At 59.3% G+C, this 57,671-nt stretch carries 52 protein-coding genes and 1 tRNA gene (1 of these 53 only partly in view); 29 read left to right on the forward strand and 24 right to left on the reverse strand.

Annotated elements, in window-relative coordinates:
• Positions 1–624: 624 nt before the first annotated feature.
• The 8 genes from D1224_RS15505 to D1224_RS15535 all read right to left on the reverse strand — a co-directional run bounded on the left by D1224_RS15505 (position 625) and on the right by D1224_RS15535 (position 5,148).
• Positions 625–1,113 (reverse strand): PaaI family thioesterase, encoded by a 489-nt coding sequence (locus D1224_RS15505; protein WP_119380837.1) that lies wholly within the window; start codon positions 1,111–1,113, stop codon positions 625–627.
• The gene (locus tag D1224_RS15510; protein WP_119380838.1) at positions 1,110–1,481 is read right to left on the reverse strand and encodes a tRNA-binding protein; all 372 of its coding nucleotides are present in this window, start codon (positions 1,479–1,481) and stop codon (positions 1,110–1,112) included. The genes D1224_RS15505 and D1224_RS15510 overlap by 4 nt, the downstream gene beginning before the upstream one ends.
• 13 nt (positions 1,482–1,494) lie before the next feature.
• Positions 1,495–2,265 (reverse strand): SDR family NAD(P)-dependent oxidoreductase, encoded by a 771-nt coding sequence (locus tag D1224_RS15515; RefSeq protein WP_119380996.1) that lies wholly within the window; start codon positions 2,263–2,265, stop codon positions 1,495–1,497.
• Positions 2,266–2,373: 108 nt separating this feature from the next.
• Positions 2,374–2,580: a hypothetical protein gene (locus D1224_RS15520; protein WP_147372416.1), complete on the reverse strand. Its 207-nt coding sequence runs from the start codon at positions 2,578–2,580 to the stop codon at positions 2,374–2,376.
• Between the two features lie 134 nt (positions 2,581–2,714).
• Positions 2,715–2,861, reverse strand: a complete 147-nt coding sequence (locus D1224_RS16770) for a DUF423 domain-containing protein (RefSeq protein ID WP_267897102.1) — start codon at positions 2,859–2,861, stop codon at positions 2,715–2,717.
• Positions 2,858–3,070: a DUF423 domain-containing protein gene (locus D1224_RS16775; protein WP_267897103.1), complete on the reverse strand. Its 213-nt coding sequence runs from the start codon at positions 3,068–3,070 to the stop codon at positions 2,858–2,860. Before D1224_RS16775 ends, D1224_RS16770 begins: the two co-directional genes overlap by 4 nt.
• 63 nt (positions 3,071–3,133) lie before the next feature.
• Positions 3,134–4,636: a flavin-containing monooxygenase gene (locus D1224_RS15530; RefSeq protein ID WP_119380840.1), complete on the reverse strand. Its 1,503-nt coding sequence runs from the start codon at positions 4,634–4,636 to the stop codon at positions 3,134–3,136.
• A 92-nt stretch (positions 4,637–4,728) separates the two neighbouring features.
• Entirely contained in the window at positions 4,729–5,148 is a 420-nt protein-coding gene (locus D1224_RS15535; RefSeq protein WP_119380841.1) for a PaaI family thioesterase, read from the reverse strand.
• 98 nt (positions 5,149–5,246) lie between these two features.
• Between D1224_RS15535 and D1224_RS15540 the strand changes: the two genes are divergently transcribed.
• Complete coding sequence (locus D1224_RS15540; protein WP_119380842.1) at positions 5,247–5,651, forward strand: VOC family protein; 405 nt, start codon at positions 5,247–5,249, stop codon at positions 5,649–5,651.
• A gap of 5 nt (positions 5,652–5,656) precedes the next feature.
• Positions 5,657–6,754 (forward strand): hypothetical protein, encoded by a 1,098-nt coding sequence (locus D1224_RS15545; RefSeq protein WP_119380843.1) that lies wholly within the window; start codon positions 5,657–5,659, stop codon positions 6,752–6,754.
• On the opposite strand, the gene dgcA is transcribed toward D1224_RS15545, so the two are convergent.
• Complete coding sequence (gene dgcA, locus D1224_RS15550; protein ID WP_119380844.1) at positions 6,751–7,728, reverse strand: N-acetyl-D-Glu racemase DgcA; 978 nt, start codon at positions 7,726–7,728, stop codon at positions 6,751–6,753. The genes D1224_RS15545 and dgcA overlap by 4 nt on opposite strands.
• 101 nt (positions 7,729–7,829) lie before the next feature.
• Here dgcA and D1224_RS15555 point away from each other — a divergent pair, with 101 nt between their 5' ends.
• The 4 genes from D1224_RS15555 to D1224_RS15570 are packed head-to-tail and all read left to right on the forward strand — an operon-like array spanning position 7,830 to position 11,306.
• Positions 7,830–8,957: an ABC transporter permease gene (locus tag D1224_RS15555; protein WP_119380845.1), complete on the forward strand. Its 1,128-nt coding sequence runs from the start codon at positions 7,830–7,832 to the stop codon at positions 8,955–8,957.
• On the forward strand, positions 8,954–9,724 hold the full coding sequence (locus tag D1224_RS15560; protein WP_119380846.1) for an ABC transporter ATP-binding protein: 771 nt from the start codon (positions 8,954–8,956) through the stop codon (positions 9,722–9,724). Before D1224_RS15555 ends, D1224_RS15560 begins: the two co-directional genes overlap by 4 nt.
• Entirely contained in the window at positions 9,724–10,686 is a 963-nt protein-coding gene (locus D1224_RS15565) for an MlaD family protein (protein ID WP_119380847.1), read from the forward strand. The genes D1224_RS15560 and D1224_RS15565 overlap by 1 nt, the downstream gene beginning before the upstream one ends.
• Positions 10,683–11,306 (forward strand): ABC-type transport auxiliary lipoprotein family protein, encoded by a 624-nt coding sequence (locus tag D1224_RS15570; RefSeq protein ID WP_119380848.1) that lies wholly within the window; start codon positions 10,683–10,685, stop codon positions 11,304–11,306. Before D1224_RS15565 ends, D1224_RS15570 begins: the two co-directional genes overlap by 4 nt.
• On the opposite strand, the gene D1224_RS15575 is transcribed toward D1224_RS15570, so the two are convergent.
• From D1224_RS15575 to D1224_RS15585, 3 genes are all read right to left on the reverse strand, one after another.
• A complete protein-coding gene (locus D1224_RS15575; RefSeq protein WP_119380849.1) occupies positions 11,307–13,676 on the reverse strand; it encodes a PAS domain-containing sensor histidine kinase in 2,370 nt (789 codons plus the stop codon). It abuts the gene before it with no gap.
• 81 nt (positions 13,677–13,757) lie between these two features.
• Positions 13,758–16,352, reverse strand: a complete 2,595-nt coding sequence (pepN, locus tag D1224_RS15580) for an aminopeptidase N (protein WP_407647476.1) — start codon at positions 16,350–16,352, stop codon at positions 13,758–13,760.
• Between the two features lie 86 nt (positions 16,353–16,438).
• The gene (locus D1224_RS15585) at positions 16,439–17,011 is read right to left on the reverse strand and encodes a hypothetical protein (protein WP_119380851.1); all 573 of its coding nucleotides are present in this window, start codon (positions 17,009–17,011) and stop codon (positions 16,439–16,441) included.
• A 175-nt stretch (positions 17,012–17,186) separates the two neighbouring features.
• Between D1224_RS15585 and D1224_RS15590 the strand changes: the two genes are divergently transcribed.
• From D1224_RS15590 to D1224_RS15605, 4 genes are all read left to right on the forward strand, one after another.
• Positions 17,187–18,302, forward strand: a complete 1,116-nt coding sequence (locus tag D1224_RS15590) for an acyl-CoA dehydrogenase family protein (protein WP_119380852.1) — start codon at positions 17,187–17,189, stop codon at positions 18,300–18,302.
• An 11-nt stretch (positions 18,303–18,313) separates the two neighbouring features.
• Positions 18,314–19,516, forward strand: a complete 1,203-nt coding sequence (locus D1224_RS15595) for an acyl-CoA dehydrogenase family protein (protein ID WP_119380853.1) — start codon at positions 18,314–18,316, stop codon at positions 19,514–19,516.
• A 73-nt stretch (positions 19,517–19,589) separates the two neighbouring features.
• Entirely contained in the window at positions 19,590–20,273 is a 684-nt protein-coding gene (locus D1224_RS15600; protein WP_119380854.1) for a hypothetical protein, read from the forward strand.
• A 120-nt stretch (positions 20,274–20,393) separates the two neighbouring features.
• On the forward strand, positions 20,394–21,362 hold the full coding sequence (locus D1224_RS15605) for an alpha/beta fold hydrolase (RefSeq protein WP_119380997.1): 969 nt from the start codon (positions 20,394–20,396) through the stop codon (positions 21,360–21,362).
• Here D1224_RS15605 and D1224_RS15610 read toward each other — a convergent pair.
• The 3 genes from D1224_RS15610 to metG form a co-directional block, all read right to left on the reverse strand.
• Positions 21,354–22,730: an amidohydrolase gene (locus tag D1224_RS15610; protein WP_119380855.1), complete on the reverse strand. Its 1,377-nt coding sequence runs from the start codon at positions 22,728–22,730 to the stop codon at positions 21,354–21,356. The genes D1224_RS15605 and D1224_RS15610 overlap by 9 nt on opposite strands.
• Before the next feature lie 76 nt (positions 22,731–22,806).
• The gene (locus tag D1224_RS15615; RefSeq protein ID WP_233350583.1) at positions 22,807–23,481 is read right to left on the reverse strand and encodes a hypothetical protein; all 675 of its coding nucleotides are present in this window, start codon (positions 23,479–23,481) and stop codon (positions 22,807–22,809) included.
• Positions 23,435–25,177, reverse strand: coding sequence for a methionine--tRNA ligase (gene metG / locus D1224_RS15620; protein ID WP_119380857.1), 1,743 nt, complete (start codon positions 25,175–25,177; stop codon positions 23,435–23,437). The genes D1224_RS15615 and metG overlap by 47 nt, the downstream gene beginning before the upstream one ends.
• A 108-nt stretch (positions 25,178–25,285) precedes the next feature.
• On the opposite strand from metG, the gene D1224_RS15625 reads away from it, so the two are divergent.
• On the forward strand, positions 25,286–25,747 hold the full coding sequence (locus D1224_RS15625; protein WP_119380858.1) for a DUF1761 domain-containing protein: 462 nt from the start codon (positions 25,286–25,288) through the stop codon (positions 25,745–25,747).
• Positions 25,748–25,815: 68 nt separating this feature from the next.
• Here D1224_RS15625 and D1224_RS15630 read toward each other — a convergent pair whose 3' ends face one another.
• A complete protein-coding gene (locus D1224_RS15630) occupies positions 25,816–26,259 on the reverse strand; it encodes an OmpA family protein (RefSeq protein ID WP_182482335.1) in 444 nt (147 codons plus the stop codon).
• A 140-nt stretch (positions 26,260–26,399) separates the two neighbouring features.
• On the opposite strand from D1224_RS15630, the gene D1224_RS15635 reads away from it, so the two are divergent.
• From D1224_RS15635 to D1224_RS15650, 4 genes are all read left to right on the forward strand, one after another.
• A tRNA-Thr gene (locus D1224_RS15635) sits at positions 26,400–26,475 on the forward strand.
• Between the two features lie 239 nt (positions 26,476–26,714).
• Positions 26,715–28,145, forward strand: coding sequence for a tyrosine-type recombinase/integrase (locus tag D1224_RS15640; RefSeq protein ID WP_182482336.1), 1,431 nt, complete (start codon positions 26,715–26,717; stop codon positions 28,143–28,145).
• A gap of 223 nt (positions 28,146–28,368) precedes the next feature.
• Positions 28,369–28,881: a winged helix-turn-helix domain-containing protein gene (locus tag D1224_RS15645; RefSeq protein ID WP_119380861.1), complete on the forward strand. Its 513-nt coding sequence runs from the start codon at positions 28,369–28,371 to the stop codon at positions 28,879–28,881.
• 838 nt (positions 28,882–29,719) lie between these two features.
• The gene (locus tag D1224_RS15650; RefSeq protein ID WP_147372417.1) at positions 29,720–30,598 is read left to right on the forward strand and encodes a hypothetical protein; all 879 of its coding nucleotides are present in this window, start codon (positions 29,720–29,722) and stop codon (positions 30,596–30,598) included.
• Positions 30,599–30,614: 16 nt separating this feature from the next.
• On the opposite strand, the gene D1224_RS15655 is transcribed toward D1224_RS15650, so the two are convergent.
• From D1224_RS15655 to D1224_RS15690, 8 genes are all read right to left on the reverse strand, one after another.
• The gene (locus D1224_RS15655) at positions 30,615–30,809 is read right to left on the reverse strand and encodes a hypothetical protein (RefSeq protein ID WP_119380863.1); all 195 of its coding nucleotides are present in this window, start codon (positions 30,807–30,809) and stop codon (positions 30,615–30,617) included.
• Positions 30,810–30,861: 52 nt separating this feature from the next.
• Positions 30,862–31,749: an SIR2 family protein gene (locus tag D1224_RS15660; RefSeq protein ID WP_119380864.1), complete on the reverse strand. Its 888-nt coding sequence runs from the start codon at positions 31,747–31,749 to the stop codon at positions 30,862–30,864.
• A gap of 22 nt (positions 31,750–31,771) precedes the next feature.
• A complete protein-coding gene (locus tag D1224_RS15665; protein ID WP_119380865.1) occupies positions 31,772–32,098 on the reverse strand; it encodes a hypothetical protein in 327 nt (108 codons plus the stop codon).
• A 27-nt stretch (positions 32,099–32,125) separates the two neighbouring features.
• On the reverse strand, positions 32,126–33,007 hold the full coding sequence (locus D1224_RS15670) for a hypothetical protein (RefSeq protein ID WP_119380866.1): 882 nt from the start codon (positions 33,005–33,007) through the stop codon (positions 32,126–32,128).
• Entirely contained in the window at positions 33,004–34,440 is a 1,437-nt protein-coding gene (locus tag D1224_RS15675; protein WP_119380867.1) for a restriction endonuclease subunit S, read from the reverse strand. The genes D1224_RS15670 and D1224_RS15675 overlap by 4 nt, the downstream gene beginning before the upstream one ends.
• Entirely contained in the window at positions 34,437–35,882 is a 1,446-nt protein-coding gene (locus D1224_RS15680; RefSeq protein WP_119380868.1) for a class I SAM-dependent DNA methyltransferase, read from the reverse strand. Before D1224_RS15680 ends, D1224_RS15675 begins: the two co-directional genes overlap by 4 nt.
• Before the next feature lie 22 nt (positions 35,883–35,904).
• Complete coding sequence (hsdR, locus tag D1224_RS15685) at positions 35,905–39,270, reverse strand: type I restriction-modification system endonuclease (RefSeq protein ID WP_119380869.1); 3,366 nt, start codon at positions 39,268–39,270, stop codon at positions 35,905–35,907.
• Positions 39,271–39,346: 76 nt separating this feature from the next.
• Entirely contained in the window at positions 39,347–40,210 is an 864-nt protein-coding gene (locus tag D1224_RS15690; protein ID WP_119380870.1) for an LEM-3-like GIY-YIG domain-containing protein, read from the reverse strand.
• A gap of 285 nt (positions 40,211–40,495) precedes the next feature.
• Here D1224_RS15690 and D1224_RS15695 point away from each other — a divergent pair, with 285 nt between their 5' ends.
• The 14 genes from D1224_RS15695 to gspM form a co-directional block, all read left to right on the forward strand.
• A complete protein-coding gene (locus tag D1224_RS15695; protein ID WP_119380871.1) occupies positions 40,496–41,395 on the forward strand; it encodes a TolB-like translocation protein in 900 nt (299 codons plus the stop codon).
• A 395-nt stretch (positions 41,396–41,790) separates the two neighbouring features.
• Positions 41,791–44,670 (forward strand): hypothetical protein, encoded by a 2,880-nt coding sequence (locus D1224_RS15700; RefSeq protein WP_119380872.1) that lies wholly within the window; start codon positions 41,791–41,793, stop codon positions 44,668–44,670.
• 111 nt (positions 44,671–44,781) lie between these two features.
• Positions 44,782–47,481: a TonB-dependent receptor domain-containing protein gene (locus D1224_RS15705; protein ID WP_119380873.1), complete on the forward strand. Its 2,700-nt coding sequence runs from the start codon at positions 44,782–44,784 to the stop codon at positions 47,479–47,481.
• Between the two features lie 109 nt (positions 47,482–47,590).
• The gene (locus D1224_RS15710; RefSeq protein ID WP_119380874.1) at positions 47,591–48,463 is read left to right on the forward strand and encodes a type II secretion system protein N; all 873 of its coding nucleotides are present in this window, start codon (positions 47,591–47,593) and stop codon (positions 48,461–48,463) included.
• Position 48,464: 1 nt separating this feature from the next.
• The gene (gene gspD, locus D1224_RS15715) at positions 48,465–50,396 is read left to right on the forward strand and encodes a type II secretion system secretin GspD (protein WP_233350584.1); all 1,932 of its coding nucleotides are present in this window, start codon (positions 48,465–48,467) and stop codon (positions 50,394–50,396) included.
• 32 nt (positions 50,397–50,428) lie between these two features.
• Complete coding sequence (gene gspE, locus D1224_RS15720) at positions 50,429–51,922, forward strand: type II secretion system ATPase GspE (protein ID WP_119380875.1); 1,494 nt, start codon at positions 50,429–50,431, stop codon at positions 51,920–51,922.
• Positions 51,923–51,924: 2 nt separating this feature from the next.
• Entirely contained in the window at positions 51,925–53,139 is a 1,215-nt protein-coding gene (gene gspF, locus D1224_RS15725) for a type II secretion system inner membrane protein GspF (RefSeq protein ID WP_119380876.1), read from the forward strand.
• A gap of 20 nt (positions 53,140–53,159) precedes the next feature.
• Positions 53,160–53,624 carry a type II secretion system major pseudopilin GspG gene (gene gspG, locus D1224_RS15730; protein ID WP_119380877.1) on the forward strand — a complete coding sequence of 155 codons (465 nt, stop codon included), beginning with the start codon at positions 53,160–53,162 and terminating at the stop codon, positions 53,622–53,624.
• Positions 53,625–53,627: 3 nt separating this feature from the next.
• Complete coding sequence (locus tag D1224_RS15735) at positions 53,628–54,116, forward strand: GspH/FimT family pseudopilin (protein WP_119380878.1); 489 nt, start codon at positions 53,628–53,630, stop codon at positions 54,114–54,116.
• Positions 54,103–54,534, forward strand: a complete 432-nt coding sequence (gspI, locus tag D1224_RS15740; protein ID WP_119380879.1) for a type II secretion system minor pseudopilin GspI — start codon at positions 54,103–54,105, stop codon at positions 54,532–54,534. Before D1224_RS15735 ends, gspI begins: the two co-directional genes overlap by 14 nt.
• Positions 54,531–55,157: a type II secretion system minor pseudopilin GspJ gene (gspJ, locus tag D1224_RS15745; protein ID WP_119380880.1), complete on the forward strand. Its 627-nt coding sequence runs from the start codon at positions 54,531–54,533 to the stop codon at positions 55,155–55,157. The genes gspI and gspJ overlap by 4 nt, the downstream gene beginning before the upstream one ends.
• The gene (gspK, locus tag D1224_RS15750; protein ID WP_119380881.1) at positions 55,154–56,152 is read left to right on the forward strand and encodes a type II secretion system minor pseudopilin GspK; all 999 of its coding nucleotides are present in this window, start codon (positions 55,154–55,156) and stop codon (positions 56,150–56,152) included. The genes gspJ and gspK overlap by 4 nt, the downstream gene beginning before the upstream one ends.
• A 3-nt stretch (positions 56,153–56,155) precedes the next feature.
• On the forward strand, positions 56,156–57,319 hold the full coding sequence (gene gspL / locus D1224_RS15755; RefSeq protein WP_119380882.1) for a type II secretion system protein GspL: 1,164 nt from the start codon (positions 56,156–56,158) through the stop codon (positions 57,317–57,319).
• A protein-coding gene (gspM, locus tag D1224_RS15760) for a type II secretion system protein GspM (RefSeq protein WP_119380883.1) crosses the window boundary here: on the forward strand, positions 57,316–57,671 show its 5' portion. The gene runs 136 nt beyond the window's last position; the window shows 356 of its 492 coding nt (coding positions 1–356); the start codon lies at positions 57,316–57,318; its stop codon lies off the right edge, out of view. Before gspL ends, gspM begins: the two co-directional genes overlap by 4 nt.

The raw sequence follows: 57,671 nt of genomic DNA on the forward strand, positions 1-57,671 counted from the left end.
GCGGACCGCCTTGTGGCAGGGCCGTTAGTCCCATACCGGCAGCACTCGTCTCCTTCGCACTCCGCTCATAGGCGGCAATTGCCATCCATGAGCCCTCCCGCTTTGCCAGGCATCTGCCGGGGTCTTTCCGGCAGGCACCTACGCCGCGAGAACCATCTCCACCCGGTCGGTCCGGACCGCCCTGTCTGGTGATGGGAGGCGTGTAGTATGGATCGGGCTTTAGGGGGTGGGGATGGATTTGTTTTGTCCGACAGCCCTGCCTCGCCGTCATCCCGGTTTGCGCTCTTGCGCAAGACCGGGACCCCGCCGCTGCGTCGCGCTTCCTCTGGGTCCCGGCTCAAGGCCGGGATAACGATAGAGTTGATGGCGCTGAGACGAATTCTGATGGCAGGAGCTGGACCCTCAGACGGGCTTTCGCCCGTCGAGGGCGACGCGTGCTTTGAGGGTTCGGTTTCAAATACGCGTTACGTTCCGGCGATACCTGCACAGGCTGGTACCCATTGTGTAAAATTGAAATGGTAGCTGCCGGTTCAGGCAAGGCACCTTGGATCCCCGCCTACGCAGGGGAATTCGGAGATGCGAGGCCCAACGAAATGCTTGAGACCTCAGGTGCCGCTAGATTGCCTAGTCCCGTCGACCGTGGATGGCTTCCACCGTGCGGATGGCTTTCCAAGCGAGGACCTTGACCAGCAGCTTGCCTTCGGCGTTGCGCCATTCGGCCTCGATATAGCCGGTCGATTTCGAGCGATTTACAACGTGGGCGGTGATGGTGATGTCGCCGTGGCTGACCGGGCGGAAGAGCTTGATTTGCAGGTCCTGCGTCGTGAACGCCTCGCCATCGGTAAGGGCAGAGAACATACAGATTGAGACGACGTGATCTGAAAGCGCGCCGACCCAGCCGCCAAAGGCACGACCTGGCTGGATGTCATGGCTGCCATCATTCGGCCAGACATAATGGACGCGGCCCGGCTCGATTTCCTTCAGCCAGTCTTCGGGCATGATGCCGAGCTTGGCGATGCCTTTCGGCTTGCTCGGCCAGTCACCAGAGCTGATCCCTTTCAGGAAGCCCTGAAACATCGGCGAATAGTCTTCGGGATTGTAGGCAAGGCTCATGCGAGGCGGGCTCCGTTCGGGACTGGCGTGTCTGGTGCGGCCAGCACAATGGCGCCGCCGTCGTCGGGGAAGCCAAGGGTCAAAACTTCGGACATGAACTTGCCGATCTGGCGCGGCGGGAAGTTGACCACCGCCATGACCTGTCGACCGACAAGCTGTTCGGGGGTGTAGTGTTCAGTGATCTGCGCTGACGATTTCTTCTCGCCCACGCCAGGGCCGAAATCGATCAGCAGCCGGATCGCAGGCTTGCGCGCGCCTTCGAGCGGCGCTGCTTCCAGCACGGTGCCGATGCGGACATCGATCTGGCGGAACGTGTCGAAATCGGTCGGGTCTGCCGGGCCATCGCCCGGCAGGTCTACTTTATGCATAGTCTGGACTTTCCTAGACGATGACCGAGCCGCCATCGACGACGATCATCTGGCCGGCCATGTATTTGCCTGCGTCAGACGCGAGGAAGATGGCTGCGCCTGCAATGTCGACCGGGTCGCCAATGCGGCGCATTGGCGTACCTTTCTCGATGCGGGCGGCGTTTTCCGGATTCTCCCAGAGCGCCTTGGCAAAGTCGGTCTTGATGAGCCCGGGGGCGACGCAGTTGACGCGGATATTGTGCGGGCCAAGCTCGATGGCATAGTTGCGGGCAAGCTGGAAATCAGCCGCCTTGGAGATGTTGTAGGCGCCGATAACAGGCGAACCTTTCAGGCCGCCAATCGACGAGATGATCACGATGGCGCCGTCCTTGCGTTCTTTCATCTCCGGCGCGACCATCTGGATCAGCCAGTGATTGGAGATGATGTTGTTCGACAGGATCTTCTCAAACTGCTCATCGCCGATCTCTTCCATTGGGCCGTAATACGGGTTGGAGGCGGCGTTACAGACCAGGATGTCAATCTTGCCAAAGGAGGCACGCGTTTCTTCGACAAGGTGCTGAAGTTCTTCCTTGGAGGAGATGTTGGCGGGCACCGAGATCGCCGTGCCAGTGCCGTGCTTATCGTTCAGGGCTTCGGCAACTTCCTGGCAAGGGCCAGGCTTGCGGGAGGAGATGACGACTTTCGCGCCTTGCTCGGCCATCTGTTCGGCGATGGACTTGCCGATGCCGCGCGACGACCCGGTGATAAGCGCGACCTTGCCGGTGAGATCGAAAAGACTGGCCATGGTTTCCTCCATTTATTTCACATGTGCAGTATCTGGCGCCGCACCATATTCAAATCGCGCGCGCTGCCAATCCCCGATGCTGAAGGCAAGGACACATTGGTTAGCCTGCTATTTCTTCTTCGGTTTGCCGACAGTGTTGTTATCCACATAGAGGTCGGAAAACGAAAAATGCTTCAGAGCCGAAATAGGCAAAACCCGAAACACGACGAGAAGCGCTGTGGGCATGAGGGAGCCGATCGTGAATAGTCCGCCATACTTGTAACCGGTCGAAGCGCGCGTGCTCTCGACGCACTCGTCTTCCCGCAGTTCAAACATGTTGCAGTGGTTGCCAAACTGATCCTCAAATCTTGGAAGTTCGAAAAACCAATATGCGGAAAGCATTAGAGCGAGCCCCAACACAAACGAGGCAATCAGTAGATTTCTGCGAAAGACGGGACTTGGGTTCGTAATCATGAACGAAGGGCTGCGACCGCGAAAAGGGCCCAGCCTGCAAGCAGGCCGAGACCGCCAATCGGGGTGATCGCGCCAAACCAGCGCGGTGCGCCGAGTGCCATGGCGTAGAGCGTTCCGGAGAAGATTACGGCGCCGATGATCATATCGCCCAGCCGCCGGTCGAGAAAAGCCCTGTGCGTCCGGACAGGCTTGCTGCAAAGACCGCCACTGCGTGTACGAGTAGATAGAGCGTGGCGGTTTCCCACCAGCCACGGCTCTCCGGTGTGAACCGGCCAGACATGCCATGGGCGCCGAATGCGCCAAGGGCGACACCGGCAAAACCAAGGACTGAAGCGATAAGGGTCAACGCCATTCTGGGCCTCCGCCCCCTACTCTTAAGGCAGGTAGATACACGCCTTCAACGGCTCATTCGGCCTCAGGCGGCGTTGGCTTCCGATTTGCGGACAAGCTGGCCAGAGGCGTCCTCATAGACGAGTGAAGCCTCATCGAGGTCAACCTCCGGCAGGGCGTCCTTTTCGTGCCAGTAGTCCTGCGTGTGCTGCCATTCCGGATGATCGATCCGCTTGGGCATCAGATGCTCTCCGCGCTGGAGATAGCCGGGATTGAAGTCGACCGCGTCCATCCAGCTGATCCGCTCGAGCGAGCGCTCGCTGGCTGGGATTTCCGGGCGCACTTCAGAGGCGCCGGTCTTCTCCATATGCTCCAGCAGGCGGACCATGAAGTCACCGAGCAGGTCGACGCGCAAGGTCCAGCTGGCGCGGAAATATCCGAAGACGAAGAGCATGTTTGGCACATCCTCCACCATCATGCCGCGCCAGGTGAGGCGTTCATTGAAGTCCACTGCCTCGCCATCGAGGACAAAGGGGATGTTGCCGAGGAATTTCAGATTGAAGCCCGTCGCCGTGATGATGATGTCGGCTTCGAGCACTTCGCCGGATTTCAGCTTGATGCCTTCTGGGACAAACCGGTCGATATGGTCGGTCACGACGCTGGCCTGGCCTTCGCGCACTGCGTGGAAGAAGTCGCCGTCGGGCACGAAGGCGATACGCTGGCGCCATGGCCGGTAGTCCGGCGTGAACGGCGCCATGTCGCAATCTTCGCCCATGACGGCCTTGATGTTGTCGAACAGCATTTTTTTCACGGCATCCGGGTCAGACCGTGCGGCGGCTGTGAAGTCGCGTTGATCGGTCAGCGCCTTCTTGCGAATGATGGCGTGGATCCACTCCTCATCGATTTCCAGGCGGCGGAGTTCGTCGGCAAGGTCGTTCGCGTTACGCCCGGTCGAGAAATAGGTGGGTGACCTCTGGAGCATGGTGACGTGTTCGCAGGCCTTCGCGATGTTCGGCACGAGTGTCGCCGCGGTTGCGCCAGAACCAATGACAACGACTTTCTTGCCTGAAAGGTCGATATCGTCCGGCCAGTCCTGCGGGTGGACGATCTCTCCCTTGAAGCTGTCCATCCCGTCCCAGTCAGGCGTGTAGCCCTTGTCTAGGTCGTAGTAGCCCTGGCACATCCAGAGGAAGCGCGCCTTTATGGTGTGCTCGCCATCGGGCGTTTCATAGGTGACGGTGTAGAGCTTTTCCGCCGAGGACCATTCGGCCTTCGTGATCTTGTGATTGTAATGGATGAGCGGGGCAAGATCGTTCTCTTCGATGAACTCTTCCATATAGGTGAGGATCTCTTGGGCAGTCGCAATGGGTGGGCCTGTCCAGGGCTTGTCGCGGTAGCCGAAGGTGTAGAGATCACTGTCAGAGCGAATGCCGGGATAGGTGTGGACTTTCCATGTGCCGCCAAAGCCGTCTAGTGCTTCGAAGACGGCCAGTTTCTTGCCCGGGCAGCGGGCCTTGATATGCCGGGCAGCCCCGACGCCGGAAATGCCGGCACCGACAATGAGCACATCGAGAATCTGTTCGCTCATACCTGTCCTCCCTTGGACTTTTATGAAGTCAGACTAGCACTGCGGGAGGGCGGCCGAATAGGGAGCTATGCGTATGACGTAGCGGGAGGCGGCTAATTCGCCGCGGGGATGGAATAGGTCACAATACCGTGGCTGGCGACCTTGTCGGAGCCTTCAGCGCGAATCTCTACCTCCGCGACAGCGAGGGTTTTTCCCATTTTCATGAGCTGTGCTTCGGCGATGACCGCCTCCCCGATACACGGGCGCAAAAAGTTGATGTTGAGATTGCTCGTCACCGTCATCGGCGTGATGCCGAGACGTGTGAATATGGCCATATAGGTCACGCTGTCGGCCATGGTCATCTGCGTCGGGCCGGAGATGTAGCCGCCGGGGCGCAAGTGTTCCGGCCCCGCCTTGAGGCGCATGATGGCGTGGCCATCCTCCATCAGGATAACTTCCGAGCGATTCTGGGAGCTGTTGAAGGCCTTGGCGAGAAAGGCGTTTGCTTCCTCTACGGTTACTTTCGTCGTCATATCTGTCCCCGCGTCAGTGATTGATCCCGGTCTCCGGTTTCGACAGTGTAGGCAAGAGGAAGGACCCGCCAAGAGGTCACGACAGGGAAGGAAACCGGATGTACGATCCGCTGGAGGGGTCACACACGGCACCGAAATTTGCTGCGCCCGACCCGGGTGATGCTGCCGCCTGGTATGAAAAGCATCTGGGCTTTCGTACCGCCGTCTTCGACGATGGGAATTACGCGATCGTCCGGCGCGGCAAGCTGGCGCTTCATCTGTGGAAATGCGCTGACCGGGCGATCGCAGAAAACACGGCCTGCTACACGGAAATCGCCTGTGTCGAGCATCTCGACCTGCTTCATGCCGAATGGCTGGAGGCGTCGACCTATGGCGATTTCGTGCCGGGGCGCATTGAGGCTGAACCGAAGGATCAGCCCGGCCACGGCATGCGCGAATTTCACCTCTGGGACCCTGCCGGAAACCTTATCGGGTTCGGCGCAAGTATCGAAAAGAAAGGCTAGCCAATATGCTCACTTGGGGCGACGAATACCCGATCCACCAGACACCTGAACCTGTCTGGGTCGCAGGGTCCGACCGTAACTTTTACGATCGATATTTCTTCAATGGATATTCGAAGGACGGCTCTGTCTTCTTCGGCGCAGCCTATGGGGTTTATCCGCATCTGAATATCATGGACGGGGCATTCTCTGTTCTGAAAGACGGTGTGCAGCATTCGGTCCACCTGTCGCGCGTCATGCACCATGAGCGTATGGATACGCGCGTCGGGCCGATGAAGATCGACGTGCTCCAGCCACTTCAGTCAGTGAAGATCACGCTGGAAGGTGCTGAAGGAATTTCTGGCGAGCTGACCTTTGAGGGGCGCCACTTCCCGGTCGAGGAGCCGCGTTTCCAGCGCCGGTCAGGATCGCGCACGGTGATGGATGTCACCCGCATGACGCAGAACGGTCACTGGAATGGCTGGATCGAAATCGACGGCGAGCGCATAGACGTGTCCAGCTATTACGGCACGCGCGACCGCAGCTGGGGTATCCGGCCTATCGGGGCGCAGGACCCGCAGCCGGTCGTCCCGGAAAAGCCATTCCAGTTCTACTGGGTCTGGACGCCGCTCAATTTCGAGAATCTCGCTGTCTATTTCCACGTCAATGAGGACGAGAAGGGTGACAGCTGGAACACCCGTTCCGTGCTGGGCATGGACGGCGCGGACGCAGAGGGGCTGATGCATCTCGATAGCCCGAAGTTCACTGCAGAATATGAGGCTGGCACGCGGCGGATCAGCAAGGGCCTCCTTGAGGTAACCGACACTCAGGGCCGCCTGCACAAGGTTCACTATGAGCCGCAGTCAATCTTCCAGATGAAAGGGCTCGGCTATGGCCATCCAAACTGGGGGCACGGCGTCTATAAAGGCGAATATGCGATCGAGCGAGAAGACTTCAAACCTGGCGTCATGACCTGGAAAGAGCCGACCAACCTTCATATCCAGGCGATCTCGAAGGTCACCCATGAGGGACCGGACGGAAAATCGTCAGAGGGGATCGGCGCGCTGGAGCAGCTCTTTATCGGGCCTCATGCGCCATCCGGCTGGAAGGACGTGCTGGACGCCTAGCCCCAGAGGTCTCTTGAGGGCGGAAATACGGTTCCGCCCTCATATTTCAGGCCATGCTCGACATCCTTTGAGAGCCAGAGCGGGCCATCGAGATCGATGGCGTCGGCAAGCGTGCCAAGCAGGACGGCTGGCGCCATGCTGACGGAGCCTGCCACCATACAGCCGACCATGACGCCGAGGCCGCATGCTTTGGCCTCACGCACCATGGCGAGGGCTTCGGTCAGGCCACCCGTCTTGTCGAGCTTGACGTTGACGGCGTCATAAAGGCGGGCAAGGTCTTGGACCTGTTCGCGCGTATGGGCGCTTTCATCGGCGCAGATCGCCACCTCTGGAGGACGTTTCAGCAGGGCTGCGTCCTTACCCGCCGCGAAAGGCTGTTCGATCAGGACGACACCGAGACGGGCAGCTTCTCTGGCAAGGCCGGGCAGGGCGCCTGCTTCGAGCTGCTCGTTCGCATCAAGGATCAACCTGGCGTCCGGGCGAGCCTCATGCACGGCGCGCACGCGGTCTATGTCACCATCGCCGCCTAGTTTGACCTTGAGCAGTTTGCCCTGCGCCTCACGCGCCGCGTTCGCCATTTCATCTGCGCTGGCGAGAACGACCGTCACGGCAGTTTCGAGCGGGACTGGTTCCGGCAGCCCGGCAAGTTGCCAGACAGGCTTGCCGGTTCGCTTGGCCTCAAGATCCCACATTGCGCAGTCGACGGCGCAGCGCGCTGCGCCCGGCGGCATGAGGGTTTGGAGGTCTATACGGCTGAGGCCACCCTCGATTTCCGCGCGGTGCTTTTCAATGGCGGCGATGACGCTTTCGACTGTTTCGCCGTAGCGGCCGTAAGGCACGCTTTCACCGCGGCCGGTAAAGCCGTCCTGTTGCAGCGTCACCAGCACTGATTCGGCTGCTGTCTTTGCACCACGTGAGATGGAAAACGCCCGCGCCAGCGGGGACGAAACGTGCTCAATTGAAAGCGTAATCATATGCAATAAGCTCTAGCTCTATTGCCGGATGTTGTAAGCAGCTTGCTGTCATGCTCAAGGTCCGCGCGCGCATACGCCTAGAGCGAGGTACAGGAACCGGCATGCCAGACAGGCCCGAATATGAGCTGAGCACCGACGCCTCGCGCGGCAGGCTCAGCGTGTCCGGCGACTGGACGGTCCACACGATCGGAAAGATTTCAGAGCCGCTCGCGGCGGAGGACACTTCGGGTTTCGAAGGCCTTGAGGTGGATTGTTCGCAGCTTGGAAAGCTCGATACCGCAGGTGCCTTCATCATCGACCGTTTTGCCTGCAGGTCAGGTGGCGGCACAGTCAAACCCGTCAATGCGAGCGAGCAGGCTACGGCTCTTTTGAAACAGGCTGCCGAGTTGCGACCGGAGGCCGATGACGAACTGAACAAGAAAGAGTTCGGTGTCGTTGACCTGCTGGAGCGGACCGGCCGCGCCACGATGCATTTTATCGACGAAACCGTCGAAACCCTGTCCTTTCTGGGCGAAACCATCATGGCGATGGCGCACATCGTAACCCGTCCTTCAAAGATGCGGTGGACGGCGCTTGTATCTGTCATGGAGGATTCGGGCCTCGACGCGGTACCGATCGTCGCCTTTCTCTCATTCTTCGTTGGCATGGTGGTTGCCTTTATCGGCGCGACGACACTGTCGGAGTTCGGTGCCACGATCTTCACGGTCGAGCTGGTCGGGATCGCAATCCTGCGCGAGTTTGGCGTCATCCTGACAGCCATCATCCTCGCCGGCCGTACAAATTCCGCATTTACCGCCCAGATCGGCGCGATGCGAATGCGCCAGGAGGTCGATGCGATGACAACGCTGGGCCTCAACCCCATGGATGTGCTCGTCGTGCCACGGGCCTTTGCGATGCTCATCATGACGCCGGTCCTGACATTGATTGCCATCCTGTTCGGTGTCGGCGGTGGCGCGTTCGTCAGCTGGCTGGCGCTCGATATCAATCCAACCGTGTTCATGAACCGCTTGCAGAGCTATGTTCCGATTGAGAATTTCTGGGTCGGTATGTCGAAGGCGCCCGTCTTCGGGCTGGTCGTGGCGCTGATCGGCTGTCGCCAGGGCTTGATGGTGGGTGGCAGCGTTCAGTCGCTCGGCCAGTCGACCACGAAGTCGGTTGTCCAGGCGCTGTTTTCGATCATCGTCATCGATGCGCTGTTTGCCGTCTTCTATCTGGAGCTTGGCATATGAGCGAGGACATCGCGATCAAGGTCCGCGGACTGACCACAGCCTACGGCACACATGTTGTGCATGACGAGCTCGATCTGGACGTTAAGCGGGGAGAGATCCTCGGTGTGATCGGCCCTTCAGGTACTGGCAAGTCCGTTCTGCTGCGCGCGATTGTCGGGCTCAAGCGGCCAGAAACCGGCACGGTCGAAGTCTTCGACAGAAATGTCACCGACCTTGAGGGCGATGATCTCAGGGAGGTGCAGAACCTCTGGGGTATCATGTTCCAGGACGGTGCGCTGTTTTCGAACCTGACCGTGCGTGAGAACGTTATGGTCCCCATGCGCGAGCACACAGACCTTCCAGAGCCGTTGATGAAGCAGCTCGCCGATCAGAAGCTTCGCATGTCCGGTCTCGATGATAGCGCAGGGCCTAAATTCCCGTCTGACCTTTCGGGCGGCATGCGCAAACGGGCGGCGCTGGCGCGCGCTCTTGCCCTTGATCCGCCTATCCTTTTCCTCGACGAGCCGACGGCCGGGCTCGACCCGATCACCGCAGCAGGTTTTGATACGCTGGTGCGCGAACTACAAAGCGCGCTGTCACTGACGGTGTTTCTTGTGACGCATGATGTCGACACGCTGGTTGCGACGTGTGACCGGATCGCGGTACTTGGCCGTAAGAAGGTCATCGCGACAGGGCCCATTGAAGAGCTGCGCCGTAATGACGACCCCTGGATACAGGACTATTTCTGCGGCCCGCGTGGGCGGGCAGCACAGGCTGGAGAGAGCTGATGGAAACACGCGCAAACTATGCGCTGATTGGCGCATTCGTCATCATCGCTGCGCTGGCGGCCCTCGGTTTTGTCCTGTGGCTCGGCCAGTCGCAATTCAACCGCGACTATGATGTCTACGACGCCGTCTTTGAAGGTCCGGTCACGCTCGAAGAGGGCGCGTCGGTCCGGTATATCGGCATCAAGGTCGGCGAAGTCAGTTCTATCGGTATTGATCGCAATGACGCGTCCAAGGTCCGCGCGCGCCTGCGCATCGATAATGAGACCCCGGTGAAGACCGACTCAACCGCCTCTATCGAATTCGCGGGTATCACGGGCGTGACCTTCATTCAGATCAATGCGGGAGAGCCGGAGGCTGAATGGCTGAAGCGCGCATCGAACGAGAACATTCCGGAGATCAAAACCGAGTCCAACCCGCTGAGCGCGCTCGTCTCCAGCGGCACTGAAGTCATGGGCCGGGCAACGTTGGCACTTGAGCGGATCGATGAACTTCTGAGCCAGGATAATATCGATGCCGTTTCCAACACCGTGCAGAACGTCGAAGCGATTACTTCGGCGCTGAGCGGTAATGGCGAGATCTTTACGGATGTGAATGACCTTCTCCAGAACGCTAACACGGCCGCCCGGAGCTTTGATCAGGCTTCGCGCGATCTTGGCCAGCTCGGCCGGGATGCAAGTGTCGAGGTCAAACGGCTCGGCGAGGAAATCTCTGCCATCACCGAAGACCTCGAAGGCGTGACGACCTCTGCCCAGTCTGCAATCGAACGCGTAGAGGGAGCTGTCGACTCGGCGGCCACTGTCATTGAAGGACCGGGCACCGATGCTGTGGTCGACTTCCGTATCGTTGCGCAGGATCTGCGTGTCCTCATCGCCCGGCTTGACCGACTGACACGGGAAATCGAGCAGAACCCGCAAGGCCTCTTGCGGAGTGATCCACTGCCATATGAGAAGGATGGAGAATGACCTCCAAGAAAAGCTTCTGGCCCGCGAGCGCGATCGCCATCGTGATGGTCGCTGGCGGCTGTGTGTCCGTCCTGCCCGAGCAACCCAAGCCTGAAGCCGTTTACCGGCTGGCTGAGCCGGAGGCGCTTGCGGAACTGCGTACACATGTGGTGATCCACGAGCCCGATGCGCCGCGCCTTTTTGCGTCGCGTACGATCACCTCGCAAAGCCCTGATGGCGGACTTAAAGTTGTCGCTGGAGTGGCCTGGGCCGACCGGGCCACACGCATGTTCCAGGTGACGATGCTCGATGCCTTCAAGGGCGATGGTCCGGGCCTTGCGGTTGATGATGTAACCGGCGTCAGCGGCGAGTATGAGCTGTACTGGCGCGTCTCAGAATTCTCTCTCGAAGGAACACAAGGCGTGTGTGGGCTTCAGCTTACACTGCTGGATGGGCGAAGCCGTGTGCCTGTGGCCCAGACGTCTGTGTCTGCGCGCGCTCAAGCGACATCGAAGGGTGACCTTGCCCGCGCACGGGCGCTCTCGGATGCAGGGCGGCTATGCGTCGAGAAAGCGGCGGGTTTCATCGCAGAGCGGGCCGTGCCTGCCGGAACCGACGCGGACGACAGTCCCGCGGATTAATCAGGCAATTGCGACGCTGGGGCGAGCCGTTGTCTTGCTGACTGGCAGGTAGAAGCTGACCATGGTGCCCTTGCCGACTTCACTGGCGATCGATAACCGGCCGCCATGCATTTCGGCGAAGGATTTGGTGAGGGCAAGGCCGAGACCGGTGCCCTCATAATTGCGCTCGCGCGTTTCATGGACCTGCTCAAAAGGCTGTGCGAGCCGTGGCAGATGTTCTTTCGGTATGCCGACACCTGTGTCGCGCACCGCGACCCTCACGAAGTCGCCCTTGTCCTGAACAGCAACTATTACTTTGCCGCCTTCATCTGTGAACTTGATCGCGTTCGAGAGCAGGTTGAGGACCATCTGGCGAACGGCGCGGTGGTCTGCGTCAACTTCTGGCAGGTTATCAGGTGCCTGTAGCGAAAGATCGACGCTCTTTTCCTCTGCCTTGCGCCGTATCATGCGCACGGCTGCATCGACGGGGTCCACAAGGTCGATCGGTTTCGGATCGATCGTCATCTTGCCCGCCTCGATCTTGGCGATGTCGAGAATGTCATTGATCATGTCGAGAAGATGCTGGCCAGACGTCAGGATATCGCGCGCATAGTCACGGTAACGTTCATCACCGAGGGCGCCATACATCTCGTTGACGAGGATTTCGGAGAAGCCGTTGATCGCGTTTAGCGGCGTGCGCAACTCGTGGCTCATATTGGCGAGAAATGCGCTTTTGGAATCAGCTGAGCGTTCGGCTTTGGCCTTCTCTTCATTATATTTATGCGCAAGCTCTGCGTTGTGACCTTCAGAGCGGGCGAGTTCCTGAACGGCGGCGCTGAGTTTCTTTTTCTGGCGGATGAGTTCGTCTTCACTCTTTACGTCCTGCGTGACGTCCAGCCCGAATGTGATGACCCCGCCAGCGGGTGAGCGCCGCTCGACGACCTTGATCCATTGCCCTGTCGAGAGGCCGACAATGGTCGTGTTCGGGTCTTCTTCCGAACCACGCTCACTGACCGTGTTCGCGGTGCGAGCCAGCATGATGGTTTCGTATGCGACGCCGACCCGGACGACATCCTCCAGCTGGAAAAGCTGCGCGAAAGCCTTGTTCCAGAACGTGAGCCTGCGCCGATTGTCCCACAGGGCGAACGGGCAGGGAAAGCTCTCAATGGCAAGACGCAGGCGCGCTTCGGAAGAGCGCTGGCGCTCTCTTTGCCGCACAACTTCGGTAACGTCGAAAACAACGCCGCTCATGGTTGGCTGGGCGCTATGGTCCAGCCGGTCCATGCTGCCACGAAACTCAACCCAGGTTTCGCCGCGCGACATCTTGGTGGCCACATCGACGGACATGGGCTTGCCGCTCCTGCACGCATCAATCGCGCGCTGGAAGTTTTCGCGATGCTCGGGAAATACCTGATCCATAAATTCGGACAGGTGAAGCTCGCCGGCGAGCTGGAGCCCGAAGAGCCGGGCCGTCTGATCATTGATCCAGACCTTGCCTGCCTCAGGTGTGATCTGCCAGGCGCCAACCTGACTGTTCTCCGCCGCGGTTGCGACGCGCACAACGCCAGGAGCTTCGCGCTGGGCCTCTTCCGTCTCAGGTCTGGCACCACGAGCTGTCCGGTAAAGACCAAAGACAGCAAGGGCAGGTGCTCCGAGCAGGATGGCGTACAGGAGAAACTGAAGGGCGTTGGCCTGCGTGAGGAGCGGGCCTGAGCGGTTGAGACACAGCCGGAAGTTCGCACCTGCGACATCAGAGCAGGCCGTCAGCGAGCGATTGGTCAGGCCCTGCCAGCGGTAGTTGCCCTGACCGTTGAGGACGGCCGCATTTGGAGGCAGAACGTTCTCACCGCCTATAGAGACAGTGCGGTCACCGCTGAGAATGATCCGCTGGGATGCGTTTGCGCCCGTCAGCCATTTGTCGAACGACGCCCTGGAGATGATGCCGGACCCATCGTTCAGCGCGTGCACCAGCATGATTTCATTATTCGGCGTGACGCGCATGCGTAGGCCAGAAGCGATCATGTCGCGCGCGCGGTTTGCAAGCTCGCGGTTCCGCTGATCGTTAGACCTCCCGGCAGCCTGAATGGAGATCACGCTGTCGACGCCAATATCGCTTGCGTCGATACTACCGACACTGCGCCCGGCCCCTCTTAATTGATTGAACTGCTCGGCCGTCCGGTCAGCCGCGGCATTCAGGGCATGGGCGGTCAGAAGCGCATCGCGCTCAGCCAGGCGAAGGGCATTGGCATCACGGGTTGTCTGGGCGTTCCAGGCGACCATTGCGATAGAGGCCGCCAAGATCGCGAATGTGACGACCAGAACCGCAGGAGAGGCCGCGCGGCCTTCAGCGCTCCGCTTGGGACGCTTCTCGCTGTCTGTCCGCTTCGCCAAGAGCGTGCCCCTTAATAACCCAGTCCACCTTCCTGCATGACCAGAAAAGCTTTTCGTTAGGGTTAATAGGGGCTTGCCGCCCTAACCGAGGGCGCGGGCGAGAATGTCGGAGGCGTTCTTCGATAGCGACTGAGACTGGAGGTCTTTCAGCACTTTCTCCGCGCTGGCCTTCGCGACCGGCTCCAGCTTGCGCCACTGCTCAAAGCTGGTGAGCAGGCGGGCGGCGAGGGCCGGGTTTCGCTTGTCGGCATCAAGGATGATGTCCCCAATAACCTTGTGGCCCTCACCGTCGCGGGCATGGAAGGCGGCCAGGTTCGTCATCGAGAAGGCCGCCGCGACCGACCGCACCCGGTTCGGGTTGGAAAGGTCGAAGTCGGTATGTTGCGACAGGCGGCGGGCATCGTCAGCCGTGCCCTGACCCGCCTGAACGGCAAACCATTTGTCGATGACCAGCGGGTTCTCTTTCCAGGTTTCGTAGAAGGTCTGGATCGCTTCGTCGCGCTCTTGCGTCTGGAAAGGCACGAGAGTGCGCAGACAGGCAAGGCTTTCGGTCATGTTAGGCGCCGCATCGAACAGGCTTTTCAGTTTGCGCGAGGCATCGGCAGTGTCGAGTGCACCTGTCAGTCCGATCATCGCAGAGCGCAGGGCGCGGATGCCAGCCTGCTCGGCATTTGGCTCAAATGGGGCAGGGGACGGCGCGGCAAGAATGCGTTCAGCGTCGGCTTTCAAATTCTCGCCGAGGGCCTTGCGCAGGCGTTTGCGCGCATCATTAAGGCCGGCCGGGTCCACAGGTTCGCGGTGCTGGAAGAGTTCACCGATATCGGGCAGCGCAGTCAGCAACGCCGCAAAGGCTGGGTCACTCTCGTTTGAACGCACCGCATCGCCAAGCGCGCCAACGAGCGCTTCTTCAGGCGGCGATTGCGGGTTGTCGAGAAGGCGGAAGATTTCCGTGCGTGCCAGGGTCTGGAAATTATCCCATATGTTGAACGGGTCAGTCTCGGCGGCTGCAAGCTCCAGTAGCGCCTCATTGGAAAGCTCGCGGTCGATGCGGACCGGTGCGCTGAACTGGCGATTGATGGAGAGAAGTGGCTTGTCGCTGGTGCCCGTCAGTTTGAGGTCGACGGTCATTTTCTCGTCTTCGAGAACGATGACGCCTTCGCCATTCTCCCAACCTTCGACGCTGAGATGCGCGCCCTTGCCGTCGAGCAGGGCGGTGCGAAGCGGGATCGGCACAGGCTCTTTGGTCGGCTGACCGGGCGTTGCTGGCGTCTTCTGTGAAAGAGTGAGGGTCAGCGTGCTATTGGCGGCGTCCCAGCTTTCCTCGACCTTCACTTCAGGCGTGCCTGCCTGGGCGTACCAGCGGCGGAACTGGCTAAGGTCCTTGCCCGAGGCTTTCTCAAAGCAGCTGTAGAAGTCCTCAATCGTTGAAGCCGTGCCGTCATACTCATCGAAGTAGATTTGCATGCCCCTGTCGAACGCGTCCATCCCGATAAAGACGGTCAGTGCGCGGATTAGTTCTGAGCCCTTTTCATACACGGTTGCCGTGTAGAGATTGTCGATGGAGGCATACTTGTCTGGGCGAACCGGATGCGCCAGTGGGCCGGCATCTTCAGCGAACTGACGCGCACGCAGACGCATGACGTCCTTGATGCGCTGGACAGGGCGAGAGCGCAGATCAGACGAAAACTCCTGATCACGGAAGACGGTGAGGCCCTCCTTCAGGCAAAGCTGGAACCAGTCTCGGCAGGTGATGCGGTTGCCGGTCCAGTTGTGAAAATATTCGTGGCCAACAATGCTTTCGATCGCTTCGAAGTCAGCATCGGTCGCGCTTTCCTGACTGGCAAGCACATAGGCCGAGTTGAAGATGTTGAGGCCTTTGTTCTCCATGGCGCCGAAATTGAAGTCTCGGACGGCGACGATGTTGAAGACGCCAAGATCGTAGGCGCGGCCGAAACGCTCCTCATCCCATTTCATGGAAGCCTTGAGGCTTTCCATCGCCCATTCGGCGCTCTTGGCTTGACCTTTGTCGACATAGACACCGAGGTCGACATGGTCGCCATTCATCGTGGTGAAGGTGTCACGCCAGACGTCATAATCGCCTGCGCAGAGGGCGAAGAGATAGGATGGCTTTGGGTGCGGGTCGTCCCATTCGGCAAAGTGGCGCCCATCTGAATGGTCGCCGCTTTCGCCCGGTGTGCCATTGGAGAGGAGGATGGGGTATTTCGATTTGTCCGCATCCATACGCACATGGAAGCGGCTCATCACGTCGGGACGGTCAGGCCAGTAGGTAATGTGGCGAAAGCCGGTCGCCTCGCACTGGCTACAGAAACGCCCACCGGAGATATACAGACCTGAGAGCGCCGTATTGGCAGATGGATTGATTGTGACGTCGGTTTCGAGAACAAACGCGTCCGGGACTTCTTTGATCGTCAGCGTTTCGTCCGTCAGCTCATAGGCGTCCGGACCGAGTGGCTTGCCGTCGAGGCGAATGTCGTTGAGCTTGAGTTTGACGCCGTCCAGAACAAACGGGCCGGGCTGCGTGCGGCGTACATTCATGCGCGCCTTCACCCGTGTCGCCGCCGGTTCGAGAGAGAAGTCCAGCGAGACCTGATCGATCTCGAATGGATAGGGTGTGTACTCTTCCAGCTTTACCGAAACGGGCGTGTCTGTGCGCAACATGGTTTATCCTCTGTCATCGTCCTGCATGACAGATAGGATGTCTTCTGGGGGCTCTCAATCACCTGTGGTGGGCCGGGCTGAGTTTACTCTGCAGCCTGTCTTGGCGCACTTGCGACATCATAGATGTGGCGCAGGGCGTCCTTGGCGGGTTTCAGCAGCGCCTTCATCTCGTCAGGCACCTGGTCCGGGTGGCGGGCAGTATATTCTGCTAGCTTGCGCACCATGGACAGTAGTTGCGGCGAATTCACGATAAGCCGGGCCTGGTATTCGATTTTTTGAGGGTCGCGGTCATACTCCGACCCTGGCACGCGCCAGCCGCCCCAGTCATTTTCATCGGTCATGACGACCGGAAAGGTGCCCGGAAAAGGGTGGCCAGAGACGTCATCGCTTTCCTGCCAGCGATTCTTAGCACGCTGGATGCGCCAGTGTTCGGTCGTCGGATCTTCTTCCATCCGCGACTTGGAGCGCCCGTGCATCACTTCTTCAGAGACGAGCTCTGGAGCGGAAAACTCACGGCCGAGCCCTACATCATAGGTCACGCGCAGGGGCTCTTCGACGTCCTTTACCCAGTGCGGGATGACTTTTTCGATGATTCCCCATGTGCCCACGGGCTTGATGAAAACCCGCTGCGACTTGTGAAACAGTGCCTTGGCCATTCGCATACTCCCGTCTGCGCGTTGCTATCGCACAGCAGTTTTGAGACGCGGTGAAACAGGTCGATAAAATTTGACCCAATTCGCCGCAGCTTCCTTACCCTGCGATACCGCTTTTCGGCCGCCCAGACCGCGCTATGGTTCGGTTCTAGAGGCTTACAAAGGGAGATGAGGTCGTATGAATTTCGACTTTTCAGAGGACCAGAAATTTCTCGCGGGCGAGGCGCGCAAATTTCTCAATGCACAGTGCACCACCGCGCATGTCCGTGAGGTGCTGAACGATGACGACAAGAGCCACCATGAAGGTGTCTGGAACAAGGTCGTCGAGATGGGCTGGATCGGTACGGCCATTCCGGAAGAGTATGGCGGGCTTGGTCTCGGCATGCTGGAGCTTTGCGTGATCGCTGAAGAAATGGGTCGCGCGCTGGCGCCGGTGCCGTTCGCATCGACCACGTATTTCTTCGCAGAAGCGCTCAAGGCAGCTGGCTCCGAAGACCAGAAAAAGGACGTCCTCGAGAAGGTCGTTAGCGGCGAAGTTGTCGGCTGTTACGCGGCCAGCGAAGGGCCGGGTAATCCGGAGCCATCCAAGCTGAAAACCACATTCGATGGCTCGAAGCTGACTGGCACGAAGATCCCGGTAACTGACGGCGACATTGCGACCCATGCTGTCGTGCTTGCCAAGGAAGGCTCTGGTGCGAGCCTCGTGCTGGTCGACCTCACCGGTGAGGGCGTCAGCCGCAAGAAGGTCAGTACGCTTGAGCCTACGCGGAGCCACGCGGAAATCACATTTGACGGTGCCCCGGCTCAGCGTCTCGGGAAGGCTGGCGAGGGTGAAGACTACCACAATCGCGTGCTCGATCATGCAGCGGTGCTGCTGGCGTTTGAACAGCTTGGCGGCGCAGACCGGTGCCTCGAAATGGCGACCGAGTTTGCAAAGGATCGCTACGCCTTTGGCCGCCCGATTGGCGGCAACCAGGCGATCAAGCACAAGCTCGCTGACATGTACGTAAAGAACCAGGTCGCCCGTTCGAACTGCTACTATGGCGCGTGGGCGCTTTCGACCGATGCGTCAGAGCTTCCAGAGGCTGCGGCATCATCCCGCCTTGCGGCCAGTGAAGCCTACTGGTTTGCTTCGAAGGAGAATATCCAGACGCATGGTGGCATGGGCTTCACCTGGGAAGTCGACTGTCACCTCTTCTATCGCCGGGCCAAGCTGCTTGCGGTTCAGGCTGGGTCGCCCAAGGTCTGGAAAGAGAAACTCGTTAGCGCACTTGAGCGCAAGAACGCCGCCTAGGAGGACTTTAAATGGACTTCAACGACACAAAAGAAGAAGCCGAATTCCGCGTCGAAGCACGCAGCTTCCTTGAGAAACACCTGAAACCAAAAGACGCCAATTCCCCGCGCCGCCCGTCAGGTGAGGACTTCCTGAAGCGCGCCAAGGAATGGCAGAAAACCAAAGCCGAAGGCGGCTTTGCGCAGATTACCTGGCCCAAGGAATGGGGCGGCCGTGGTGGTTCGTCCATGCAGCAGGTCATCTGGAACCAGGAAGAGAGCAAGTTCGACGCGCCAACCGGCCCATTCACCATCGGCCTTGGCATGTGTGTGCCGACCGTCATCGCGTTCGGCTCTGACGAACATAAGAAGCGCTATGTCGAAAAGGCCCTGCGCGGCGAGGAAATCTGGTGCCAGCTCTTCTCTGAGCCGGCTGCAGGTTCTGACGTTGCGGGTGTGAAGACGCGCGCCATCAAGGATGGCGATGAGTGGGTCATCAATGGCCAGAAGGTGTGGACCACCGGCGCGCACTTCTCGGACTACGGTATCGTGCTGACCCGCACCGACCCAAAGGCTCCAAAGCATAAGGGCCTGACCATGTTCATCGTGGACATGCACCAGCAGGGCGTTGAAGCGAAGCCGATCCACCAAGCATCCGGCGGGCGTGAATTCAACGAAGTCTACTTCACGGATGTCCGGATCCCGGATTCTGATCGTCTGGGCGAGGTTGGCGACGGCTGGAAGGTCGCGTTGGTCACGCTGATGAATGAGCGTCTGGCTGTTGGCGGTTCGCCGGGCCCGGACTGGAAGGAGATCATGGAATATGCCCGCGATACGGGTTCCCTGAGCGATCAGGCTTTCCGTGAAAAACTTGCAGACTGGTATGTTGCAGCGCAGGGCTACAGCCTGACCAAGTTCCGCACCCAGACCGCTCTGTCGCGCGGTGGTACGCCGGGGCCTGAAAACTCCATCGGCAAGATCATCACCGCAAACCAGCTTCAGGATATCTGTAACTCGGCCATCGAGATGCAGGATCATTACGGCATCATGAATGATACCGACACGATGCCTGCGAATGCGCTGTTCCAGCAGAGCTTCATGTGGGCGCCGGGCCTTCGCATTGCCGGCGGTACCGACGAGATCCTGAAAAATATTATCGCCGAGCGCGTTCTGGGCCTGCCCCAGGATGTCCGCGTGGACAAGAAAGTGCCCTTTGACGAATTGAAACAGGGCTAGTCAGGTCTCTCCTTGCGAATGCGGGCGCAGGTGTTAAGCCTGCGCCCGTTACGCGTTCTTTTGGGGAGTTTTCATGAAACGTCTACTGACCTGTGCCGCTGCCGCGCTCGCTGTCGGTACTCCCTTGGTTCAGGCGCAGGAGGCCACCCAGCCGCAGCGCGCCCAGGCCGCTGCGCCGAACCCCATGATCGTCGCGCTGCAGGGGCTGCAGGTCGCCGTTCTCTCCAATCCTGACGGCGGTATCGCATCCGTGCAGTCGGAAGAGGGCGACCCAGCCATCGTGGTGTTTCTGACGCCCGGCGCGGCGCAGGCCCAGCTCGCACCGCTTGAAGACCAGTCGATGAAGATCCGTATTGTCGATCTTGGCAGGCTTCTCCTTGACTGGAAGGGGGCGATCATCTTTCAGGGGTCGCAGGGCGAAATTGCCAATGCGCGTGAACTGACCCCTGAAGTCGGCGACTTCATGGCACCGGTTTTCTTTGTCACGAGCGGCAGTCTTGAGGTTCAGCTGCAGACGGCCGAGGGGCCGGTCACCCCGGTCATGACGAGCTACTCGGACGCGCAGGCGCTTTCTGAAAAACTGGCTGGCAGCGACGAAACGGCGAACGACCCGGTCAATATCATCCCGATTGAGTTTGCGACCTTCCTTCAGGCCATCGAGGACCATGGTCAGGATGTCGGCTATCGGTTCTTCACCCATCCTGAGACGGTTATCGCTATAAATCAGAGCCAGCGCGCCGAAGCGTCCGGGCAATAATCGCCACCAATTCTAGCTTCCGTGACGCGATCATTGCGGGACTTTTCATTGAATGCCAGAGTTTGCCCTGATGAGAGGCCGACGCATGAATGGTGCGGCCCGCAAAGCAGGATGCGCGACATGCCCGAATTTTTTAATGTAGAGACGAACGGCATCAAATTGCGGGTCGCCGCAGAGGGCCCAGCGGATGGGTCGCTTGTCCTCTTCGTGCACGGTTTTCCGGAAAGCTGGTATTCCTGGCGCCATCAGCTGACCGCGCTTGGTGATGCTGGATATCGCGCGGTTGCTGTCGATGTGCGCGGCTATGGGGGCTCTGATAAGCCAGAGCCTGTCGAAGCCTATGACATGGAAACGATCACGGCTGACATCGCAGGGGTCGCGAAAGCGCTTCAGCCTGATGGGCCGGCTGTGGTCGTTGGTCACGACTGGGGCGCGCCCATCGCCTGGAATGCAGCGCTTCTCTATCCAGACCAGTTCCGGGCTGTGGCCGGCCTTTCGGTCCCGTATGTTCCGCTCGGGGACAAGCCAGCCATTCAGGTCTTTCGCGAGTTCTTTACCGCGCGTGGCATGTTCTTCTACCAGGTCTATTTCCAGGATCAGGGCCCGCCGGAGGCGGAACTGGAAGCTGATCCCGCCGCGACCATTCGGAAATTCTACTACGCCATATCAGGCGATGCGCCCGACGGCACATGGCCGATCGACAAGAAGCATGGCGATACGCTTCTCCACCGGCTGCCTGAGCCAGACATGCCGCTGCCTTGGCTGAACGAGGAAGACGTCGCCTATTACGACTCACAGTTCAGGCAGTCAGGCTTTCGCGGCCCACTCAACCGATACAGAAATCATGAGCGCGATCATGCCTTTCTGACGGCACGGGATGACAGCAAGATCTACCAGCCCAGCCTGTTCATTGGCGGTACGCGCGATCTGGTTCTGAAGATGTTTCCAGGCGATCCGGTGGAGGCGATGAAGCCTAATTTGCCAAACCTGAAAGCCGCGCACCTGCTAGAGGGTTGCGGCCACTGGACCCAGCAGGAGCGTCCGGATGAAGTGAACGCGATCCTGCTGGACTGGTTGAAATCACTCTGACGCCGTCTCGTTGAAGAGGGCGAGCGCCGCGGCCGTCATCGACGTGACGCCGGTTTCAATGGTTGGCGGTGCGTCCGGCGCAAAGAAGGGTGAATGGAGCGAGGGAAGTGGCAGTGGGCCGCCCTGTGCGCTTTCGAACTTTTCGGGGTTCACGGCGCCGAGCCAGAAGATGAGGCCCGGCACATCTTCTTCGGTACGGCCATACTGAGAGAAATCCTCGCCGCCCATGACGGGTGTCACCTCGCTGACATTGTCTTCCCCTATGGCGGCGCGGATGGCTGTCATCGCTTTGTCCGTGAGGGCAGGCGTGTTGTAGGTCGACGGCGTGTAGTCATTATCGATGGAAATTTCAGGTTCCGGCGCACCGAAGGCTTCAGCCTGTGCTTTGGCGATCCGCGTGATGCCATCGAGCAGAAGCTGGCGTGTGGCATCGTCATAGGAGCGGACGGTCAGCAAAAGCTCCGCACCATCCGAAATGATGTTGTGCTTAGCGCCGGCCGTGAACGAGCCGACTGTGACAACCGCAGGCGTTTGCGGGTCGACGTTACGGGACACAAGCGTCTGCAATGCCATGACGATGGATGAGCCGATGACGATCGGGTCCTTCGTCGTGTGCGGATAGGCACCATGACCGCCGACGCCTTTGACCAGGATATCTACACTGTCGACATTGGCTAGGGCATAGCCAGACGAATAGGAGACCGTGCCTGCGGGCGTCCCAGCGCTGACATGAAGCGCCAGATTATAATCAGGTAGCGGAAAATCCTGATACAGACCTTCCTCAAGCAGAGCTTTCGCGCCAAGGCCCAATTCTTCCGCAGGCTGAGCAAGCATCACCAGCGTGCCGGACCAGTCGTCCTTGTTCTCGATCAACTCACGTGCGGTACCGACCCAGCTGGTCATGTGAATGTCGTGACCACATGCGTGCATGACCGGGCTTTCCACGCCAGTCCAGGTCGTGCTGACGACTTCTGAAGCATAGTCGAGACCGGTCTGTTCGGGGACTGGCAGGGCGTCCATGTCTGCCCGGATCAGGACGGTCGGGCCTTCGCCGTTTTCGAGCACGCCGACGACGCCATAACCGCCCACGCCTTCGCGGATCGTGCCTTCGTCGCGCTGCGACTTCACGCGCGTCCATTCATCGCCAAGTCCCGTGGTGACAGTAAAGCCAAGCGCTTTGAGCTCGGCTGCCATGATCGAGGCCGAGGTCGATTCCTTGAAAGACAGCTCTGGGTTGGCGTGCAGCCAGGTATAGAGTTCAACAAGGTCGGTACCTGGTTCCGGGACTGATTGCTGCGCAAAGGCTGGCGTCGACAGCATCATGCAGAGAGCGGAGGCGCAGGCGGTCAGTTTCAGTCTGGAAACCATGGTCTTGTCCCTTTTCGTTTTTGTTAGGGGGAACACTATCAGACTTTCGCAGTGCGGCCAGAGACGGGGCCGAATATCAGTTCCGGTCCGCCGAGAGGTGGATGTCCGGCTCATAGCCTGCCGCGAGCGCCCCAAGGGTCGCATGCGGCGTAAGCACCTTGACCGAAACTGTTGGCGCGGTCACGGGACGTCGATAACCCTCAAAGCTCCATGGCAGGCAACGATCACCTAGCTTCAGCCATGCTCCTCCATCCCAATCGAAAATGGCGCCATCTGGAAGTGCGTCGGCTTGTGCGAACTCTGCCATCGCCTTGCCGCGCAGTCGTTCCTGTACTTCGCCAGCGATCAGGCCGTCGATGTCTGCAACGCTGGCGGATTTGTCCAGGACGCCCGCCTGGACGAGCGCGTCCTTGAAGGCGCGTGCCTCCTCACGCCGACACTCAAAGCAAGGCCTGTGTCCAGCTGCGAGCGCCGTTGCCTCGTCAAGAAAGAAGAGCTCAGTATACTTGCCGGGCGCCATCAGTTCGCGTTTGCGGCCCTTGAAGTCGAGGCGGCAGATAATCCACTGCCTGCTCTTCCAGTGCGTACGCTTCAGCGTCCGGTCTGTGGTGTGAAAGCAGCCGCCACGGTTTCCCATGAACGTTCCACGCGCTGGGTCTGCATGGATCGCGGCATACGGATCGACGCGGTTCTGCAGCGGCATGTCAGCTTTCGCCGCCGAACCGCTCTGTCCACTCAGCGACCTGCTCATCTTCGATCTTTCGGAAGAGAACGTCTGGCGGCGAGATTTCGTGGCCGCGCGGCAGGGCATCAAGTAGCGCGGGAATATCGGCAAAGGCCTCTTCGCTCAGCGTGCGCCGGTCTTCTGGCACGCCCAGCGCATTGAGGATCATCGCGGCCGCTTCGGGGATGATGGGCTGCGCAATGATACCGAACAGGGCAGCCAGGTTCAGGCCAGCGCGCACGCCAATTGCAGCTGCATCGACATCATTCTTGTACTTCACCCACGGCTCAGCCTTGGTGAGGTATTCGTTGCCTGCCGCCCAGATGGCGCGTGTTTCTGCAGCCGCCTTACGGAAGTCCATATTCTCGTAGTGCAGAACGAGCTGTGGCAGGCGGGTCTGAAGCTCTGCGACCATCCAGCTTTCCGCGTCGCCGGCTTCGCCGCCCTCCGGCACCTTGCCGTCAAATTTGGACGCGCAGTATTTCGTGATCCGGTTGACGAAATTGCCGAGCACATTGGCAAGGTCTGAATTGATCGCGGACTGGAAGCCTTCCCACGTAAACGCCGCGTCCGAGCCTTCAGGCGCATTCGCCGTCAGATACCAGCGCCAGTAATCGGCTGGCAGCAGGTCCAGCGCCTGGTCCATGAAAACGCCGCGCTTGTTGGAGGTCGAGAATTTCCCGCCATACCAGGTGACCCAGTTGAAGGCTTTCAGCCGGTCAACCAGCTTCCAAGGCTCCTGCGAGCCAAGGATCGTTACCGGGAAGCCTACCGTGTGGAAGGCGACATTATCCTTGCCCATGAACTGGACATAATCGACTTCATCAGCGCCCTCATCCGTGCGCCACCAACGGCGCCAGGCTTCCGGTTCGCCCTCGGCCTTCGACCATTCCTCAGTTGCGGCAATGTATTCGATCGGTGCATCGAACCAGACATAGAAAACCTTGGTCTCAAAACCCTCGCGGATCGACCCGTCGGATTTGGTGACCGGTACGCCCCAAGCAAGGTCGCGCGTGATCGCGCGGTCGCGCAGACCTTCGTCAAGCCATTTCAGCGCTATGGAGCGCGCGAGCGGTGGCCAGTCTGTCGCCGCCTCAATCCAGTCACGGATGCGGTCCTGCATCTGCGACTGGAGCAGGAAGAGGTGGCGCGTCTCGCGCACTTCGACATTTTTTGAGCCTGAAACGGCTGAATACGGATCGATCAGGTCCACCGGGTCGAGCAGGCGTCCGCAATTGTCGCACTGGTCGCCGCGCGCTTTCTCGAACTCGCAATGTGGACAGGTGCCCTCGACATAGCGGTCTGGCAAGAAGCGTTGATCTTCGATCGAATAGACCTGGCGCATGGTGCGCTCTTCGATCAGGCCGTTGGCTTCAAGCACATGCGCGAAATGCTGGGTGAGCGCTGCGTTCTCGTCGCTACACGAGCGGCCGAAGTGATCATAGGAAAGTAGAAAATCCTCGCCTGCCTTCTTCTGGATATCGTGCTGCTCATCAACATATTGGCGGACCGGGACATTGGCGGCTTGCGCGGCGAGCTCTGCTGGCGTGCCGTGCTCATCAGTCGCGCAGATGTAAAGAACGTCATGGCCGCGAAGCCGCTGAAACCGTGAATAGACGTCTGCTGGCAGCATCGATCCCGCGAGATTGCCCAGGTGCTTGACCCCGTTGATGTAGGGCAGGGCAGAGGTGACCAGAATTCGGCGGGGGGCGGACTTCGTCATTATAGCTTCCGTCAATCTCGATTTGGGCGCATCATCCTCGGCGCCAAGCTGTAAGGGGGCACTCTTAGGCGTGGCAGACAAAAAATGAAACGGGTTTAGGAGGAAACAATGCCACGTCTTGCAGGCATCAATCTGGTGGGTGTGCTGGTCTCAGCCATCCTCATCTATTTTATCGGCTTTCTCTGGTACGGATTGCTCTTTTCCGAAGTGTACATGAGCGCCCATGGCATCTTCATCAATGACGCTGGAGACGCGATAAGCTTCCTGACCTCGGGCGGTGTCGCGACTGAGGGCCAGGAGGACGCCAATCCGATGTGGATGCTGGGCGGATTTCTTGTGCCCGTCATTCTGTCGTTCGGCTTCGCGTGGCTGATGCGCAAAAGCGGCGTGGCAGGTCTCGGTGCAGCCGTGTCGTTCGGTCTGACGCTGTCGCTCCTGATCGGCGTTCCCTTAATGGCGTATGATTTTTTCTATACGCCGTGGCATTCAGCTGGCGGCCTCCTGGTCGACCTGTCTCATACCGTCGTGACATTCGTCGTTGGGTGCGCAGTGCTTTCAAAACTGGACTGAAGACCGCAAGAAGCCCCGGCATGTTCTGTAATGCCGGGGCCTATGGCCGTGGTAAATGCTATCTGCGCCTAGCTTATCCTGGCCGGAACAGTCTGCAGCTCGATGTCCACGGTTCTGGACATGACGGAATTGCCAAGATCAGTGTTCATCGCCACGTCCGATGCGCGAATGCCTTGGGCAAGCAGTTCCTTCATGACGCTTGCCCGACGATCTTCGGCGAGCCCAATGACGGGCGCTTCAGTGGAACTGTCGCCAGCGATCGCCGTCGTGTTAAGGCGCTGTACTGAGCAGCCTGCCAGTTGTTCGCTCACCTCGCTGATGGCATCGCGCGCAAACGGGGTGAGTGTCGCTGTGCCGGGCTCAAAATAGATTTTCAGCCGGACAAGGTCACAGCCTGAGGGCTGCGGGGCGTAATAAGGCTCTGTCGGTGGAGGCGTACGCGTCTCGTCTGCGAAAGCAGGGCCACCCGCCAGCGCGAGGCCCATCATGCAGGGCAGGATATAGCGTTTCATCTCAGTGCTCCTTGCTGACACACTGAAGACAGAACGCACTTCCCGCAAAATGGTGCCGAAAAACGTTAATATCCGGCGCTGCAATGAGCTTGCAAAGGGAACTTGCCCCGCCATCCTGCACGGCGTAAAGGGCAAGTGTTGCCGGTATAGCTCAGCTGGTAGAGCACCTGATTTGTAATCAGGGGGTCGGGGGTTCAAGTCCCTCTGCCGGCACCATTATGACGCTCTCACGACGCTGAAATCGCTGTGTTTATTGGGGTTTGGCAAATCCTTTTGATACACTAATGGGTACACAGCGATATGACATTCAGCGTTTCAGGCGAGGTCGCCTGCTGCTATTTCACAAAGCTCAGGACTAGCAGCTCACCCCTTCAAAGACATCTTGGTCGGTTCCTCGAAGTCTGCCTCAAGGCAACTTTGAAGACGGTTGACGTATGTGCGGAGGGTATTCGGACATGCTCATGAAGATAGACTACCTTCAGCGCCGTGGAGGCAAGCTTCGGTATCGCCGCCGCATCCCCGAGGACATCAGGCCCTACTTCGGCGGACGGGCTGAGATTGTTCAATCGCTAGGGCTCAATGCCGGGGACGAAGCAAAAGCCATTGCGCTAATCAAGCGAATTGACCGCGATATCTCGGTTCAGTTCCTCGAGGCGGCGAGAGCTGCTCATCGTAAAGAGGATCCTGCTGTCTTGGCAAAGCTTGCCGAGGAATGGGCGATTGCTAACAAGTTTCTAGGCGTTGACAGGTCTGGTTTGGAGAACCCCTACGATCCCAAGGGGCCATCCAATTATGATACTTGGCTGGACGGAACTATTCACGCAGCTGAACAGAAGATCGGCACAGAGCGCGAACTGGATCTGTCGGACCTGAGCCTTGAGGATCAGTATCGCATTGAAACGGTGAAGTCCGGTAAGCGCGTCACAGCGCCTCTCACAATCGAGACCGCCATTGAGACTTACGCTACCATGAGGCACGCGGGCGAGCTTCCAAAGGCAGAAAGCGCCGCGTTCAGCCAGCTTCGCGAATGGCTAGGAAAATCTTCGACTCGCTACCTTTCTGAGTTGAGCCGCTCAATGGCGCGAGAGTTTCTGGGACATCTAGCGAATGCCCGGCAGCAGCGAGCAGGGACCATACGGCGTCGATTGAACTCTCTGAGGGCGCTGTGGAGCTTCTCGATCGACCACTATGAGCTGACCTTTGCGAACCCGTGGGCGCGCTTGGAGGTGCCTGTGGCTACGGAGCTGAAGCCCGTTGAAGAGCGCCTGCCATTTAATGCGGCGCATTGGGACAAGATCGATACCCTCCTCATGCAGGCTTCGGGCGACATCAGAGATGTTCTTCTCCTCCTAAAGTTTACGGGATGCCGCCCACTGGAGATTGCTGGACTGGCTGTAGACGACGTCGTGAGGATGGACGGCCTAACGTGTCTGCGTATCCGCAAGAATGAGTTCAGGCGCATCAAGAACCGCGAAAGCGATCGCTTGGTACCCTTGGTCGACCCACAAGCCGTATCGGTTATTGAGAGACGTCTGGGTGAAACAGGATCGCTCTTCCCTGAAACTTTGCACGGAACCTCAAATCTCAGCGCGAGGCTGAACCATGCCATCCGAAAGGCAGGTATTCCTCAATCCTCACGACTGACAGCTTACTCCATTCGTCACTCGGTTACTGAAGCGCTGCGCGTCGCGGGTGCACCTGATCATCACATGAAGGCCATACTCGGGCACGCCGATGCAACCACGACCGCGCGGTACGGTGCTGGCGGTGTCGACGTTTCAGATCTCGCGCGTAGCTTACAGATGGCCCAAGCTCACCTTGGTAAGGTGCCACTCCACATTTATGAAGCTGAAGAGCTGCTCGATGTAGACGCTACGCCCATCTAGGAAAACCTGCGCTGATTGAAGGAGCGCGACCAAAAGTTGTCGTATAGGAGAAACCAGCTGGGTTACCTCGGTGGTTGCCGAGAACCCCGCGTAAAAGAGAAAGCGGCAGCGGCATCGATTTCTAGCGCAAAAATCTGAGCGCCGTCTAGATCTCGTGATCGTGTCGCTTTCCCCCCCTGGGGTAGGTGCTTGTTCGGCGACGTTCTGCTACCACTTTCCCACGATGCCTGACTACCAGACCCTAATGCGTCCTGTGTTGCACTATGCCCGAGAGGGAGAGGTCCGCATCAATGACGCGGTCGACAAGATAGCGGATGAGTTTGAACTCTCTCCTGAAGAACGCGAGGAATTGCTTCCCAGTGGAAGGCAGACCGTCATCTACAATCGGACGCAATGGGCGAAGACATACCTGAAGCAGGCAGGGCTGGTTCGTGCGACCCGTCGTGCACACTATGAGCTAACTGATCGGGGCCGCGAGGCTTTGGATCAGTCTGCTCAACTTACCAACCGTCACTGTCTGAAGCAGTTCGCTGAGTTTCAAGATTTCCAGTCTCGATCCAGATCAGAAGAGGACGTCGCAGAACAGACTGCTGAGCCGTTGGCAGGAACGCTCGATGAGACCCTGCAACGCGCTCACCGGCTCATCAATGAGAGCCTGCAGAGGACCTACAATATCGGCTGCCGCGACGAAGAGGTACTTTACCTCAAGAAGGTCGATGAGGACTTCTTCGAGTAACGTCATGTAACGCCTGTGTATCACTTTAGGGTTACCCATCTTCCTCGTAGGACGGACCCCATTCCCAAACTTAGTGAGTGTGGGGCTCCGCAGCCGTAATCCCTCGTATTAGGAGACGCCTGAACACGGCACCTACGCATGGGACTGGAACGCTCGACTGTTTGCTCGTTGATGCGCGTGAGAGACCCACTATCGTTTCGTTCGGTCGGCGAAAGCAAGGCTTCTGAACGCTTAACCGCCTTGTAAGGACCCACCCAAAGGCATCCCCCAAGGCCTTCACTGAGCCAGTCTCTGAGTGAAGACCATGGATAGGGGGATACATCCAACCCCCAATGCTCAGAGAGCGCCTTGTGCCTCTCTTAGCTGAACTCCCGCAATTAGCTGGCCCTGCCTCACTGCGCTCCTCGACGTAGAGGCGGCTTGCTTTGGCCAACGCCACAGGACTTACCCAATGACAAACCGAATGAAGACCAGGCCATGGTGCCCGGATACCGTACCTATGAGCATCGCAGCCGAGCAGCTCGTAGACTTAGCTCTAGAAGAACAGTTCCAAGCTCGACGGTCTCGTCAGGCTGATCAAGGAAAGGTTGCCCGACGCAGCAAGGGTCTCACCGCCACGAAGGAGCGTGCGTCTGTGGCAGCGATTACGCTGGATGTGCTGGCCCATCACCAAAGTGGTGACCGCGTCCCCTTCATCTTCAAACTTAACAAAACTTGGCTCTCCCGAGGCCCTGAGGAGCAGCTAGCTCGCAATCGCGCGGTGGGCGACCGAGTAAGAGACCTGGAGGAGGCAGGATGGCTCCTATGCAATAGGTCGTTCCGTTTCAACAACTGCTACATGACGCGGCTTCAGGCCGGTCCAAGGCTCATCGAGGCTTCAGAGGCCGTTGGCTTGCAGCTGAACGATATTGGATACGAAAGCGCTCTCCCAATCATCGAGCTGAAAGGCCCGAAGATCGGTGCTAGGAGAGAAACTCTCCCTCTGCCAAAGTCAGCCCGTGTCGACGCTTACCTAAGGCAGCTTGCGGAGCTTCAGGCCCATCTGAACAGCGCAAAACTGACAGAAGCAGGGTCTGGTAACTTCCGCATCCACACAAGTTGCCGGGTGGTTTCCCGAAGCTTTCTTGACGGCTCTCTGGAAAGAGGTGGGCGTCTGAATGGTTCTGCATTCTGGCTCTGCCTACCCAAGGAGCAACGTCGAGCTAACCTACGCATCTCCGGTGAACCAATCGCCGAAGTCGACATCCGGGCGGCAGTCCCCGCTATAGCGTACGCCTATGTGGGGCAGTCTCCCGACGGCGACCCTTATGCTCTCCCGCAAGCCCCGGACATACCTCGCGACGCCGTAAAGAAAGTCATGATGCAGATGTTCTGGTCGGAGATTAGCTCCAGATCGCGTCTACCCGACGAAGCCCGTCTGATGATACCAGACGCCTATACAGCGAAGCATGTCTACAGCCGGATCCGAGAGCGTAACGCACCCATCGCTTCGTTGTTGGGGCGCTCGGACCCCTTAGGTGCCAAGCTGATGTGGTTTGAGAGTGAGATCATCATGGAGGCGACGCTTCGGTGTTACACAGCGGGCATCCACGCGCTGCCGCTGCACGATGCTCTTTTGGTTCCCGCGAGTGCCGCTGAGCATGCCAAGGAAATCCTGCAGGCAGCCTTCGTCGACCGGATGAGGAAAACTCCTGAGGTGACGATAGAGCGGTTCTAGGGGCTACTCACGAGGCTCATCGCCCTTCTTCGCTGGCGCGGTGATTGAGGCGCTTTTCGATGTCCAGCAAGCGGTTGGTCTTCTCGCTGGAAAATCGGATGCATATGCCGTCCACGTCGGGCAAGCCTGAAGCATCGGCGACACTTTGGGCAGCTCCAATCGCTTCCTCGTACTCCTGTAGTTCGGCCTCAGTGACCAATTTGGATGCCATCTAGTTTCGTCTCCTGGTTGTGGTGGGCACTGGGTGCACAGGTGCTGTCTGACTACGCTTCCCACGCAGTGCTCTCATAGATGTCTCGATGGCTGCCGACGCGAACGACCGCCATTCCGAGTGCCTTCAAAAACGGGAAGCGGTGTCGGAGTCGCTCGCTGTCCCGCGCTACATACCAGAGGGGGCGTTTAATATCAGGATACTTTCGATGCAGTCTGGCACGTTCTAGGAATAGCCAGCGCATAAAGGTCTCGTCCTTGTGAAAGCCAAAGCCGATCACGGCCATCGGATTGAAGAAGAAAGCCTCCAGCCACGACCTTTGCCCAGGCCAGGTCTCTGACTTGCCTTCAACGTAGTTGTGCAAGGCCCGTCTGTTCTTGATCCAGCTCTCAATCCGGCTGACCGATCCCATATAGTCGACCAGGCCAAGCCTGATGCTTTGCTTGTACCGGATGAAACCATGCGGATGCCAAACCGCGAAGTTGCGGCGGACATTCTTGACCTGATTGTATGCGAAATGCGCCCGGAAGGGATAGACATAGACATTCTCGTCTACTCCAAAGAACTCAAGACCGCTTGCCTCTCCAAGAAGTGCATCGAAGTTCATGGAGAGTATCGGGGTTTGGTTCGACGATGCCCACTTGATGACGCGAGCGTGCACCTCTGAGGGATGCCACAGCTCCATCATCGACCGGACTTCGCCCTTCAGGTCTTCTCGACTTTCGTTTGGGGCAGCAAGGTCGAGAATGTCGTACCGCTCCGTGTTCGACATTTCTCTAAGCTCAGAAGTTGAGAGGATCAGATTTCGGCGCTTTGCAAGCCGGTTGAGAAGATCCTCCCAACTAGCGTTCCCAGAGTCTGCATACTGATTGATGCCATTGCCAAGTAGAAGGGCAGGCGGGTCATCTTGGTTAAGCACATCATCAAGCGGTGTTGCCATAAGTCTGTGCAATCCTCGTGTATCAGCTTAGCTTCCGGATCTCGTATTCGCGCTCAACCAGCCACGTGAAAAGCACGAAGTCGCCCTCGTGTACTTTTGCTGCGGCAAAGAACGCACCCACCTCGCTGCGGCAACGCAGGAAGAGCTTGTCTTCGGGTAGGTCAGTCTGGACCGTGCCGCCTGGTATGAAGGTTACGCTAATCTCACGGCCAGGAGAGGCGGCGTTCGTTCCGCCTATAGCGTCATCCGGGATGAGACTAAGAGCGCTGCGCAGATATAAGTGATTGTTACGGATGTTGCCGCCGGTCACTTCAATCACTTTCGCGTCGTAGGTCTTTGCCTGTACCATTTATTCTCCCTGAGGTCGCGTCGTGCGCTACTGCACGATTTTCACTGTGACGCCCAGTTTCCGCGCGAGCGGCTTCAGGCGCGATGGGAGCGGTTGCTCTATGGCGAGCACGACTACGACATTCGTTTCAATGCCGTTAGCTTCCCTCATCGCCTCATACACCGCGCGGTACTTGACGCATTGATAGATGCCGCGCTCCAAGTCGTGTTCATTTGAGCGACGTGATTTCACTTCAACAAGGCGTATTTCTGCTTTGCCTATGATGCACACATCGACCACATCGCCGGACTTCAGCGAAACCTCCGGCTCAGGTTTGAGCCAACTCGGCTTGGCGTCGACGAGCGCGGGATTAGCGATAATTCGCTCTTTCAGAGCCTTGTGCTCGGGGCTCTCTGCGTCTCCGCCTCGGGGCTGACCAGGCGAAGTTGATCGGTCGATCTCAGTCCCTGTCTCAGGTGCCGTCCGGGCTGTGTCAGGCAGCGACGTACCAAATAGAGTCTCTGCGATCGCGTCCCATTCCTCGAAGGCGTAAACCTCTGCAAGGGCGCGATTGATTAGGTCTTGCCTAAGGCTCTCGCTTCTTTGGATTTGGCTCAATCGCTTGTTGTAGCGAGCAGCCAGGAACTGATCGGCACCCCCGCTTGCTATTCCGGAACTCTGGTTCACTGCGAGCAGGTTCAGCAGCGGCGCATCTGGAAAGCTCTCCAGAATGCGTTCCATCAAGGCTCCAACCGGATGACCGATCTGGGTAGAGAAGATGCGGCCCTCAATTTTGAGATCGTGCTCCAATTTCTCAGCGATCTGTCCGTAAGTGATGGTCGCGTGTTCCTGAGCTGCGGCGACCAAGTAGGCCATTGTATGGGGAAGGCCGTCTGACGTGAGCTGGCTTAGGGTGTATCTTGGCATCATGCCGGTTCCTTATGGAGGCGCTTCAGGAGCTCGCTAGCGGGTTCATCCTTTGGGTCCTGCGGGACCAGCTCGCCGCGAAAGGCCTTGGCGAGGACGGCGCGGTCCAGTTTGTCGAGACGCCCACGGGAGGAGCGTGCGGCATTCGCCAGTGTGTCGATTTGGGTTAGAGCCTCCTCGACCCGGCGCACGATCACTTCTTGTTCCTCAGGCGGAGGCAGAGCGATGTGCATGGCACGAACTTCAGGGAAGTAGATAGTGGTGTGTGTTGTTCCCTTGCCGAACCGCCGGATAGCGTCGCCCTCGGCCATCAGCACGTACATCAAGTACTTGGGAACGAGGAGTTCGCCGCATGTCCAGGTCACGAAGTCCTGGCTCGTGGCCATCTCTTCACCCATGATGAAGACGTATCCTACTGAAGCGGTGCGAGAGAGGCAGACAGTGCCAGCGGGCAGCAGTCGGGACGCGGAGTTATCCAATCCGGCCTGACTCACCGTCTGCAGCGTCTCGTAGATTGTCTGCCCATGATGGAGCCGGGCGTCTTTGATGCCGATCCATTTGATGCCGCCATGCCAGTACTCGGGCTTCGAGCGGCTGGGAGTGTGCCCAGTTTCCTGGCGTGCCAGGTGGTTCAAAGCGGCCCATTGCCAGCCTTCGGGTAGTTCTCTCTCAGGTGCGTTGAGCGCCAAACCCCCGATACCGTCGACCACGCTGTCTGACGCGACGCGCCCGCCGCGTGGCTGTTCGGGCGGAGTGTAGGTTTGCAAAAGCTCAGGCACTGACAAAGGATGATTGTTTGTGCGCCAGTCGGTTGTGAGTTTTCCACGAGCGCCCGCCAAGAGCACAGCCTGCCGATACTGCTCGACCAGGGTTTCGACGCGGGTGAGGGCGGTGCGGGCTTCGGTGGAGGCGGTGGTCAGGCTGTCCAGCTTCTCCACGATCCGCTTCTGCTCGGCGAGTGGGGGGAGGGGTACACGGAATTTCCTAACGTCTGCCAAGTTCAATCTTGGGACGGCAGTGCCGAGTCTGGACCCGCCGTATTGATCGGTAGCGAGAGGCGACTTCAGAAAGTGCGTGGCGAAGTCGGCGTCCAGCAGTTGTTTATCAAAACGAATACGGCATGAAGACTGAGTGATGTTTCCACCCGACAGCCACTCTGGTACTCGTGCAATCTTTCCGATGGTCCCGACGATTGAGAGGATTATGTCACCTGTCTGGAGCGTCGATCGCCGGTATCTGTCTGCGATTTCTGGTGAGGTTCGTCTTATGCTGGCGCGGTCAATTCTGCCCGTTTGATCTATCTCCGTAGGCCGGACATAGGGAACGCCGTCCGATACGTTGTCTTTTGGCTGAAGGATGCCATAAATAATCGGCGCATCGCCCTCACAGCAGTTTGCTAAGTCCGTTTCACTCCAATTGCTTGGCAGCCCACTCATTCCGCTGCGACGAGCGCGTCCTCGTCCTCCCCTTCAAGCTCTGCCGTCAGCGTCTCGATTGCCGCCATGGCTATCTGCAACTCGCTCATGATGGCAGCTGCGATGTCTTCGGGCTCGCCGATCTCTTCGGTTTCGCTCTCGTCGCGTAGCCAGGTGATGTCGAGATTGTCCCCACGCGCCTCAATCGCCTCGCGGGTAAAGCAACGGAAACGGCCTTCTTCGCCTTCATCTTGGCGAGCCTCTGCGGCGTAGGCTTCCACGAAGGGCTTCAGGTGCTCTGGCGTCAGCGGCGCTGTCTTGCCGAAGGCGGGCATGTTGGCGCGCATGTCATAGACCCAGACTTCCTGCGTGGTCTTCGATGCGCCCTCATCGGCTTTCTCAAGGAAGATAACATTGGTCTTCACGCCCTGCGCATAGAAGATGCCAGTCGGCAGGCGAAGAATGGTATGGAGGTTGGCTTCATCCATGATCTTCTGGCGAAGCTGTTTGCCCTTGCCATCTTCGAAAAGGACATTGTCCGGCACAACGATGGCGGCGCGCCCGCCCGGCTTCAGAGAGCGCAGGCAGTGCTCTACGAAGGGAAGCTGGTAAGAGCTCACTGAGTGAGTGATGGTCAGGTCATCGCGCGTAGGCCGCCCGCCCGCGGGGCCAAAGGGCGGATTGGTGAGGATGAGGTCTGCCTTGGACAGCGAAGCGCCCGCAGGAGACAGGGAGTCAGCCAGTAGGACATGGTCAGAGTCGACGCCGTGCAGGTGCAGGTTCATCAGGAGAAGGCGGTAGGTGCCTGGCACGTTTTCGATGCCGTGATAGGCGTTGCGCGTCTGGAAGACCTGTTGCTTCTCTGTGAGGTCCAGATAGTCGTCGGTCTTCCTGCGAATGTGCGTATCAGCAGCGATGATGAAGCCGCCTGTGCCGAGGGCGGGGTCTTGGATGACCTCACCGGGCTGCGGGTCCATCAGCTCAACCATAGCCTCGATCAGCACGCGCGGCGTGAAGTACTGACCCGCGCCTTTCTTGGTCTCTTCTGCGTTCTTCTGGAGGAGGCCTTCATAGAGGTCCCCGAAGCTGTCGCGGTCGGCAGAGTACCAGTCCAGCGCGTCGATAGAGGAGACAAGTTTGGCGAGGTTCACAGGTTCGCGTAGGAAGGTGGACGCATTGTCAAAGATCGCAGAGACACGGCGAGGAAGCTTGTTTTCAGGGTCGCCAAGCTCCGTCAGCAGGCGGCGGTAGTGCGTGAGCTGGTCGATGCCTTCGCGCGCTGTAATGGTGCTCCAGCGATATTTCTCAGGCAGAAAGTCATCTTCGCGGCCCTGCTCATGCATCATCTTGAGGAAGAGTAGATAGGTGAGCTCTGTGACGTATTGCTGATAGGTGATGCCGTCCTTGCGGAGGATCGCACAGAGCCGCCACAGCTTGTTCACGAGATCGGAGGAGGGGTTCATGGGGTATCCTTAGCGGGCAATGCTAGCCTGTATCCTGGGCAGACCAGACAGCTTCGTTGATGTCACCAAGAACAGACTCGAGGTCACCGTCAAAGGCCTGATTGCTGCGGTTCCAGCCGCCGAAATGCTGGAAAGCAGGCGCTGACAGCGTCTCGCGGTCTGCCACGGGGTGTTCCTTGAGCGCGTTTCCGATGCGCCTTAGCCATTGGCGCTGCTCTGATGTCCATGATCGCGACTGGGTCAAGCGCTGGATGGCATTCTCCACCCGCGTCTCATAAGGCACCAGAGGGTCGCCCAGAGCGGCTTGACGGACGAAGCCCAGAATATGTGCGGCGATATCGGCATTGCGCGCACGGCCATAGGCGGCCCGCAGCATGGGATAGGAGAAGTTCTCCTCATCCAACGCCAGGGCAAGCTCCTTGAGGCTTTGACGAGTCAACTCTCTAGGTCTCTGCGTTGCGGCTATCATGCCCGCAGAAGCATTGAGATTGTCGCGGATGTAGCGCTCGAAGGCTTCGATATAGTCCTCTGGCGTCAAATCGTTTTTGAAGATGTCCTCAATCGCGATGAGCTCATCCTCATGCTCGGAGATGGGTACGCCGGGGCGTCGGCCTTTGGCGGGCGGCTCATCCAGGGTGGCGATGATCCTCGGGTGCGCCTCAAGATAGGCTGCCAGCTCTGCCGATGACTTCTTCTGGAGCTTGTCGGCGAGTGCTGCCGCGTTCTCGCCAGTGACGTCCTCAAGCGTTTCTGCCTGCTTGTCTGTGAGCCTTGGCACCCTGCGGCGTACCTTCGCCACGATCTGCTCCTGGACGCGCTTGCGGCTTGCCTCATCGGGCGCGTTGGCCAGGTCGGCTGCGAGCTGCGTGAAGCTGAGGTGGGGGTTGGTCACGACGGGCCGCATGTCCGTCATGGACTGCAGGTTGTCGTAGAGGTCGACTGCGTCGAAGATGCGGAACTCGGTCTTGTTGATCTCTGGGCAGAGCCTCGTCGCACGCCCGATCATCTGATCGTAGAGGATGCGGCTGTTCACGCGGCGCACGAAGACGAGGTTCGTGATTTTCGGGATGTCGACGCCAGTGCTGAGCATATCGACGGTGACAACGTATTTGGGGCGCGCGTCGCTGCGATAGCGCCGGATCGCGTCTCCAGCACGGTCAGTCTGCCCGGTGATCTTCATGACCAGGTCGTTTGGGACGGCATCCTCGCCATACTCTGCCTTTAGCTCCTCGTTCAACAAGCGGACCAGAAGATCGGCATGGTCGTCTCGTGCCGCGAAGATCAGCGTCTTGCCGTCTTCATCTGGGGGCACCTCTGATGCAATCGTTTGGGCAACCACTCTGTTGAACGGTTCCGTGTAGACGCGCTTGTTAAACTGCTGCACCTCGAAGCCCATGTCGTCAGGTAGTGTCGCGGTGTCGATCACGCCCGTCGAAGGGTCGAGGATAGAGACCTCTTCGCCGCCCTTGAACGTGATGCCAGCAGTGTTGAGCGCCGTGACAATCCGTTTCGGGGGCAGGTGATCAGTCAGGTAGCCGTCGACCACGGCCTGACGGTAGCTGTAGCGATAGACAGGTGCGCCGAAGATTTCTGTCGTCTGTAGAGCGGGGGTCGCAGTCAGACCCACTTTGACGGCGTCGAAGTAGTCGAGCACGCGGCGATACTTCGAGAGATAGTCCTCGGTGGATCTGAACTCGATATCTTCATCGCTGAGCTCCCCATCCAGTGCGTAGCCCCGGTGGGCTTCATCGACGATCACCAGGTCATACATGCCGGGTGTTGGTCTACCCTCAGAGCTTCTGAAGACCCTCGCCACCATGGACTGCACAGTCGCAACGTGAACGCGTGTATCCTCGTCTGGCATGCCATCGTCCGGTCCAATGACACTGTAGGTGTCAGTGAACTTGAGGAGGCCTTCAAGCTCCGTGTTCGCTAGGCCGTCCTTGGTCTGCTCAGCGAGGGCGTTGCGGTCGACAAGGAAGAGGATGCGCCTGAAGCGGCGGTGCTTGAGCGCTCGGTACATGAGCGCGATCGCCATACGGGTCTTCCCCGTGCCAGTTGCCATACTGATCAGGGCGGTATCGAGACCCTTTCCTATGGCCTCTTCGATCGCGGCGATTGCGTCGCGCTGATAGTAGCGAAGGTTCGCATAGTCGAACGGCTCTTCAGCGAGCGCCTTCTCGCTCATCTGGGGTTCCTGCTCGAGCTTGCTGAGCAAATCTCCCGGGGAATGCCACGCAGGAAGATCGCGTGGATGGTTCATTGAGGAGCGAAGGTCCCGGTACCAGATGCCGGACTTTTCCTTGAGCTGCTTGACGTGTGACCGCCCATTGGTGGCGAAGGCGAAGGGCACCTTGAAGGTTGGCGAGAAGTCACCCTTCGGGTCACGCGGCGCGCCCTCATATGGGGCACCGTCGACAAGGTGTGGATAATCAAGATCGCGCGCGTACCGCTCAGCCTGCGCCAGCACGCCGGGGACGTCTTTGCTCTTTCGTTTTGCCTCGATCACGCCAACGCAGGTCTCGCCAACGAAGAGGGCATAGTCGACGGGTCCGGACTTTGTGGGCCATTCAGCTATGGCCATGCTCTGACCGGGCTGGGGTCGGGTCCCTCGGCTGTAACGCAAGTTCCTATGGTCCGCGCGCCACCCAGCGTCCTCCAGGGCAGAGTCGATGAGGTCTCTTGTGTCAGCCTCATTGAGCTCTACCTGGTCAGCCGCCTGGCTCGCCGCCTGACTTAGCTGAGCCTCCGTCGGCGCACCCTCAGATAGGGCCTCAGTGCGTAGTCTTGCGAGTTCTGCCTGAAGCTCTTCGAGCTCTACAGTCTGGTTCTTTGCCGCTTCAAGGAGACGCTCACGATCCCGTTTGATGGCATCAAGGCGGACAGAGCTGACGGCTTGTGCCTTCTGGGCAGCGCTGAGTTCCTCTGTGAGCTCTCCCAGCTGCGCCCTGAGGTCCTCGGCAGGGTCTTCGGTCGGGGGCGGGATAAACCGCAGTGACGGGTCGACGGTGATCTTGCGGTAGGCGCGTACGTACCACAGCGAAACCTTCTGGGCGAAGCGCAGGCAGGCCAGGGCATCATTAGCTGTCGACTTCAGCTCGTGGTTCGCCTCGTTGCCCCGCTTGCGGATGAAGTGAAGCATATCCGCGATCGACTTCGGCAAAAGCCCGTTGTTCTGAAGCGCGTTGAGCAGGTCGACCTGCTTGCTTGGGAAGTCCTGCGTCCGGTTGGAGTGGGCTGCGATCTGCTTGGCAACGGACTCACCGAACTGGCGTGACTTTAGCAGCGACGTGTTCGGGTCCTGCGTGAACAGAGCCTCCGCCAGAGAAGTCAGCCGATAGAGCAGGGGTTCATGCCCCTCCAGGAATGCAAAGTTGACGCTCTCCATGCCTGTAGGCCCAGCTCCCTATCGCCCTCGATCAACCCGTATCATTACAGGTTTTAACTTTCTAGGCTGAGGTGAGTCAGCTTATTTCTTGCCACTCACCATTCGCCGAGCCCCGAATTATGCGAAAGAGATGCTCGCCGTCGAACTCGACAGCAATCCAGTTGCCGCGTTGCCAGTATCCACGTGCAGCATCAATTATGTGCGACCACCTAGCATTGTTAAGCCCGCTATTGGCGATGGGCTGACCATCAAATTTCCACTTGTTTTGATCGGCGGGCATCCACCTTTCAATCTTGAAGACTCCTTTGCTAAGCCCTCGATCTAGGCCAACGGCCACGGCGTCTGAGCGGTTTCGCCAAGTCTCACCGATGCCCCAATCGCCTCGTGTGGCAGCGTAGACGTCGTTGTCCGCCACTTCTTGCAATGCGTTTTGAATTGGAAAGACATACACTGAGGAAATCGCGTTAGCAGGATCTACCGGTCTAGCTCTCAGAGTCTCTAGCTCGGTGGGCAAAACAGCGCCATGAACTGCAGCATGATTGCCCGCCCGAGCGTTCAGTAGCTGCCCGTTCTGAGACGCATTGATGCCGCTCATCACTGCAGCCTCAGCGATCTCGGCCTCTCTCTGTGAGGCGTATCCGCGGCTGACGATTTGCCAATCAACGTACTCGTCTGCATGCCAGATCTCTGCAATGCGCCGCGTCTTGCTGGTATGTTCCTTCGGGTCGCCGGGGTCCTCCGCCTTCAGCGCTTCATTCAGATGGGATACAGCGCGGGCGCCAACGCCTTCCCCAACGTAGAACACCTTGTTGTCCCTCGGGTCACGTAGAAGGTAAACATAATGCTTTAGATGTTCGGCTGAGAGTTCGTTAAGAAGCTTCTCATGGTTCTCAATGAGCCCCCTCAGACTTTGTATCTCATGCATGCTGACAGCCTCCATTCATCGCCTTGATTAGATAGTTGTCGAATGTCAGCTGAAGAGCAACTTGCTCACCACAAATCGATACACGGGAGCTTGACCATCGGCACACTTAGTCATACTTCGAAGACGCCAAATCCCAGTATTCACGGGCGATTGCAGTCCATGAGGCTTTCCGCTGGTCGCCCTCTGCCGGCACCATTCAAATTATACGTAATTTGCACCGACTGCAGCGTTTGTTGCGAAACCGTCATCTGGTTCGTCTAGTATTCTCGGTCTTTGATAGCGTTGCGTCCGGAGATTCTTATGCGGTTTGGAGTAGTGCTTGGCCTGGTTCTGCTGGCGGGTTGCGGTGCAAAAGTGCCAGAGATCGATTCTCCTACGCCCGTATTGCCGGACGCGGAAGCGCCGACCGTGTTCAGCCGCGCTTATAGCCTGACAGAATCTCCTGACGGGACGATTCGTGTGTTTGCGAAAGAAGCGCGCGATTACACTCATATTTACGAGATGCGGAAGCAGAAAGACGGTTCCTGGTCAGAGCCCTCCAGGCTCGAATTTCCAACACGGATCAAGCTGACGACCCCATCCTTCAGTCACGCTGACGGCGCGCTCTATTATTCCTCCGATGCGGACATTTATGAGCGCGGGCAGCGCGATGCGAATATCTGGCGTGTAACAGCTGAAGGCGATGGCTGGGGAACGCCAGAGCCTCTACCGGCCTCAATCAATTCAGGCGCGGACCAGCTGAATCCCGCGATGGATGCGCAGGGGCGTCTCTACTTCACCGATAATGGTTACGATAGCGCGGGCAGTCACGACATCTTCGAAGCCAGCATGGACGAAGCGGCCGGCGATTGGACTGTCTCGGCCATGCCCGACGCGTTCAACACCTTCCGGGCTGAAGCACATGTTGCAGTTGCGCCGGATGGCGGACGGATCTTTTTCTACAGCGCGCGGACGCCCAAACTTGGGAGCGTTGACATCTGGACCGCGGAGCGTGGCCCGGATGGGACCTGGGGTGAGCCCCGGAATCTCGGTGAGCCGGTCAACACATCCGGGATCGACTTCGGCGCGGGAATCTCCGGGGACGGATCAATCCTGTTTTTCTCGCGCGACGGGGAGCTGATGATGATCTCGCTCGATGCGGCGCTTGCAGGCGTCGGGTCGGTGGACGGCATCGATCCGTCGGTGGGTGCCGCAGACTAAGCTCACGCTAAGGGCCTTTCACGCTACAAAACCAAACTTGTGGACACTCGAAAAGCGACCGCCTTGTGCAGCATTTTTCAATATGGATCACTTGCGCTACAAGTCCTGATGGTCTTCCCGAGGCGAATCTCCATGTCTTCGCGTGCTTTTATAGGGCAAGTGTTGCACGGCTAATAGACCGTCATTTGCAACATGCGCAGAAATGCAGTCTCAATACTATGGTTATATGTATTAATTCACACATGTCATATCCGTGACAGTCATGTGAAGCTTTCATGATGTCGTATTACTGTCTTCGGGCTGTGTCATAGCGCCCTCGAGATCGGGAGTAGGCAGGGGCTGTTTTCCCCGATCCGTGTGATTTGGACTCAGTTATCCCTGAAGGGGGCTTCTCTATGACAAAGGCGAACACCATGCGTCTGGCTTTCACGACGAGCGTTCTCGCGCTCGCCGTTGCGGCCTGTTCGGACACCAGCATTTCTTCACCAGGCGCGCCGGCTGTTCCTCCGCCGCCGCCACCGCCAACTTCGCCGCCCCCACCACCTCCATCTTCTTCCTCGATCCAGCTCATCCCATCTGCGGGTTGCCCGTCTGGCACGACCGAGATCACGCTGCCTGCAATCGCTTCTGAAGGCCTTGCCAGTGTTGACGTCTGCGCCATCGGCGACACATCCGGCGGCGAAACGACCATCACCCAGGATGTCACGATCCCGGCGGGTGTTTCGGTCGCCATCCGCGGCGCCGTCTTCATCGGGGAGGACGGCGGTACGTCGGCGACCCTGACCCTGGGCGAAGGCGCACGTCTGTTCGGTGCAGCAGTCGACGGCACCGGCGATGGCTCGGACGATTACATCGTTATCAGCCGCGGTTCACAGATCGATGTGAACGGCACTGCGACCGGCGTCGTTCGCATGACCGCGCGTGCTGCTGTCAACGACGAAGAGGCTGGTTCCAGCCTCATCGACAACTCGACCAACGCCCAGTGGGGCGGTCTGATCATCAACGGTTCCGCACCGATCAACGCCTGTATCGACTCAACGGCAACCGGCGGCACGGCGAGCTGTGAGAAATCCGGCGAAGGTGCTTCGGGCCTCTTCGGCGGCGCGGATGCAGCTGACGACTCCGGTGAAATCAACTATCTCAGCGTTGAGTATGCCGGCGCCCGTCTTACCAACGAAGACGAACTGAACGGCATCGCCTTCCAGGGTGTCGGCAGCGCAACCGAAGTTTCTCACGTTCAGGTCCACAACAACCTCGATGATGGTATCGAATGGTTCGGTGGCACCGTGAATGCCCGCTACGTCGTCGTCACTGGCGCTGGCGATGACTCGCTCGACTGGACTGACGGCTGGCAGGGCAATGTGCAGTACGCCGTTGTCTACTCTGACGTCCCGTCCTCCGGCGATCCACGCGGAATTGAGGCTGACAACCGCGACGGCGACAATGACAAGGCGCCATTCTCGCGCCCGAACCTCGCCAACTTCACGCTGATTGGCACGTCCGGCAACCAGCAGGGCATCCTGCTGCGCCGTGGTACGCGCGGTAATATCGTGAACGGTATCGTCGCTGGTGGTTACACGCCGGGCCTCGATATCGATAGCGATCAGACCTACGCCAACCTCAACGACGACACGCTGAACGTTGAATCGCTCTTCATCGACGCGGCACAGACGCTCGCAACCGATAGCGATGACGGCCCGCTGCCTGCCTATGCTGCAACGAACAACATCATCGGCGGTGAAAACTCCCTGCAGAACCGTTTCTTCCCGGGCACACAGGAGCTTAACGTTACGGCTTCCAACATCCTCGACGGCAACTCCTTCTTTGATGATGTGAGCTTCGTTGGTGCCTTCTCTGCGAGCGAGACGCTTGCCAACAACTGGGCAAACTTTGCTCAGACCGGCACGCTCTTTGCTCCTGTTGGTTGCCCAATGGGTACTACGGAGGGCGGCACGCTGGACGGCAAGACGCTCTGTCTCGTTCCCGGTGGCAACCTGACCTCCAACCTCACCCTCTCAAACGGCGACCAGCTGATTTACGAATTGGACGGTGTCGTTGCTGTGGGTGTGGACCTTGGTCCGGATCCATCCTCACCCCTGCCGGGCGGCGTCTCTGCAACGCTCACCATCGAGCCGGGCGTCACGGTCGTTGGTGCCGACGCCGACGCTTACCTCATCGTTCGCCGCGGCTCGCGCCTCGTGACCAACGGAACGGCGAACGCGCCTGTCGTCTTCACCGCACGCAGCGCGATCGAAAATCCTTCGTCGATCGAAGCTTCAACCAAAGGCATCTGGGGCGGTATCGTCATCAATGGGCGCGCGCCGATCAACGCCTGTATCGACGCAGGTGCGACCGGCGGTACGGTCAGCTGTGAGAAGTCCGGTGAAGGTGCTTCTGGCCTCTTCGGTGGCGCGACCTCTACGGATGACAGCGGTCGTCTGCGTTACACCCGCGTTCAGTATGCTGGTACCCGCCTCACCAATGAAGACGAGCTGAACGGCATCGCCTTCCAGGGTGTCGGTAGCGGTACGGAAGTCAGCTACGTCCAGGTTGCGAACAATCTCGATGACGGCATCGAATGGTTCGGCGGCACGGTCTCTGCAGACCACGTGGTCGTCACCGGCGTCGGCGACGACTCCCTCGACTGGACCGATGGATGGACGGGCTCGCTTCAGTACGCGATTGCCTATCCAGGCGTTTCGCCAGACATGTCGGGCGACCCACGCGGCATCGAAGCTGACAACCGCGACGGTGATAATGACAAGACGCCTATCTCGGCGCCAAACCTTTCGAACTTCACCCTGATCAACTCGGGCGACTCGGCCACCCAGCAGGGTGTCCTCCTTCGCCGGGGTACGCGCGGCGTCATCGCTAACGGCATCATCGCTGACTGGTCAGTCGGTCTCGATGTCGATAGCGACCAAACCTACACCAACGTCGGTGATGGCACGCTGCAGATCAAATCGCTCTTCCTCGACAATACGGAGAACTTCGCGACTGACGGCGACCGCCCAGGCGGTTCAGGCGAGGGCACGCCAGCCTTCGCTGGCGGTGACAACATCGTCACCGGTGCCAACTCGCTCACTGGCTTCACCTTCGTACCAGGTGCAGCGGGTGTGGTTCCGGGTGGTACCGAGCTTGGCGTGACGCCATTCGCAGTCGGCGGCATCGGCAACCTCCAGTCGACCTCCTACGTCGGCGCGGTTGCAGACAGCAACGACGACTGGTTCCTCGGCTGGACCGTCGACGTCGCAGGCGCGGAAACCAGCAAATAGGCCTTTCGAAAAGATCGGGGCAGGGCGGTTTTCTCTCAGGAGAGACTGCCCTGCCTCATCACATTCAATCGCTCATTCGAGAGGGAAACCTCTCAGCCCGATGGGGAAGTCATGAAAAAACCCTCTAATTACCTGCGCTTCGCATTGCTCGCTGGTGCCTCCGCAGCATGTCTCGCTTCCGCATCGGTTGCGCAGGACACCACCGCCCAGGATACAACTGCAAACGAAGAGGCGGCTGAAGAGTTGCGCCAGCAAAGCGTTGTTGTCCGCGGCCAGTTCATTCCAGACGAGAAGCGTTCCACGTCTGAGGTTTCAAGCCTTATCGACGCTGGCGATTTTCAGGTGACCGGAGACAGCGATGCAGCGGCTGCGCTTGCGCGTGTCGCAGGTATCTCCACCGCTCAGGACCGTTTTGTCTATGTTCGCGGTCTCAATGAGCGCTATTCCAGCGCTACGCTGAACGGTTCCCCGCTGCCAAGCCCTGAGCCACTGCGCCGGGTTGCGCCGCTCGATCTTTTCCCGACTTCGGTTCTGGAAAGCATTCTGGTTCAGAAGACTTTCTCCCCGCAGCTTCCGGGTGAGTTCGGCGGCGGTCTGGTCGACATCCGCACCAAGGCGGTGCCGGATGAAGCCTTCTTCGAAATTTCAGCCTCTGTGTCGGGGGACACGGAAACGACGTTCCAGGATGGCCTTCTCTATGACGGCACCGATCAGGACTTCCTCGGTATCTCCGGCTCTGACCGCGACATGCCGACCATCCCCGAAACGGGCGTCGATTCGGATTTTGCCCGTGCGCTTACGGACAATTCCAGCCTGCTCATTATCCAGGAAGGCACGGTTCCGGCTGATGTCGGCTTTAGCCTGTCCGGTGGGAATCTCTATGAGCTGAACCAGGACATCTCCATGGGTGTTCTCGTTGCCGCATCGTACTCGAATGCCTGGCGCACCCGCCAAGGCACGCGCGGCTTTGCAGACAGCGCGGGCACCGGTCTTTCCGAGCGTTTCAATTACGACTTCTACTCAACGGAAAACTCCGTTGATGTGAACGGCTTCGCGACGATTGGCTTCGACCTCTATGACAATCATGAGGTCAAGGGCACGGCGCTTATTGTGCGTTCTTCCGACAAGGAAGCGCGCACGGTTCAGGGTGTCGATTTTGACGACAATTTTGAACGTGATGACGCGGTTGAATGGTTCGAGCGCCAGCTCTGGACCACGCAGCTCGCCGGTGAGCATTTCTTCCCCGGCCTGATGGACCTCAAGGTCGAGTGGCGCGCTTCCTATTCCGAAGCGCTTCGCGATGCGCCGTATCAGTTCAACATCCTGTATCAGGACTCCGGTAACGGCCTGCAGACGCTTTCGAATGCAGCGGACACCACGTTTGGCTTTAGCCGCATCGATGACAGCTCGCGTGATCTCGGTATCGACTTGGAGCTTCCGCTGACGCTTGGCGGCAGCGATTGCAACTTCTTCTGCGAAACCGATCTTCGGGCCGGTTACGCCTATACGGAGAATGACCGGACGGCGACCTCGCGCCTCTTTGCGATCGAGGGCCTGCCAACCTCCAGCACGCGCATCGATTACCTGTTCAATGCACTCGCAGGCACTGGCGAACTCGGCGTCAGTTCCATCGGCGGTTCGGCTTTCCCGGAACGTTATCAGGCTACGCTTGAAGTGGATGCTGGCTATGTCGGTCTCGACACGCAGATTACGCCATATATTCGCGGCGCGATTGGTGCCCGCTATGAGCGCGCAATCGAAGTCGTCGACACGCTGGTCATTGGCGCAGATCCATCGACCAACTTCGTTGAGGCCTGCATTGAACGTCAGCCTGATGGAAGTTGTGAGCACACTGAAGATGTGCTGCCGGCAGCGACGATCACATGGAACCCGTTTGACGAGCTTCAGGTGCGTGCTGGCTATTCCGAGACTTTGACCCGCCCCCAATTTCGCGAACTGGCACCAACGGAATTCCTCAACACCGAAACCGATGTGAACTTCCTCGGTAACCCGTTCCTCGTGAACGCTGAGATCAAGAATTACGACATCCGCGGCGAGTACTATTTTGGTCGCGATCAGTTCATCACGCTTGGCGCGTTCTACAAGGACATGACGCGCCCGATCGAAGAGATCAACCAGCGTACCGGTGACACGCCGAAAACGACGTTCATCAACGTGCCAAGTGCAGAGCTTTACGGTGTCGAGATCGAATACGAACAACGCCTGCCGCTGTTCGACAAGTTCGGCTGGGACTTCTTCCGCGACCGCGACCTGACGATGAAGGCCAACTATACCTGGTCGGAATCTGAAGTGTCGGCAGGCCGCGATCCGAATGATCTCGGCCTGACCAGCGCAGAATTCTGTGCTCGGTTCGAAGACGAGTGCGTCGTCACCAACCAGCAGCCGCTTGACCCGGAGCCGTTCCTGCTGCCGGGTGCCGGCCTCATCGATGATGGTCGTCAGCTTCAGGGTCAATCAGAGCATCTCGCCAACTTCCAGCTCATCTATGAAGACGTCGACGCGATGCGCGAAGTCAGCCTTCTGATGAACTATGCAAGTGAGCGGATCCGTTCGGGTGAGGCGCTGGCCCTGAACATCCCGGCTATCATTGAAGAGCCGCCGGTCACCGTCGACATCGTCTGGAACCAGGGCTTCATGGCCTGGGGCGGCGAATATGAGTTCTCGCTCAAGGTCGAGAACCTGTTCGGCGACTCGTATGAAGCCTATCAGACCGCCGGCGGCGACCGCGTGGATGTTGATGTCTATGACCTCGGCACGTCCATCGGCTTTGGCCTGAAGCGTCGCTTCTAGACTGCGTGTGGCAGCTGCGCCGCACCTCGGCAGGCTTTCAACGCGTATCAGTTAAGATATACCGGAACGGGGGCAGGTTGATCCTGTCCCCGGACCATTGAGGGATGGTATGAATTTTCAGGGACGAATATCGCTGCCGGACAATGCCGGGCGCCTGCTCGATGGCGTGCGGACAGTCCTGCAATTCGTTCTTGTTGTCGTCATCGCCATGCTCCTCGCACGCATAGGATGGCTGCTTGTTGCGCCATCAGACGCGGTCTCATCGCTGAGGGTGAGTCCGTTGCCGTCACCGATACAGCAGGTCACCAGATCCAGTGCCCGCGGTGATCTCTCCCTGTTAATGACGACCAACCCGTTCGTTTCCTCGGGCCGGGCGCCAAGCGCTGTCCCCGACGCGCCAGAAACGACGCTGAACCTAAAACTGGCAGCGATCTTCATGTCGACAGATCCGGCTGCTGACTCGGCGACGATCGTGACGCCCGACAACCGTTCACAGCGGTTCCAGCCCGGTGATGAGATCATTCCGGGCACAGAGCTTGTCCGGGTGCTGGGCGACCGGGTCATCATATCGCGAAATGGCGCCGACGAGACGCTCATGCGCGGCGGCCGTGAGTCAGGACTTTCGGTTATCGGAGATGCCGGTGATTTGGCTGAAGACCCTTCCACGGCAGAAATGCAGCCTACGCCACTGTTTGAAGCGGGCGTCAGCGCCAGAACGCTTCTCGCCAGTCTCAACCCTGCCGCCGATATGTCGAACGGCGTTGTTGACGCGTTCGTGCTTCAACCGCGTAGCAACCCGGCGATCATGCAACGGGCCGGTCTCCAGGCAGGCGACCGCCTGATCCGTATCAACCAAAAACCTGTCCGTGACCTCGACCCCGCAGCGCTCGCTGCGGAATTGAGTTCGGCGCAGACTGTCAGCGTGACAGTCATGCGTGCCGGGGAGACACAAAATCTCGACATTCGTTTCGAGGAGAGATGACATGATGAAGAAACTCCTCGCGGCTATTGCGATGCTCGGCCTTGGAGTGCAGCCGATGCCTGCTGAAGCGCAGGGTGGGCGCCACGTACTCAGCCTCGACGATGTCGAGATCACTGCCCTGATCGATGACGTCGCGACGATCACCGGCTATACGTTCATCCTGCATCCCGATGTCGGCCGCACGCGTGTAACTGTGCTTTCGCAAACACCGATGACCACGAATGAAGTGTTCGAAGTCTTTCTTTCGACCCTTCGTGTGAACGGTTTTGCAGCCATTCCCGCAGGCCGCGGTGTCTACCGCGTTGTGCCGGAAGTTCTCGCAGTCGGCGAGGCCGGCGGACCGGCAAGTGGGCCAAACGCGTTCGTAACTCAGGTTTTCGCGCTCGACAGTTTCGGGGCTGTTGAAGCGGCTCAGATGTTGAAGCCGATCATTGATGCGCAGGGGCAGGTCGTTGCGAATGCGCGCTCCAACTCAGTGGTCGTTGTCGATTATGCTTCCAACATGCCGCGCATCCGCGAAGTTATTCAGTCACTCGATTCTGCAGACCGCTCAGAGCTTCGCACAATATCGCTCAAGAGCGTTCCGGCGCGTGAGATGGAGACAATCCTCGTCAACCTCCTCGGCACGCAGGATGGCAATGTGCGCGAAAACTTCGAGGTAACTGCCTCGCAGACCAGCAATTCCGTGATCATTCGCGGGGATGCGCCGACCGTCGCGCGGGCCGTTCAGGTCGCGACTGAACTCGACGCCGCGGAGCCGACGCGTGACAATATCCGTGTCATCTCTCTCAACAATGCGACGGCGGAAGAGATCGCGCCGGTTCTGGAATCGCTTGCTGCGACCATGGCGGATCAGCGTGGCCCCGCCGAGAATGCTGCGCCGCCCGCGACCATCGCCGCGCATGTAGAGTCGAACTCTCTTGTGATAAGCGCGACGCCGGACACACTCCTGGCGATGGAGCGCGTTATCGATGCGCTGGACCAGCGCCGTGCGCAGGTGCTTGTCGAAGCGATCATCGTGGAGATGTCCGACGATACGGCGCGCGAGCTTGGTGTTCAGTTCCTGCTATCGGGTACGGGCGACAGCACCACACCTTTTGCATCGACGAATTTTTCCCGTTCCGCGCCGAACCTGCTGGCGCTTGCTGGCGCGATCATCGACCCCGATATCGGCGGCGGTGAGGGCGGCAACCAGTTCACCAATGCGGCGATCAACTCACTGCTTGGCGTGAATGGCAGCGTCCTTGGCATCGGCGGTCAGGATGGCGACACACTGTTTGGCGCGATCATCAACGCAGTCGAGCAGGACACGAATTCCCGTGTTCTTTCCAAGCCGTTCAACATGACGCTCGACAATGGAACATCGTCTCTTCTGGTCGGTCAGGATGTACCGCTGACGTCAGGCGAAGTCCTCGGAAACGACAACTCCAACCCGTTCCGCACGGTAGAGCGTGAGCAGGTCGGCGTTAAGCTCGAAGTCACGCCCCGTATCTCTTCCGACAGTACGATCCGCCTCGATATCTATCAGGAAGTCTCCAGCGTCGATGACTTTATCGGCGGCGGCTTCTCGCCCGATATCATCCTGAATACGCGGGAATTCCGCACCAGCCTTCTGGCTGATGATGGCGAGATCATCGTGCTCGGCGGCCTGATTGAGCAGACAGACTCGACAGTCAATTCCAAGGTGCCGTTCCTGGGCGACATTCCGGTCGCCGGAAATCTCTTCAAGTCCGAAGGCCGGTCCAATACCCGCACCAATCTGATGATCTTCATCAAGCCGACCATCGTGCGCAGCCGCGGTGATGCCCAGAACGTGACCGCCCGAAACTACAACTATATCCGCGCGCAGGAGCTCCTGCGTGCGCAGGAAGGCGAAATCACCCTCGATACCTTCCTCGACGAAGTGCTCGGCCCACCGGCGACCAGCGAATAGACCGCAGGCTGCAGCCTGCAGATTGAGTAGAGATGAGCGAGACTGCGACCGAAATCCGAAGCCTCACCTATGCCTTTGCAAAAGACAAAGGCCTCGTGGTCATGGGCGAAGAAGACGGCGCGATCAGCCTTGGTGTGCGCGCGGGCGCTGACCCTATGGCGATCATTGAAGCGCGCCGTGCGCTCGGTCGTCCGCTACGCTTTACTTCCCTCGATGCCGGCCGTTTCGAGCGTGAGCTGTCAGAGGCCTATGCCCGCAGCGCAATCGAGACCGAAGAAGCCGACGCCATGGACAGTCATGGCGACCTCCATTCCCTGGTCGACGACATCCCGCAGACAGCTGATTTGCTCGACGGCGATGATGACGCGCCTGTCGTGCGGCTCATCAATGGTCTCATTTACGAAGCCGTCAAACGCCGCGCTTCCGACGTACATATTGAGCCGCATGAGGATAATCTCTCGGTCCGCTACCGGATCGATGGCGTCCTGCAGGAAGTGCTGACCCCGTCGCGCAAGCTCGCCGCGCCGCTGACAAGCCGGGTCAAGGTGATGGCGCGTCTCGACATTGCAGAGAAACGTATCCCGCAGGATGGCCGTATCTCGCTGTCCATTGGCGGCCGCTCCATTGACGTGCGCGTTTCCACGCTGCCATCGCGCTATGGTGAGCGGGTCACGATGCGCCTTCTCGATACGCGCAATGCGCTCCTCGGCCTTGATGAGCTTGGCATGGACCCGGAAACGCTCGCTCGTTTTCGGACTGTCCTCGCCCAGCCGAACGGCATCACGCTCGTCACCGGGCCGACCGGGTCCGGCAAGACGAGCACGCTTTATTCGGCGCTGTCAGTGCTGAACAATGGCCAGCGCAATGTGATGACGCTGGAAGACCCGATCGAGTATGGTCTGGACGGCATCAGCCAGACACAGATGCACCACAAGGTCGGCCTTACCTTTGCGGCCACTTTGCGCGCGATCCTTCGCCACGATCCGGACGTTGTTATGGTCGGTGAGGTGCGTGACCTTGAGACGGCAAAAGTCGCGTTCGAGTTCTCGTCGACGGGCCGCCCGGTCCTCTCGACCGTGCACACCAACTCGTCAGTCGGTGCGATCCAGCGCCTGCGCGATATGGGCATTGAGCCCTACGTCCTTGCCGCCACCATGCGGGCTGTGCTGGCCCAGCGTCTCGTGCGCAAGCTCTGCGATACCTGCAAGACGCCGCACGAAGCGACACCTGAAGAAAAAGCGATGTTCGCGATCCCCGAAGGCGAAGTGCACACCTTCTATCGGCCGAACGGCTGCATGGCTTGCGCCCAGACTGGCTATCAGGGGCGCCTCGGTGTTTATGAACTGCTGCTGGTCGATCAGGAGATGAGACGCCTTATCCGCGAAGACGTGTCCGAGGATGAGCTGGAAGCGCGTGCATTTGCCGATCACGATACGCTGTTCCGGAATGCTGCGCGCTATGTCACGAGCGGTCAGACCAGCGTCGAAGAAGTCCTTCGCGTCTGCCGCAAGGATGAGGACGCCTGATCATGGCTGTCTTCGACTATCAGGCCATCGGAACGGACGGGAAAAAGACGCGCGGCGTCATCACCGCAGATTCCGCCCGCGCCGCCCGCAAGGAGCTGCGCCTGCGCCAGCTTTCGCCCCTCTCCATTGCTGAGAGCCGGAAGGTCCGCGAGGGCACGTCAGCCACAGGGCACGACCAGAAATTGGCTGGTAGTGACCTCGTCGTAGCGACCCGGCAGCTTGCGCTTTTGGTCAAAGCGGGGACGCCGGTAGAGGAAGCTATCGGATCGGTCGCCGCAGAGGCTGAGAAGCCCGCCACCCGCAAGGTGTTTGTCGGTGTGCGATCCTCAATCACCGACGGTCATTCCGTGTCCGAAGCGCTTAACACGGCGCCAAAGGCTTTCCCGAATTTCTACCGGGCTGTTGTCTCTGCCGGGCAGGCCTCAGGCCGTCTTGATGAAGTGCTTGAGCGCCTTGCCGTTCACCTCGAGAAATCGCGCAAAATGCGCAACAAGATCCTGTCGGCGCTGATCTACCCAATTGTTCTCGGCGTCATTGCACTGATCGTTGTGACGCTGCTCATGGTCTTCGTTGTGCCGGCGATCGTCGAGCAGTTCGACACGCTGGGGCAGGATCTTCCGTGGCTCACCGAGGCTGTGATCGCGGTTTCGAATTTCCTGCGCCAGTGGGGCATCGTCGTCCTATTGCTGCTCATTGCAGGCGTCTGGGGGCTGCGTCGCCTGTTTCGCCAGCCCGGTATTGCTGAAGCGCGTGACCGATTCATTCTTTCGCTGCCTGTCGTCGGGCGGCTCTCGCGCGGTGTGTCGGCGGCCGCCTTCGCCCGCACTTTCGCAACGCTTTCGGCATCTGGTTCTCCGGTGCCTGACTGTCTCAGTGCGGCGCGCGGCGCGATGTCGAACGCCGTGTTCCGGAAAGCCACTCTGTCCGTGAGACGCCGGGTGGAAGAAGGCACCGGCCTTGCCCGTGCCATGCGCGCCGAACGCGTATTCCCGCCCATTCTTCTGCACATGGTCGCGAGCGGCGAGCGCGGCGGCGATCTTGCCGGCATGATGGAGCGGGCTGCCGACTACCTCGAAGACGAGTTCGACAATGCGTCGACTGTCGCGCTCGGCCTGCTGGAGCCGATCATGATCGTGATCCTCGCCGGCATCGTCGCGCTGATCGTGCTGTCCATTATGTTGCCCATTCTTCAGATCAACCAGCTGGCCATCGGCTAGCGCCAACGGAGACGAAACTCATGTTCGCGAGAAAACACCGTCAGGCACACCATAGGCCACAGTCGAAAGAAGCAGGCTTTACGCTGACCGAAATCATGGTCGTCGTCTTCATCATCGGCCTTCTGTCGTCAGTTGTGCTGTTCAACGTTCTGGGCGCGCGTACCGATGCGCAGGTGAAGACCGCGCGCACGAATGTCACCGCGCTCACCAATGCGCTCGAGCAGTACAGCCTCGATATGTATGATTACCCGACGCAGCAGCAGGGTTTGGATGCTCTCGTGAATGAGCCGGATGGCGCAAGCACGGCGGGTACTTACCGCTCTGGCGGTTACATCAACTCTGTCCCACTCGACCCGTGGGGCCGCCCCTTCATCTATGAGCGTCCGGGCGAGAAATCTGGCCGCGCCTACGATCTTTATTCGCTCGGCGCTGACGGTCAGGAAGGCGGCGAGGACGAGAACGCAGATATTGGAAACTGGAGCTAGCGCTTGCCGGCAGCGCGCTATCACCTGACCCGGCGCGACGCCGGGATGACGCTGGTCGAGGTGATGATGGTTATCTTCATCATCGGCCTTGCGACAACGGTTGCCGTGATCACGCTCCCCCCACGTGAGACGGCTGAAGCGCGTATTCTTCGGCAGGTGGAAACCGCCCTCGGACAGGCCCAGGACCGCGCCGTACTGACGGGAGAGGTCATCGGGCTGCAGCAGACCGAAGCAGGGTTCGAGCTGCTCAGTTGGACCGGTGAAGAGTGGCTTCCTCTTCAGGGCGGTCTGCTTCGCCTGCCAGCTGATGTGGAGGTCGAAATCCTGCCCCCTGAGGACCAGCGCCGAAGGGCCAGGGAAGCCCCCGAACGCATCGTTTTCAATCCGCTAGGGCGTGCCGAACCGATTACCCTATCGGTCAGCCGGCGGGGCTGGTCGGAGCGTATTTCGCTCAATTCCGATAGAGAGGTCGCTGACAATGCAGACCTCTAGCAGCCGATCAGAGCGACAACGGGGCTTCAGCCTCGTGGAGACCGTGGCTGCCCTCGGCATCCTGTCGCTCGCGGCCATCCCGTTAATGCAGCTTGCGACAAACGCTGTGCAGAACACAGGCCGTCTGGAAGTACGCTTGCTCGCCCGAACCACCGCAGAGAACGCCCTGACGCGGGCAGTATCCAGCCGTGAGCCGATTGAGCTCGGACTCTTTGAAGGAAGTGAGATCCAGATGGGACGGCCCTTTGAATGGGACCTCACCGTCTACCCAACCGATCGCCCGACACTATTCCGTTTTGAGGTCAATGTCAGGGAAGAAGGGCGCGATCAGATCCTCGCCCGTCTCATGACGCTGAAGGGGGTTCCTGCACCGAGCACGGCAAGCGACACCGCAAGCGAAGCGGAGGGCGTCGAATGATGCGCACGCCTTTCCAGGCTGGCTTCACACTGGTCGAGACGCTTGTGGCGCTCCTGATCCTGTCCATCATGGCGGTGGCGGGCGGGAGCATGCTTCTTGGCGCGACGAGCGCGGGAAAACAGGTGCGCGAGCGCGAAGCCTACATTCGCTCCCTCGATCTGGCGCAGGCCTATATCCGCGGCGACCTTGAGGCGGCGACACCGCGCGCCGCCGAAACCGCGAGCGGTCGTGGCGGGCCCATGGGTCTTACGGGCGGCGACACCTCGCAAACTGACGCCCTGATCAGCTTTGTCCGCAATGGCTGGATCAATCCCGAACAGGCAGAGGCGCGCTCTGGCCTTCAGTATATCCGCTATGAGCTGACCCCAGATGGCGATCTTGTCCGGATCGCCGCGTTACGTCCCGACCCGATTGAGGCAACTCCGACAGTCAGCCAGGTCCTTCTGAGCGGCGTAGAGAGTGTGAACCTCACCTTCTGGCGCGGGAATGAAATGTCGCTCTATTGGGAAGGCACCGCAAATGGTGCTCCCACAGGTCTACCGGATCGGATTGATATGGACATCCGTTTCGACGACCAGCGCTCTCTTCTCATTTCCAGCCTCGCGGGCGGGGTGGGTAGATGAGGCCACACGCGCAGAAATCTGAAGAGGGTGTCGCCCTCGTCACCGTGCTGATGATTGTCGCGGCCATGTCCGCCGTCGCTGTGACACTGAGCGCAGCCGTCATGTCCGCAACCGCCAGGGCGCGAACGGTCGACGCAGCAAGCCAGGCTGACTGGCTGGCGCTCGCCTCCGAAGAGGTCGGGCGTGCGCTCATCAAGGAGATGTTCGCCGCCAGCGAAGGGCGCCTGTCCGCAGATATGCCGGGCTTTGCCGAACCTGTCCGCTTTCCGATAGAGGGCGGTGAAATCATGATGCGCGCCAATGATGGCGGTAATTGCTTCAACGTGAACCGCCTCAGAATAACGCCTGCCCGGTCAGACGAAAACGCCGTTGGCGTATCAGGACCGAATGCGGCCGAGGACTATGAGAGTTTGCTAAAGCTCGCGGAAGTTGGCGATCAGAATCTGATGGGCCTCGTCTATAGTGCGGCGGACTGGATTGATACCGACCAATCGCCTGGGCTGAATGGAGCAGAGAACGCTTATTACGCCTCGTCTGGTCTCCAGTATCGCACGCCAGGCCTGCCGATGATTGATGCCTCAGAGCTGCGCGCTGTTCGCTACTACACGCCGGACGTCATGGATGCGCTTGAGCCGCTGGTCTGCGCCCTGCATGAATCCGAGGAGCAAACGCTCAACATAAACACGCTGACAGCTGCACAGGCGCCGCTTCTCTCGCTTGCCTTCTCTGGTGCCCTCAGTGTCGAGGCTGCGGGCGACCTCATATTTCAGCGGCCGGTCGGTGGGTGGCCAGATGTCGAGACATTTCTCACGGAGCCTGCAATCCGCCAGATTTCACCCGACCTGCGCCGAAGCGAATTACTGTCCGTTCAGAGTGAATATGTCCGGGTGCAAGCCGCCATCGATTTTGCGGGCACACGCCGCACAGTGGAGATCATGTATCGCCGCAATGGCGCGCAGCGCATCGAAACGGTATGGCGGGAGCGTAAAGGATAGACCGTGGCCAATCTCTATATCCTCATTCCCGCCTCTGAGGCCGGTACGCCGATTTTCGGGTGGCATACGAACGGAATCTGGCGATTTGCCGAGACGATGCCAGAAGGTACCGACGACTTCTTCCCGGTCGCCATAGTGCCGGGCACCGCGGCCACGCGTCACGCAGTGCAGATTGCCGCCACCCGCCCCGCTGAAGTGCGTCAGGCAGCCCTTTTCGCTGTCGAGGACGATGTGGCAGAGCCTGTGGACCGGCTTCACATTGCGCTTGGTCGTCCTGACGCGGAAGGCGCGCGCGAGGTGCTCGTCACGTCTGCGGCCGACATGGCCCGCTGGATGGCCTGGCTGTCGGCTCATCAGCTCGGCAATTGCGACCTTGTTTGTACGCATAGCCTCATGCCGGACGATGCCGACGCCTTCGAAGGGCCAGCAGAGATACTTCTTCGCCGCGAGGGCCGAGGCTTTGCGGTTGATGCGGCGATACCAGATGATGTTCTGCGCCTGATCCATCCGGCACCGGACAGTGTGTACGGCGCATCGCTCGCGCGGCGGCTTGGCATTCCGCCAGCCGGAGAAGGCGCGCTTTCGGGCGAAGATTACATCAAGACGCTGGCTGGCGTTTATGAAAACGCGGAGCCCGGCTCCATCATTTCGCTTCGCCAGGGCGTCTATGCCCGGCGTCGGAATATGGGGCTGGACGGCGCTGGTCGCTGGCGCTTCGCTGGGCTGCTTGCGGCTGCAGCGGCAATTCTCTGGCTTGCCAGCGTCGGCCTCGAAACGGCCGCTTATCAGAATCAGGCAGATAGCCTACGCACGCAAACCGTGGACCTGATTTCAACAGCTGTGCCATCCGCCAATGGAAATGTGGACGCGGCGCTCACCCAGCTTCGTCAGACGCAGCGCATCGGCACGTCAGCCGTGCGCCCGACCATCGCGTCGGCTGCGCTCTACCAGGCGCTGGCAGCTGCAGACGGCGCCGAGATCCGTACGCTGCGCTACGACGCGTCTGCCGGCCAGCTCACCGCGCTCGTGCTGATCGGTAATTATGCGGAGGCCGATGCCATTGCCGCGCAGCTGGAGGCAGCAGGGCTTGGCGTCACGCTTGGGCAAGCCCGCCAGACGGGAGATCAGGTTCTGGCGGAACTAACGATTGAAGGAGCAGGGTCATGAGGACCTGGTGGACTGGGCTCACGCTTCGCGAACAACTTCCCATCGGCGCAGCAGGTGCGCTGCTTGCGATCCTGATCATCTGGTATGGAATTGTCTCGCCGCTCCTGACGGCGCGCGCAGATGCGCGCCTCGACCGTGAGCGGGCCGCATTTGACTTGGCTCAGATAGAACGCCTGCTCGCCGTCCAGCGCGCGCAAATGCCACTATCAGCTGGTGTCACGTCAGCCGGGCGCGCACCTTACACCGGCGACGCTTTCAAGACCGAAGTCACGCGCGCGGCCCAGGGCGCTGGCCTGGCGATTTCGCGGCTTCAGGGCGGCGAGGCCGGACGTTTCTCTCTTGTCTTCGAGCA

The sequence above is a fragment of the Henriciella barbarensis genome (assembly GCF_003576345.1).
Taxonomy (GTDB): Bacteria; Pseudomonadota; Alphaproteobacteria; order Caulobacterales; family Hyphomonadaceae; genus Henriciella; species Henriciella barbarensis.

Coding starts and splice junctions, on each gene's coding strand:
- D1224_RS15650 (WP_147372417.1), top strand. CDS start 29,720: ATGACGCGGCTTCAGGCCGGTCCAAGGCTCATCGAGGCTTCAGAGGCC.
- gspK (WP_119380881.1), top strand. CDS start 55,154: ATGAGGCCACACGCGCAGAAATCTGAAGAGGGTGTCGCCCTCGTCACC.
- gspE (WP_119380875.1), top strand. CDS start 50,429: ATGAGCGAGACTGCGACCGAAATCCGAAGCCTCACCTATGCCTTTGCA.
- D1224_RS15625 (WP_119380858.1), top strand. CDS start 25,286: ATGCCACGTCTTGCAGGCATCAATCTGGTGGGTGTGCTGGTCTCAGCC.
- D1224_RS15540 (WP_119380842.1), top strand. CDS start 5,247: ATGTACGATCCGCTGGAGGGGTCACACACGGCACCGAAATTTGCTGCG.
- gspJ (WP_119380880.1), top strand. CDS start 54,531: ATGATGCGCACGCCTTTCCAGGCTGGCTTCACACTGGTCGAGACGCTT.
- D1224_RS15520 (WP_147372416.1), bottom strand. CDS start 2,580: ATGTTTGAACTGCGGGAAGACGAGTGCGTCGAGAGCACGCGCGCTTCG.
- D1224_RS15665 (WP_119380865.1), bottom strand. CDS start 32,098: ATGGTACAGGCAAAGACCTACGACGCGAAAGTGATTGAAGTGACCGGC.
- D1224_RS15645 (WP_119380861.1), top strand. CDS start 28,369: ATGCCTGACTACCAGACCCTAATGCGTCCTGTGTTGCACTATGCCCGA.
- hsdR (WP_119380869.1), bottom strand. CDS start 39,270: ATGGAGAGCGTCAACTTTGCATTCCTGGAGGGGCATGAACCCCTGCTC.
- D1224_RS15705 (WP_119380873.1), top strand. CDS start 44,782: ATGAAAAAACCCTCTAATTACCTGCGCTTCGCATTGCTCGCTGGTGCC.
- D1224_RS15710 (WP_119380874.1), top strand. CDS start 47,591: ATGAATTTTCAGGGACGAATATCGCTGCCGGACAATGCCGGGCGCCTG.
- D1224_RS15690 (WP_119380870.1), bottom strand. CDS start 40,210: ATGGAGGCTGTCAGCATGCATGAGATACAAAGTCTGAGGGGGCTCATT.
- D1224_RS15565 (WP_119380847.1), top strand. CDS start 9,724: ATGGAAACACGCGCAAACTATGCGCTGATTGGCGCATTCGTCATCATC.
- D1224_RS15515 (WP_119380996.1), bottom strand. CDS start 2,265: ATGGCCAGTCTTTTCGATCTCACCGGCAAGGTCGCGCTTATCACCGGG.
- gspF (WP_119380876.1), top strand. CDS start 51,925: ATGGCTGTCTTCGACTATCAGGCCATCGGAACGGACGGGAAAAAGACG.
- D1224_RS15615 (WP_233350583.1), bottom strand. CDS start 23,481: ATGAGCAGGTCGCTGAGTGGACAGAGCGGTTCGGCGGCGAAAGCTGAC.
- D1224_RS15630 (WP_182482335.1), bottom strand. CDS start 26,259: ATGAAACGCTATATCCTGCCCTGCATGATGGGCCTCGCGCTGGCGGGT.
- D1224_RS15530 (WP_119380840.1), bottom strand. CDS start 4,636: ATGAGCGAACAGATTCTCGATGTGCTCATTGTCGGTGCCGGCATTTCC.
- D1224_RS15610 (WP_119380855.1), bottom strand. CDS start 22,730: ATGGTTTCCAGACTGAAACTGACCGCCTGCGCCTCCGCTCTCTGCATG.
- metG (WP_119380857.1), bottom strand. CDS start 25,177: ATGACGAAGTCCGCCCCCCGCCGAATTCTGGTCACCTCTGCCCTGCCC.
- D1224_RS15510 (WP_119380838.1), bottom strand. CDS start 1,481: ATGCATAAAGTAGACCTGCCGGGCGATGGCCCGGCAGACCCGACCGAT.
- D1224_RS15595 (WP_119380853.1), top strand. CDS start 18,314: ATGGACTTCAACGACACAAAAGAAGAAGCCGAATTCCGCGTCGAAGCA.
- gspI (WP_119380879.1), top strand. CDS start 54,103: ATGCAGACCTCTAGCAGCCGATCAGAGCGACAACGGGGCTTCAGCCTC.
- D1224_RS15570 (WP_119380848.1), top strand. CDS start 10,683: ATGACCTCCAAGAAAAGCTTCTGGCCCGCGAGCGCGATCGCCATCGTG.
- D1224_RS15585 (WP_119380851.1), bottom strand. CDS start 17,011: ATGGCCAAGGCACTGTTTCACAAGTCGCAGCGGGTTTTCATCAAGCCC.
- D1224_RS16775 (WP_267897103.1), bottom strand. CDS start 3,070: ATGGCGTTGACCCTTATCGCTTCAGTCCTTGGTTTTGCCGGTGTCGCC.
- D1224_RS15700 (WP_119380872.1), top strand. CDS start 41,791: ATGACAAAGGCGAACACCATGCGTCTGGCTTTCACGACGAGCGTTCTC.
- D1224_RS15655 (WP_119380863.1), bottom strand. CDS start 30,809: ATGGCATCCAAATTGGTCACTGAGGCCGAACTACAGGAGTACGAGGAA.
- D1224_RS15695 (WP_119380871.1), top strand. CDS start 40,496: ATGCGGTTTGGAGTAGTGCTTGGCCTGGTTCTGCTGGCGGGTTGCGGT.
- D1224_RS15670 (WP_119380866.1), bottom strand. CDS start 33,007: ATGATGCCAAGATACACCCTAAGCCAGCTCACGTCAGACGGCCTTCCC.
- D1224_RS15545 (WP_119380843.1), top strand. CDS start 5,657: ATGCTCACTTGGGGCGACGAATACCCGATCCACCAGACACCTGAACCT.
- D1224_RS15560 (WP_119380846.1), top strand. CDS start 8,954: ATGAGCGAGGACATCGCGATCAAGGTCCGCGGACTGACCACAGCCTAC.
- D1224_RS15600 (WP_119380854.1), top strand. CDS start 19,590: ATGAAACGTCTACTGACCTGTGCCGCTGCCGCGCTCGCTGTCGGTACT.
- D1224_RS15535 (WP_119380841.1), bottom strand. CDS start 5,148: ATGACGACGAAAGTAACCGTAGAGGAAGCAAACGCCTTTCTCGCCAAG.
- D1224_RS15590 (WP_119380852.1), top strand. CDS start 17,187: ATGAATTTCGACTTTTCAGAGGACCAGAAATTTCTCGCGGGCGAGGCG.
- D1224_RS15640 (WP_182482336.1), top strand. CDS start 26,715: ATGCTCATGAAGATAGACTACCTTCAGCGCCGTGGAGGCAAGCTTCGG.
- D1224_RS16770 (WP_267897102.1), bottom strand. CDS start 2,861: ATGATCATCGGCGCCGTAATCTTCTCCGGAACGCTCTACGCCATGGCA.
- D1224_RS15505 (WP_119380837.1), bottom strand. CDS start 1,113: ATGAGCCTTGCCTACAATCCCGAAGACTATTCGCCGATGTTTCAGGGC.
- gspD (WP_233350584.1), top strand. CDS start 48,465: ATGATGAAGAAACTCCTCGCGGCTATTGCGATGCTCGGCCTTGGAGTG.
- D1224_RS15675 (WP_119380867.1), bottom strand. CDS start 34,440: ATGAGTGGGCTGCCAAGCAATTGGAGTGAAACGGACTTAGCAAACTGC.
- D1224_RS15605 (WP_119380997.1), top strand. CDS start 20,394: ATGCCCGAATTTTTTAATGTAGAGACGAACGGCATCAAATTGCGGGTC.
- D1224_RS15555 (WP_119380845.1), top strand. CDS start 7,830: ATGCCAGACAGGCCCGAATATGAGCTGAGCACCGACGCCTCGCGCGGC.
- D1224_RS15680 (WP_119380868.1), bottom strand. CDS start 35,882: ATGAACCCCTCCTCCGATCTCGTGAACAAGCTGTGGCGGCTCTGTGCG.
- dgcA (WP_119380844.1), bottom strand. CDS start 7,728: ATGATTACGCTTTCAATTGAGCACGTTTCGTCCCCGCTGGCGCGGGCG.
- D1224_RS15660 (WP_119380864.1), bottom strand. CDS start 31,749: ATGGCAACACCGCTTGATGATGTGCTTAACCAAGATGACCCGCCTGCC.
- gspG (WP_119380877.1), top strand. CDS start 53,160: ATGTTCGCGAGAAAACACCGTCAGGCACACCATAGGCCACAGTCGAAA.